This window comes from Streptomyces sp. NPDC053069, from assembly GCF_044546895.1.
GTDB lineage: Bacteria > Actinomycetota > Actinomycetes > Streptomycetales > Streptomycetaceae > Streptomyces.
In genome coordinates this window covers 1-56,645 of record NZ_JBITZN010000002.1, presented here as the reverse complement: position 1 = coordinate 56,645, position 56,645 = coordinate 1, and the positions used below count along the sequence as shown (strand labels likewise).

Annotated in this window: 50 protein-coding genes, 1 tRNA gene and 1 pseudogene (1 of these 52 running past the window's edge); 13 read left to right on the top strand and 39 right to left on the bottom strand. The window is 72.1% G+C overall.

Translation table 11 applies throughout. The features are described from left to right. From ACIGXP_RS03890 to ACIGXP_RS03880, 3 genes are all read right to left on the bottom strand, one after another. Positions 1-678, bottom strand: the 5' portion of a protein-coding gene (locus ACIGXP_RS03890; RefSeq protein ID WP_399763691.1) for a succinic semialdehyde dehydrogenase. Its footprint begins 936 nt before the window's first position; 678 of the gene's 1,614 nt are visible here — the first part of the coding sequence; it begins with the start codon at positions 676-678; the stop codon falls past the left edge of the window. 136 nt (positions 679-814) lie between these two features. Further along, on the bottom strand, positions 815-1,762 hold the full coding sequence (locus ACIGXP_RS03885; RefSeq protein ID WP_399763688.1) for a serine/threonine-protein kinase: 948 nt from the start codon (positions 1,760-1,762) through the stop codon (positions 815-817). 46 nt (positions 1,763-1,808) lie between these two features. Then, positions 1,809-2,711 (bottom strand): MBL fold metallo-hydrolase, encoded by a 903-nt coding sequence (locus ACIGXP_RS03880; protein ID WP_399763686.1) that lies wholly within the window; start codon positions 2,709-2,711, stop codon positions 1,809-1,811. 72 nt (positions 2,712-2,783) lie between these two features. On the opposite strand from ACIGXP_RS03880, the gene ACIGXP_RS03875 reads away from it, so the two are divergent. Further along, positions 2,784-3,704, top strand: coding sequence for an AraC family transcriptional regulator (locus ACIGXP_RS03875; RefSeq protein ID WP_399763683.1), 921 nt, complete (start codon positions 2,784-2,786; stop codon positions 3,702-3,704). On the opposite strand, the gene ACIGXP_RS03870 is transcribed toward ACIGXP_RS03875, so the two are convergent. The 6 genes from ACIGXP_RS03870 to ACIGXP_RS03845 form a co-directional block, all read right to left on the bottom strand. Next, complete coding sequence (locus ACIGXP_RS03870) at positions 3,691-5,346, bottom strand: serine/threonine-protein kinase (RefSeq protein ID WP_399763681.1); 1,656 nt, start codon at positions 5,344-5,346, stop codon at positions 3,691-3,693. The two genes, ACIGXP_RS03875 and ACIGXP_RS03870, sit on opposite strands and share 14 nt — an antisense overlap. Before the next feature lie 79 nt (positions 5,347-5,425). Next, positions 5,426-7,234 carry a protein kinase gene (locus ACIGXP_RS03865; RefSeq protein ID WP_399763678.1) on the bottom strand — a complete coding sequence of 603 codons (1,809 nt, stop codon included), beginning with the start codon at positions 7,232-7,234 and terminating at the stop codon, positions 5,426-5,428. Positions 7,235-7,428: 194 nt separating this feature from the next. After that, on the bottom strand, positions 7,429-9,204 hold the full coding sequence (locus ACIGXP_RS03860) for a protein kinase (protein WP_399763675.1): 1,776 nt from the start codon (positions 9,202-9,204) through the stop codon (positions 7,429-7,431). A 149-nt stretch (positions 9,205-9,353) separates the two neighbouring features. After that, positions 9,354-12,224 carry a protein kinase gene (locus ACIGXP_RS03855; protein WP_399763673.1) on the bottom strand — a complete coding sequence of 957 codons (2,871 nt, stop codon included), beginning with the start codon at positions 12,222-12,224 and terminating at the stop codon, positions 9,354-9,356. Positions 12,225-12,396: 172 nt separating this feature from the next. Further along, a complete protein-coding gene (locus ACIGXP_RS03850; RefSeq protein ID WP_399763671.1) occupies positions 12,397-14,451 on the bottom strand; it encodes a serine/threonine-protein kinase in 2,055 nt (684 codons plus the stop codon). 266 nt (positions 14,452-14,717) lie between these two features. Further along, the gene (locus ACIGXP_RS03845; protein WP_399763668.1) at positions 14,718-16,427 is read right to left on the bottom strand and encodes an FAD-dependent oxidoreductase; all 1,710 of its coding nucleotides are present in this window, start codon (positions 16,425-16,427) and stop codon (positions 14,718-14,720) included. Between the two features lie 279 nt (positions 16,428-16,706). Between ACIGXP_RS03845 and ACIGXP_RS03840 the strand changes: the two genes are divergently transcribed. Further along, the gene (locus tag ACIGXP_RS03840) at positions 16,707-17,915 is read left to right on the top strand and encodes a nucleotide sugar dehydrogenase (protein WP_363214318.1); all 1,209 of its coding nucleotides are present in this window, start codon (positions 16,707-16,709) and stop codon (positions 17,913-17,915) included. 138 nt (positions 17,916-18,053) lie between these two features. Beyond that, complete coding sequence (locus tag ACIGXP_RS03835; RefSeq protein WP_363214320.1) at positions 18,054-18,605, top strand: hypothetical protein; 552 nt, start codon at positions 18,054-18,056, stop codon at positions 18,603-18,605. Positions 18,606-18,673: 68 nt separating this feature from the next. On the opposite strand, the gene ACIGXP_RS03830 is transcribed toward ACIGXP_RS03835, so the two are convergent. The 4 genes from ACIGXP_RS03830 to ACIGXP_RS03815 all read right to left on the bottom strand — a co-directional run bounded on the left by ACIGXP_RS03830 (position 18,674) and on the right by ACIGXP_RS03815 (position 23,815). Continuing rightward, positions 18,674-19,798, bottom strand: coding sequence for a GuaB3 family IMP dehydrogenase-related protein (locus ACIGXP_RS03830; protein ID WP_351238991.1), 1,125 nt, complete (start codon positions 19,796-19,798; stop codon positions 18,674-18,676). Between the two features lie 130 nt (positions 19,799-19,928). Beyond that, positions 19,929-21,437: an IMP dehydrogenase gene (gene guaB / locus ACIGXP_RS03825; RefSeq protein ID WP_363214321.1), complete on the bottom strand. Its 1,509-nt coding sequence runs from the start codon at positions 21,435-21,437 to the stop codon at positions 19,929-19,931. Between the two features lie 163 nt (positions 21,438-21,600). Then, a complete protein-coding gene (locus tag ACIGXP_RS03820) occupies positions 21,601-22,188 on the bottom strand; it encodes a sigma-70 family RNA polymerase sigma factor (protein WP_030641278.1) in 588 nt (195 codons plus the stop codon). Positions 22,189-23,203: 1,015 nt separating this feature from the next. Further along, a complete protein-coding gene (locus tag ACIGXP_RS03815) occupies positions 23,204-23,815 on the bottom strand; it encodes a response regulator transcription factor (RefSeq protein WP_003948568.1) in 612 nt (203 codons plus the stop codon). Between the two features lie 380 nt (positions 23,816-24,195). Between ACIGXP_RS03815 and ACIGXP_RS03810 the strand changes: the two genes are divergently transcribed. After that, entirely contained in the window at positions 24,196-24,525 is a 330-nt protein-coding gene (locus ACIGXP_RS03810; protein ID WP_363214322.1) for a WhiB family transcriptional regulator, read from the top strand. A gap of 115 nt (positions 24,526-24,640) precedes the next feature. Here the strand turns inward: ACIGXP_RS03810 and ACIGXP_RS03805 are convergent, their stop codons facing one another. Further along, on the bottom strand, positions 24,641-25,540 hold the full coding sequence (locus ACIGXP_RS03805; RefSeq protein ID WP_363214323.1) for a LysR family transcriptional regulator: 900 nt from the start codon (positions 25,538-25,540) through the stop codon (positions 24,641-24,643). A gap of 80 nt (positions 25,541-25,620) precedes the next feature. On the opposite strand from ACIGXP_RS03805, the gene ACIGXP_RS03800 reads away from it, so the two are divergent. The 3 genes from ACIGXP_RS03800 (at position 25,621) to ACIGXP_RS03790 (ending at position 27,920) form a co-directional block, all read left to right on the top strand. Next, positions 25,621-26,289, top strand: coding sequence for an MOSC domain-containing protein (locus tag ACIGXP_RS03800; RefSeq protein WP_399763661.1), 669 nt, complete (start codon positions 25,621-25,623; stop codon positions 26,287-26,289). Between the two features lie 73 nt (positions 26,290-26,362). Further along, positions 26,363-27,136, top strand: a complete 774-nt coding sequence (locus ACIGXP_RS03795) for an SDR family oxidoreductase (RefSeq protein WP_363214325.1) — start codon at positions 26,363-26,365, stop codon at positions 27,134-27,136. A gap of 76 nt (positions 27,137-27,212) precedes the next feature. After that, positions 27,213-27,920 (top strand): ester cyclase, encoded by a 708-nt coding sequence (locus tag ACIGXP_RS03790; RefSeq protein WP_399763656.1) that lies wholly within the window; start codon positions 27,213-27,215, stop codon positions 27,918-27,920. Between the two features lie 79 nt (positions 27,921-27,999). Here the strand turns inward: ACIGXP_RS03790 and groL are convergent, their stop codons facing one another. From groL to ACIGXP_RS03770, 4 genes are all read right to left on the bottom strand, one after another. Next, the gene (groL, locus tag ACIGXP_RS03785) at positions 28,000-29,625 is read right to left on the bottom strand and encodes a chaperonin GroEL (RefSeq protein ID WP_363214327.1); all 1,626 of its coding nucleotides are present in this window, start codon (positions 29,623-29,625) and stop codon (positions 28,000-28,002) included. Positions 29,626-29,740: 115 nt separating this feature from the next. Further along, entirely contained in the window at positions 29,741-30,049 is a 309-nt protein-coding gene (groES, locus tag ACIGXP_RS03780; protein WP_039652762.1) for a co-chaperone GroES, read from the bottom strand. A 272-nt stretch (positions 30,050-30,321) separates the two neighbouring features. After that, a complete protein-coding gene (locus ACIGXP_RS03775; protein ID WP_399764811.1) occupies positions 30,322-31,164 on the bottom strand; it encodes a polysaccharide deacetylase family protein in 843 nt (280 codons plus the stop codon). Between the two features lie 143 nt (positions 31,165-31,307). Then, positions 31,308-32,219 (bottom strand): polysaccharide deacetylase family protein, encoded by a 912-nt coding sequence (locus ACIGXP_RS03770; RefSeq protein WP_399763653.1) that lies wholly within the window; start codon positions 32,217-32,219, stop codon positions 31,308-31,310. A gap of 90 nt (positions 32,220-32,309) precedes the next feature. Between ACIGXP_RS03770 and ACIGXP_RS03765 the strand changes: the two genes are divergently transcribed. Continuing rightward, complete coding sequence (locus tag ACIGXP_RS03765; protein WP_363214329.1) at positions 32,310-33,473, top strand: class I SAM-dependent methyltransferase; 1,164 nt, start codon at positions 32,310-32,312, stop codon at positions 33,471-33,473. Here ACIGXP_RS03765 and ACIGXP_RS03760 read toward each other — a convergent pair. The 3 genes from ACIGXP_RS03760 to ACIGXP_RS03750 form a co-directional block, all read right to left on the bottom strand. Next, complete coding sequence (locus tag ACIGXP_RS03760; protein WP_399763648.1) at positions 33,424-34,794, bottom strand: RNA polymerase sigma factor; 1,371 nt, start codon at positions 34,792-34,794, stop codon at positions 33,424-33,426. The genes ACIGXP_RS03765 and ACIGXP_RS03760 overlap by 50 nt on opposite strands. A 43-nt stretch (positions 34,795-34,837) precedes the next feature. Then, a complete protein-coding gene (locus ACIGXP_RS03755; RefSeq protein WP_363214330.1) occupies positions 34,838-35,194 on the bottom strand; it encodes a YciI family protein in 357 nt (118 codons plus the stop codon). A 111-nt stretch (positions 35,195-35,305) separates the two neighbouring features. After that, positions 35,306-36,364 (bottom strand): LCP family protein, encoded by a 1,059-nt coding sequence (locus ACIGXP_RS03750; RefSeq protein ID WP_399763646.1) that lies wholly within the window; start codon positions 36,362-36,364, stop codon positions 35,306-35,308. A gap of 269 nt (positions 36,365-36,633) precedes the next feature. Here ACIGXP_RS03750 and ACIGXP_RS03745 point away from each other — a divergent pair, with 269 nt between their 5' ends. Next, positions 36,634-37,509 (top strand): hypothetical protein, encoded by an 876-nt coding sequence (locus ACIGXP_RS03745; protein ID WP_399763644.1) that lies wholly within the window; start codon positions 36,634-36,636, stop codon positions 37,507-37,509. A 41-nt stretch (positions 37,510-37,550) separates the two neighbouring features. Here ACIGXP_RS03745 and ACIGXP_RS03740 read toward each other — a convergent pair. From ACIGXP_RS03740 to tsaB, 5 genes are all read right to left on the bottom strand, one after another. Beyond that, positions 37,551-37,623, bottom strand: a tRNA-Arg gene (locus ACIGXP_RS03740). A 73-nt stretch (positions 37,624-37,696) separates the two neighbouring features. Further along, positions 37,697-37,954 (bottom strand): hypothetical protein, encoded by a 258-nt coding sequence (locus tag ACIGXP_RS03735; protein WP_363214335.1) that lies wholly within the window; start codon positions 37,952-37,954, stop codon positions 37,697-37,699. Continuing rightward, positions 37,951-39,039 carry a tRNA (adenosine(37)-N6)-threonylcarbamoyltransferase complex transferase subunit TsaD gene (tsaD, locus tag ACIGXP_RS03730; protein ID WP_363214336.1) on the bottom strand — a complete coding sequence of 363 codons (1,089 nt, stop codon included), beginning with the start codon at positions 39,037-39,039 and terminating at the stop codon, positions 37,951-37,953. Before tsaD ends, ACIGXP_RS03735 begins: the two co-directional genes overlap by 4 nt. Further along, on the bottom strand, positions 39,032-39,505 hold the full coding sequence (gene rimI / locus ACIGXP_RS03725; RefSeq protein ID WP_363214409.1) for a ribosomal protein S18-alanine N-acetyltransferase: 474 nt from the start codon (positions 39,503-39,505) through the stop codon (positions 39,032-39,034). The genes tsaD and rimI overlap by 8 nt, the downstream gene beginning before the upstream one ends. A 17-nt stretch (positions 39,506-39,522) precedes the next feature. After that, the gene (gene tsaB, locus ACIGXP_RS03720; protein ID WP_363214337.1) at positions 39,523-40,179 is read right to left on the bottom strand and encodes a tRNA (adenosine(37)-N6)-threonylcarbamoyltransferase complex dimerization subunit type 1 TsaB; all 657 of its coding nucleotides are present in this window, start codon (positions 40,177-40,179) and stop codon (positions 39,523-39,525) included. A 117-nt stretch (positions 40,180-40,296) separates the two neighbouring features. On the opposite strand from tsaB, the gene ACIGXP_RS03715 reads away from it, so the two are divergent. Then, complete coding sequence (locus ACIGXP_RS03715) at positions 40,297-40,851, top strand: hypothetical protein (RefSeq protein WP_363214338.1); 555 nt, start codon at positions 40,297-40,299, stop codon at positions 40,849-40,851. A 371-nt stretch (positions 40,852-41,222) separates the two neighbouring features. Here the strand turns inward: ACIGXP_RS03715 and tsaE are convergent, their stop codons facing one another. The 5 genes from tsaE to ACIGXP_RS03690 form a co-directional block, all read right to left on the bottom strand. Continuing rightward, entirely contained in the window at positions 41,223-41,735 is a 513-nt protein-coding gene (gene tsaE, locus ACIGXP_RS03710) for a tRNA (adenosine(37)-N6)-threonylcarbamoyltransferase complex ATPase subunit type 1 TsaE (protein WP_399763637.1), read from the bottom strand. Then, entirely contained in the window at positions 41,701-42,960 is a 1,260-nt protein-coding gene (locus tag ACIGXP_RS03705) for an alpha/beta fold hydrolase (protein ID WP_399763633.1), read from the bottom strand. Before ACIGXP_RS03705 ends, tsaE begins: the two co-directional genes overlap by 35 nt. 120 nt (positions 42,961-43,080) lie before the next feature. Beyond that, positions 43,081-44,247 (bottom strand): alanine racemase, encoded by a 1,167-nt coding sequence (gene alr / locus ACIGXP_RS03700; RefSeq protein WP_399763630.1) that lies wholly within the window; start codon positions 44,245-44,247, stop codon positions 43,081-43,083. A gap of 345 nt (positions 44,248-44,592) precedes the next feature. Then, positions 44,593-46,023 (bottom strand): NAD(P)H-hydrate dehydratase, encoded by a 1,431-nt coding sequence (locus tag ACIGXP_RS03695; protein ID WP_399763629.1) that lies wholly within the window; start codon positions 46,021-46,023, stop codon positions 44,593-44,595. A 148-nt stretch (positions 46,024-46,171) separates the two neighbouring features. Next, on the bottom strand, positions 46,172-46,543 hold the full coding sequence (locus ACIGXP_RS03690) for a holo-ACP synthase (RefSeq protein ID WP_351239047.1): 372 nt from the start codon (positions 46,541-46,543) through the stop codon (positions 46,172-46,174). Between the two features lie 93 nt (positions 46,544-46,636). On the opposite strand from ACIGXP_RS03690, the gene ACIGXP_RS03685 reads away from it, so the two are divergent. Beyond that, positions 46,637-47,416: an SDR family NAD(P)-dependent oxidoreductase gene (locus ACIGXP_RS03685; protein WP_399763625.1), complete on the top strand. Its 780-nt coding sequence runs from the start codon at positions 46,637-46,639 to the stop codon at positions 47,414-47,416. 26 nt (positions 47,417-47,442) lie between these two features. On the opposite strand, the gene glmS is transcribed toward ACIGXP_RS03685, so the two are convergent. Next, on the bottom strand, positions 47,443-49,290 hold the full coding sequence (gene glmS, locus ACIGXP_RS03680; protein ID WP_399763623.1) for a glutamine--fructose-6-phosphate transaminase (isomerizing): 1,848 nt from the start codon (positions 49,288-49,290) through the stop codon (positions 47,443-47,445). A gap of 169 nt (positions 49,291-49,459) precedes the next feature. On the opposite strand from glmS, the gene coaA reads away from it, so the two are divergent. Then, complete coding sequence (gene coaA / locus ACIGXP_RS03675) at positions 49,460-50,428, top strand: type I pantothenate kinase (protein WP_399764808.1); 969 nt, start codon at positions 49,460-49,462, stop codon at positions 50,426-50,428. Between the two features lie 164 nt (positions 50,429-50,592). On the opposite strand, the gene ACIGXP_RS03670 is transcribed toward coaA, so the two are convergent. From ACIGXP_RS03670 to rplM, 4 genes are all read right to left on the bottom strand, one after another. Continuing rightward, positions 50,593-51,129, bottom strand: a complete 537-nt coding sequence (locus ACIGXP_RS03670) for a hypothetical protein (RefSeq protein WP_399763620.1) — start codon at positions 51,127-51,129, stop codon at positions 50,593-50,595. Between the two features lie 110 nt (positions 51,130-51,239). Then, complete coding sequence (gene glmM / locus ACIGXP_RS03665; protein ID WP_399763617.1) at positions 51,240-52,598, bottom strand: phosphoglucosamine mutase; 1,359 nt, start codon at positions 52,596-52,598, stop codon at positions 51,240-51,242. Positions 52,599-52,777: 179 nt separating this feature from the next. After that, positions 52,778-53,290: a 30S ribosomal protein S9 gene (gene rpsI / locus ACIGXP_RS03660; protein WP_399763614.1), complete on the bottom strand. Its 513-nt coding sequence runs from the start codon at positions 53,288-53,290 to the stop codon at positions 52,778-52,780. 42 nt (positions 53,291-53,332) lie between these two features. Continuing rightward, on the bottom strand, positions 53,333-53,776 hold the full coding sequence (rplM, locus tag ACIGXP_RS03655) for a 50S ribosomal protein L13 (protein WP_014674395.1): 444 nt from the start codon (positions 53,774-53,776) through the stop codon (positions 53,333-53,335). Positions 53,777-54,074: 298 nt separating this feature from the next. On the opposite strand from rplM, the gene ACIGXP_RS03650 reads away from it, so the two are divergent. Next, positions 54,075-54,950, top strand: coding sequence for a hypothetical protein (locus ACIGXP_RS03650; RefSeq protein ID WP_399763611.1), 876 nt, complete (start codon positions 54,075-54,077; stop codon positions 54,948-54,950). 1 nt (position 54,951) lies between these two features. Here the strand turns inward: ACIGXP_RS03650 and truA are convergent, their stop codons facing one another. The 3 genes and pseudogenes from truA to ACIGXP_RS03635 all read right to left on the bottom strand — a co-directional run. Next, on the bottom strand, positions 54,952-55,806 hold the full coding sequence (gene truA / locus ACIGXP_RS03645) for a tRNA pseudouridine(38-40) synthase TruA (RefSeq protein WP_363214350.1): 855 nt from the start codon (positions 55,804-55,806) through the stop codon (positions 54,952-54,954). 91 nt (positions 55,807-55,897) lie between these two features. Beyond that, a complete protein-coding gene (rplQ, locus tag ACIGXP_RS03640) occupies positions 55,898-56,392 on the bottom strand; it encodes a 50S ribosomal protein L17 (protein WP_363214351.1) in 495 nt (164 codons plus the stop codon). Positions 56,393-56,477: 85 nt separating this feature from the next. After that, positions 56,478-56,645 (bottom strand): annotated as a pseudogene (locus ACIGXP_RS03635) (DNA-directed RNA polymerase subunit alpha); the annotation flags it as partial.

Sequence of the window (56,645 nt, the reverse complement as noted above, 5' to 3'; positions counted from 1 at the left end):
GACGCCCTCGGGCAGACCCGCCTCGATGAGCAGGTCGCGGGCCCACAGGGCGGTGAGGCAGGTCTCGGTGTCCGGCTTCATCACGACCGCGTTGCCCGCGACGAAGGCCGGCAGCGCGTCGCCGACCGACAGTTCCAGCGGGTAGTTCCACGGGGCGATCTGGCCCACGACACCGCGCGGATGGCGGAGTTCGGTGACCTTCGTGAGCGTGGGCACGGCGCCGGTGTGCCGCTTGGGCCGCAGGTAGGCGGGGGCCTTGCGGCCGTAGTGGCGGGCCGCGACCGCGACGGCCTGCACCTCCTCGTGCGCGTGCAGGCGGGCCTTGCCGGTCTCCAGCTGGATGAGGTCGAGCACCTCGGCCTGCCGCTGCAGCACCAGGTCGTGGAAGCGGAGCAGGACGGCGGCCCGTTGCCGTACCGGGGTCTTCTCCCACACGGCCTGTGCGGTACGCGCCGCCTCGAAGGCCTTCTGTACGTCCTCGGGGGTGGACTCGGGCAGGTCGGCCAGCTTCTCACCGGTGAACGGGGTGTGGTTGGCGGTACGGCCGGAACCGACGACGCCCTTGGTGAGCTGGGCCACCAGCTCCGGCGTGACCACGTCGGCGGCGGTGCGGACGCCTTCGGGTGCGGGCGCGAGGGGGTTGGTGCCGGTGCTGTCCGGGGCCTGCGTGTCCGTCATGACGCGCAGGGTATGCCGGAGCGGGGTCTTTGTGTACCCGTCGGTAACGGGGATTCACCGAGTGCTCACATGCTGCCAGTGATCACTGGCAGGGAATGTGCTGATCAGGGCGTTGAGGGGGCGACGAGCAGAACGATCACTGGAGTCCGGCTTTTTTCGCCAGGAGCAGTCCCAGCGCGGTGCGCGGGGTGCGGCGGCGGGGGTCGGGGGGCGGCGGGGGCGCCGGCTCGGGCGCCGATGAGGCTTCCGGTGAGGGTGCCGACGACGGTGCCGGCGAGGGGTCCGGCGAGGGCGACGGTTCCGGTGCGGTGTCGGGTTCCCGTGGAGTGTCGGGTTCCGGTGTGGGTCCGAGGTAGTCGCGCAGTGCCGTCATGACCTCCTCGGAACCCGGGCGCGCCGCGGGCTCGTCGGCGTGCAGCCGGTCCAGCAGCGGGCCCAGCGGGCCGGGGTCCGCGTCCCCCAGGGCGGCGCGGAGCAGGGCGCCCAGCGACCACAGGTCGGAGGCCGGGCCGGCGCCGGGGCCCGCGGCGCGCTCGGGGGCCACGAAACCGGCGGGCGCGTCCGCCGGGTGGCCGTCGCCGGTGCCGAAGTCGGTGACGACGACCCGCCCGGTGCCGGACTCCAGCAGGACGTTGGCCGGTTTGACGTCCCGGTGCACGATGCCGACGGCGTGCGCGGCGCGCAGTGCACCGAGGACGGCGAGCCCGATCCGGGCGGTCTCGGCGGGCGGGAGGGACCCTCGGCGCAGGGCCTCCTGCAGGGACTCGCCCTCCACCAACTCCATGACGATCCAGGGGACATGGCCCTCGATGACGACGTCGTACACGGTGACGGCGGAGGGATGGCGCACCCGGGCGGCGGCGCGGGCCTCCCGGTAGAGCCGGCGGGCGATACGGCTGCTTTCCTCGTCATCGGCCGGATCGCCGGGCAGCAGCGGCTCCTTGACGGCGACCCGGCGCCCCTGCCCCTGTTCGTCCCGGGCCCGCCAGACGGTTCCGGTGGGCCCGGATCCGAGGCGTCCGGCCAGCCGGTAGCGGCCACCGATCAGACGTGCGTCGGGCGGGTGTTCGCCGTCTCCACTCATGTCACATGAGTACCGTGAGCACCACCCCCTTGTCGAAGCGGTGCGCTCAGACGGCCCACCGGTGCAGGGTGAAACCGGCCCCCGCCTTCCTCACCTCCACCGCGCTGGCACCGCCGAAGTGGGCGGGGACGACCAACTCCCGTTCGGCCGCCGCGCGTTCCAGGACCCGCAGCCGGGTCTCGGCCGCCCTTCGCGGGTCGAGGCAGAAGCAGCTGCTGCACTCGGGGTGCAGGATCTGCACCGGGCTGTGCAGCAGATCCCCGACGAACACGGCCCGCTCACCCCGGGACTCGACGCGCAGGACGGAGGAGCCCGGGGTGTGACCGGGAGCGGCCTCAAGGACGAGCTGTGCGTCGATCCGGTACTCGTCCTCCCACAGCACGGCCTGCCCGGCCCGGTGCACGGGCGCCACGCTGTCCTCGTAGACGAGCCGGTCGAGCGGGCGCGCCCCGCCCGCGTACCCGCCCGCCGGGCCGAAGTGGGCGTCGTCGGCGGCCGGGAGGAGGTAACGGGCGTGCGGGAAGGTGGGAATCCACTCGCCGTCGGCGTCGCGGGTGTTCCAGCCGACGTGGTCGCTGTGCAGGTGGGTGTTGACGACGACATCGACGTCCTGCGGGCGGACGCCGGCCTCCTCCAGGCGGTCCAGGAACCGTCCCTGCCGCCGGTGGAAGAGCGGATTGCCGGGCCGTTCCCGGCCGTTGCCGACGCCGGTGTCGACCACCACGGTGCGGCCGCCGCCGCGCACCACCCAGGTCTGGACCGCCACCACGGCCCGGTCACCGCCGGCCTCCCGGTGATCGGGGACCAGGTCCTCCTCGTGCGCGCTCCACACCTCGGGAGGGCAGTCCGGTACGAGGGTGCCGCCGGGCAGGTGCGGCCCCCGCCACTCGATGATGCGGAGCACCTCGACATCGCCGATCAGGAAACTCTGAACTTGGTCATCAGCCATGGTGATCACCCTAGGAGCCACGGTGTGAGCATTCCAATGCTTGTTCGGCGCGCTCGGATACGCTGTCGTCTCATGGATGTGGTGAGTGATGCGATCTCCACGGTCCGGGTGGGCGAGCCCTCGTCGAACCGGCTGCGGGTGAGCGGCTCCTGGTGCGTGCGTCTGTCCCCGTACGAGGGGGCCGGCTTCCATGTCGTGCTGAGCGGCGCGTGCCGGCTGTTTCCGGACGGGGGCGGCGATCCGGTGGACCTGGGCCCGGGGGACGTGGTGCTGCTGCCGCACGGCGCCGGCCATGTACTGGCGGACCGTACGGCGACGGAGGCCGAAGCGCGGCGGGCAGTGCCGTTCGAGACGGTGCGGGACACGGACGTACGACGCCCCGGGCCGGGGCCCGACGTCGAGCTGCTGTGCGGCAAGTACCGGCTCGACCGCAGCCGTACGCATCCGCTGCTGGCGGAGCTGCCGCAGGTGGTGCATCTGCCCCACCGGGTCGGCGACCACCCCGAACTGCGCACGGCCGTCGACCTGCTCGCCCGTGAGCTGGACGAACGCCGGCCGGGCGGCTGCCTCGCCCTGCCGAGCCTGCTGGACCTCCTGCTGATCTACATGATCCGCGCCTGGATGGCCCGGGCGGAGACGGGCGCGTGGCCGGCGGTGCTGGGCGACCCGGTGACGACGGCCGCGCTGCGCGCCCTGCACTCCGATCCGGCGGCCCCCTGGACGACCGACCGCCTCGCCGCCGAGGCCGGTGTCTCCCGCGCCACCCTCGCCCGCCGCTTCACCACCCTGGTCGGCCGCCCGCCGATGGCCTATCTGACCTGGTGGCGGCTGACCCTCGCGGCGACCCGGCTGCGCGCCACCGACGCGCCGCTCGCGACGGTGGCACGGGAGACCGGGTACGGCAGCCCGTACGCCCTCTCGCACGCCTTCAGCCGGGCGTTCGGGATCACACCGGGCCGGTACCGCGAGGCCTCGGGGATCAGGACTTCGTGATGTCCAGGTTGGCGATCGCCGCCCTGGCCACCTCCCGGCCGCGCGCCGTGAAGTCGCCCTGGCCGGGGTAGCCGACGGTGAGCGTGTACATGTCTCCGGCGCCCGTGCGGTAGTAGAAGATCTGGATCTCGCGCGGGCGCGGACCGTCGCTGTCGTCGGTCTTGTAGCCGACGGTGTTCTTCGCGGCCTGTCCGCCGTGATAGGTGGCCGTGTCGTCCGGCTGGGTGCGCGCGCCCTTGGGCATGTTCAGGGTGTAGTCGCCCTCGGTCCGGAACTTCTCGTCGTCGGCGTACATCTGGGACCGCGCGCTGTTCTTGATCTCGTGCAGGGAGTCGTCCGCCCTCCGCGCCAGATGCAGCTCGACCCACACACTGCCGCTCGCGTCCTCGTACGTCACCCAGTTCCTGTCGGTGGCGTCCTTGGCGGGCCGGATCGGCTGGTACCCGGCGGGCACCGCGACGGTGGCGCCGAGCTTCGCCTCCGGCTTCTTCGCCCAGCCGTCGGGCAGCGGGCCCGCGAAGGGGTCGGCGAGGACCAGGTACGCCGCCACCGCCGCCGCGACCAGCACCGCGCCCGCGGCCAGCCACGCCGTACGGCGAAGGCGCCGGGAACGGCCGGCGGGCGGCACGGCCCGGCCGGGCTGCGTCGGCGCCAGAGGTGCGGGGGGCGCCTGCGGGGCAGGCGGGGCCGGGGGCCGTACCGCCTGCTCCAGCAGCGTCCGGACCCGGTCGGCCGGCGGCCGGTGCGCGGGGTCCTTGCGCAGCAGCCCGTCGATGACCTCGGCCAGCGGGCCGGAGGCGGACGCGGGCGCGGCCGGGGTGGAGTTGAGGACCGACTGCAGGGTGGCCGGGGTGTTGCTGCGGCGGAACGGCGAGACGCCCTCGGTGGCCGTGTAGAGCAGCACGCCCAGGGACCACAGGTCGCTCGCCGGGCCGGGCCGCTGTCCCAGCACCCGCTCCGGCGCGATGTACTCGGGCGAGCCGACGAATCCGCCGGTGTCGGTGAGCCGTGAGTCGCCCTCGATCTGCGCGATGCCGAAGTCCGTGAGCACCACCCGGTCGTGCCGGCCGAGCAGGACGTTGTCGGGCTTGACGTCCCGGTGCAGGACGCCCGCCGCGTGCGCCGCCTCCAGCGCGCCGAGCACCTGAAGACCGATCCGGGCCGCCTCGCGCGCGCCCAGCGTCCCCTCCTGCAGCACGTCGCCGAGGCTGCGGCCGCGCACCAGCTCCATCACGATCCAGGGCCGGCCGTCGACGACCGCGACGTCGTGGACGTTCACCACCGCCGGGTGGTCGAGGCGGGCCGCAGCGCGGGCCTCGCGGCGCATGCGCTCGAAGGCGTTGGCGCGTTCCCGTTCGGGAAGGTCGCCCGGGAGGCGGGGCTCCTTGACGGCGACCTCCCGGTCCACCGTCTCGTCCTCGGCCCGCCACACCGTCCCCATCCCGCCGTGGCCCAGCTTGCCGAGCAGCCGGTACCGACCGGCGATCAGCCGCCCGGCCCCGGCTTCCTGCCGCGGGGGCGGGACGGGGTGCGGCGGCGTGTGCGGCTGCATGTGTGACTGCGGTTGCGGCGGCTGCGGCGGTTGCAGAACAAAACTCGTCGTGTCGTCGGTGCCGTGACCGACTCCCCCGTCACTGCTCATGAATCATCCATATCGCGCCACCGGCGCCCGCAGCCACAGGGAACGCGAACCGGTCACACACCCGTGACCGAGCGGCCGGTCAGGAGCCCGCCCGGAAGGTGTCGACCGCCACGTCGAAGTACTCCCGCGCCTCCCGCACCTTGCCGACCGGCGCCGACACCCACACGTCGTACATCCGCCCGGCCTCCTCCCAGCACAGGTCGTAGGTGTGGCGCGGACCCTCCGCCGCGCTGAAGCCGTCCCAGGTGAACTCCCACAGCGCGGCGGGGTGTCCGTTGTGCGTGGTGGGGGTGATCCGGCCGTCGCGGTAACCGGGGTTGGTGGCGGGGCCCTTGGCGGCCGACCGTTCCATCGCGCCCCGGGGGCCGCCCGGTTGCGGACCGGTCGTCCTGACACCGAGGCGGAAGGTCTGGCCGGGCGAGAGGTAGAAGACGCGCTCGCCCTGCGGACTGCGGGTGAAGTCCTGCGGTACGGCGAGGGAGAAGCCGGCCGGGTCCCGGGCGGTGCGGTATCCGGAGGGCGCGGTGCGCGAGTCGGTCGAGGCGGGGCCGGTCGGCGTCGGGCGTGTCGCGGTGGGGGCCGGCACGGCGGTGCCGGGTGCCGGGGACGAGGCCGGCGGCGACGTCGGGCGCGTACCGGACCCGGTCGCCGGGGACGTCACCGTACCGCCGGGGTTGCCGCCGCCCCTGTCGCCGTCCCGGTGCAGCAGCAGCGCCGCCGCCGACACGCCGGCCCCGGCCAGCGCGGCGACGAGCAGGGCCGCGACCAGCACCCCGCGCGTGGACGTGCGGGGCGGGGGTTCGGCCGCCGGCCCGGACGCGGTGGGCGGCTGCGGTCCCTGCTGGGCAACGGCAGGCTCGGTGGGCGGGTGGAGGCCGGCGGCCTGCGGCGTACGGCCGCCGCCCGTGGCTCCTGAGCTCGGCGCGCCGCTCCCCGTGGCGTCGGCCCTCGGCGTACGGCTTCCCGTCGCGCCGGGCCGCGGGGGCCGGCTCCCGCCGATCCGGTGGCCGCGCCCGGCGGCCGGGGTGCCGGGCGGTCCCGGGGCCTCCGGTGTCCGGCCGGTCTCCAGGAACGTCCGCAGCATCTGCTCGGCCGCGGCGGCGCCGAGCCGCCGGTCGGGGTCGCGTTCCAGCAGTCCCCGTACGACCGGCAGCAGCGGCTCGGCCTCGGCGGGGGGCCGGATCTCGGCGGCGACCACGGCGTGCAGGATGCCGCCGAGCGAGTCGCGCCGGAACGGCGACTCGCCGCTGAGCACCGTGCACAGCAGCGCGCCCACCGACCACAGGTCGGACTCCGGCCCGGTGCGCAGCCCCGACATCCGCTCCGGCGCGGTGTATTCGGGCGAGCCGACGAAGGAGCCGGTCTCGGTGAGCGTGGTGGCGCCCTCCACCTGCGCGATCCCGAAGTCCGTCAGCACGACCCGTCCGGTGCCGGACTCGATCAGGACGTTCGCGGGCTTGATGTCCCGGTGCAGCACCCCCGCCTCGTGCGCGGTGTGCACCGCGCTGAGCAGGGCGATACCGATCCGTGCGGCCTCGGCGGCGTCGACCGGGCCCTGCCGCGAGATCCGGTCGGCGAGCGAACCGCCGTCGACCAACTCCATGACCAGGTAGGGACGTTCGTCCTGCTCCACCACGTCGTGCACGACGATGATGTGCGGATGCCGCAACTGGGCGACCGCCCGCGCCTCGCGGAAGGTACGGTCCCGGCGGCGCCGCGCGTCGTCCTCGGCCAGGGAGTCGTCCGGGAGGAGTTCCTTGACCGCGACACGCCGTCCCAGCACCTGGTCGACGGCCCGCCATACGACGCCCATGCCGCCACGCCCGATGCGTGCCTCCAGGCGGTAACGGTCCGCGATCACACGGAAGACGTCCCCCTCGGTCCCCATGCGCCCCATCATGCCGCATCGGACGGACGCCTTCCGGGACGGCGATCGGCCAAGTATGCCGTCCGGCCAGGGGCGTGGCTTGAATCATGCAGCAGCGGAGGCAGGACTTCCTCGCGGCCCGGCCGCTCCCCCGCACTCGCTCCGGGGCGATGAGAGCGGCCACAGCGACAGCGGAACCCTCTGTTCCGCTCGGGTCAGCCCTCCTGGAAGCCCCGCAGGATCCAGTCGAACTGCTTTCTGGTGGTGGCCCAGTCGTCGGCCGGCGAGGCCGCGTAGATGGCGTACTCGGTGCCGTTGCTCTCCATGTACGCGACGTCGATCGCGTGGTAGGGCCCCGGGAAGTAGTGCGGCGGGTCCTTGGCCAGCGCGTCCCACGTGTACTCCCAGCGGACGCCCGGCTGGTCGCGGAAGAGCTCCTCCTTGAGGCTCAGCTGCTTGTAGCGCTGTAGCCGTCGGGAGACCCGCTGGTTCAGGTTGGTCATGTGCTCGTACGCGGTGCGGAAGTCCGGCGCGGTGTCGACGGCGACCCGCACGAGGTGCTTGCCCTTGTCGGGCGAGTAGTCGACCTGCCGGAGGCCGTCCTGGTCGATGGAGACGGTCCGCTTCCACCCCTTGGGCAGGGAGATGCTGAAGCCCACCGGATCGTTGCGCCGCTCCCAGTTGGTGGGAGCCGCGCCGTCGGAGCCAGGCGTGGCGTCGGCACTCGCAGAGGGTGCCGTCGTGGCCGGGTCCGCACCGCCGCTGATCCTGGTGTCGCTCTCCATGGCGCCCCACTCCTGGAACGCGACCGCCGCGCCGCCGCCGAGCACGGCCGCGACGGCGACCACGAGGGCGAGGGTGCGCAGCCGGCGCCTGGGCCGTACCGGTGCCGGGCCCTGCGGCGTGGGCGCCACGGCCGTCGGACCGGTCATGGAGCGGCCCGGGGCCCCGGGCGTTCCGGGGCCGTAGGCGGAGGCGGTCCCCGCGGACTCGTATCCGGGCACCGGGGCGGTGGGGCCGTAACCGGAGGTGGGCCCCGTGGGACCATAACCGGAGGTGGGGCCGTAACCGGAGGTGGGGCCGGTGGGGCCGTAACCCGATGCGGCCCGGCTGCCCGTCCCCCCGGTGTGCACACCCGAGCCCTGCGTCGGGACGAACGCCTGGGCCGCGTGCGGGCGGCGGCCCTCGGCCGCCTCGGCGAGCATCTGCTCCGTCTCCTCCGCGCTCGGCCGCCGGTCCGGCTCCTTGCGCAGCAGGGCGGCTATGACGGGGCCGAGCGCACCGGCGTGGCGCGTCTCGTCGGCGTCCTCCTCGACGACCGCCTGCATGGTGCTCAGCGGTGAGGTTCGGCGGAACGGGGACCGGCCCTCGACCGCCGTGTACAGCGTGGCGCCGAGCGCCCACAGGTCCGAGGCCGGGCCCGGGTCGTGGCCGCGCACCCGTTCGGGCGCGAGGTAGTCGACGGAGCCGACGACCTCTCCGGTGCGGGTGATGGTGGAGTCGCCCTCGATCTGGGCGATGCCGAAGTCGGTGAGCAGGACCCTGCCCTCGCGGCCGAGGAGGACGTTGCCGGGCTTGACGTCCCGGTGCAGTACCCCGGCGGAGTGCGCGGCGCGCAGCGCCCGCAGCACCCACAGGCCGATCCGCGCGGCCTCCCGCGGCTCGACGCGCCCCTGTTCCTTGACCGCGTCGGCCAGCGAGTTGCCCTCGACCAGCTCCATGACGATCCATGGGCGGCCGTCGTGTTCGAGGACGTCGTGCACGGTGACGACCGCGGAGTGGTTGATGCGCGCGGCGGCGCGGGCCTCGGCCCGGGTGCGGGCGAGCAGAACGGCCCGGTCGCTGTCGGAGACGTAGAGCGCGGCGGTCAACTCCTTGACGGCAACCGTCCGGTTCAGTACCTCGTCGTGGGCACGCCACACCCGGCCCATGCCGCCGCTGCCGATGGAATCGGCGAGCCGGTAGCGGCCCGCTATGAGCAGGCCCTGCATCTGATTCACGTTGCCCCGCAATGCTCTTGACAGGGTCAGGTTAAGGACCGGCCTGCCGACTGGGAACCAGCGGGGTGCCAAGGTGACAGCACTGTGACGGTTGTCGCGGGGGCGAACGGCCCGGATCGGTCAACCGGTATACGGCGTGCTCAACGCGTGTAGCGGTACGTCGCCACAGCCTGCTCGTACAGCCGTGTCACCTCGTCCCGCTCGGCCTCCGGACCACGGACCTGGACGAGGTGATAGCGGCCGTTCAGCAGGATCGCCATGTTGCGCACGAACAGGTCGCGCCCCTGCCCGTCGGTCCAGGTGAACTGCCCCTCGGCCATGGTCCGTCCGCCGACCTCGATGGTGCGCAGCCCGGTCGCCGTGGCCCAGCTGGAGTCGCGGTACGGCTGGAGCTCGCTCTCCTTGTCCCGCTGGTAGCGCATCGGGTCACTGCCGTACGTGGCGGCGCTGTCCCGTCCGGGGACGACGATCAGCTCGAAGTTCCCGTGTGCGTACACCACCTGGCCGCTGCCGTTCTTCGGGGTGCGGTCCCAGCCCTTGGCGACGGCCACCTGGAAGCCGTCGGGGTCCTTGCGCAGGGTGAAGCCGTCGGCGACGGACGTGTCGCCGCCGGTCTGGGTCTCGGTGGCGGGCGCGGTGTTCTTCGGCGTGCTCTGCCCGGAGGGGGGCTGCTGCCCGGTGTGCGACGGCACGGGACTCGCCTCCCCCGCGGTCCCGGTGCGGTCGCTGCCCGCGGCCCCGTTCTTCCCCTGTCCGGGCATGAACAGCACGGCGTAGGCGATCGCGCCGGCCAGCAGGAGCAGGATGAGCAGGAGCAGCGTCCGGCCGAGGCTGCGCGGGGAACGCTCCTGCCCCCGGGCGCCGGCTCGCTTGTGCCGGCCGTGCGGATGGCCCTCGGGCAGTCCGGCGCGGCGTCGTCGCATGCGCACCAGCTCGCCGCGGCGCCGCACGATCGGCAGCCGGCTCGGATCGGCGGACGGCACGGGTACGACATGGGTGCCGGCGTCCGGCTCGGGTGCGGAGCGCACCAGGGAGCGCAGCCAGCCGTTCAGCTCCTCGAAGTCCAGCCGCTCGGTGGGGTCCTGGCGCAGCAGCGACTCCACGACCGGCCGCAGCGGACCGCACTCCTCGGCGAAGGCGGGCGGCTCGGCGCACACCAGCTGCACCAGCTCGGCCGTCGACTCCTCCGGGTACGGCGCGTGTCCCTGCACGGCCCGGAACAACAGCGCGCCCAGCGCCCACAGATCGGTCGCCGGCCCGATCGGCGCCGCCAGCTGCCAGTTCTCGTGCACGGGACCGGCCTGCTCCGGCGCCCACCGCTCGGTCACCGGCCCCACGACGGTCATCCGCACCTGCCGCGCCCGCTCGGCCGCCAACGCGGTACCGGCTCCGCGCCGGGCACCGGTCACGGCCGTCCCGGTGTCGTCCCAACGGGGGCGGGGCTGGGCCTGCTGGGGAAGCAGCTGGTGCCCCGGGCCGGTACCCGGGGACGGCGGGTCCCCGACCTGACGGCCGGGGGTGGCGCCGGTCCAGTACTCCGGATCGGATACCTGTCCGGGTACGGCCGGATACCCGGACCGCTGCCCCGCCGAGGCGGCCCCGGCCGACTGCGAGCCGCCGCCCGGGCCCGGGGGGCCACCGGCGCTACCGGGCCGCTGCGAACCACCGCCCGGATCCCGGGAGCTGTCGGCTGCACCGGGGCGGGGTGCGGCGCCGGGCCAGGGTTCGCCCTGTGCTCCGTAGGGGTCGGCGATGCGGCCGGGGTACGGCGACAGCTCCGTGCCGTCGGTCCGGGTGGCACCGGTGCCGCCCTCGGCGGGCGGCCGGGCCCCGGGCAGGGCGGCGTGCCCGCTCTGCCGGGCCTCCTGCACCCGGGCCGCGGCACGCGCGCCCGCGCGGTATGCGGCGATGGCACCGGCGCGGGCGGCACGGATGTCCGCGCCGCTTTCCAGCGACCGCTGCCCCGCAGGGCCGGGCACCCCGGGGTCCCCGGTGCCGCTCGGCGTCCCAGTACCGCCGGCCATCTCAAGTCCGCCAGAGCCCCCCGTACCACCAGGGACCGCGGCACCGCCGCGCATCCCAGGAACGCCTGGCGCCCCGGTGCCCCCGGGGCCCCTGGTACCGCCAGGCACCCCCGTACCGCCGCGCACCCCGTTCGCCCCCGGCCCCGGCAGCCCTCCGGCCGCGCGTGCCTGGATGGCGGCCCGGCGTGCGGCCTCGGGATCGACGTCCGCGGAAGGAATCGGTCCCGCTCCGGCAGCCCCGCCACCGGGTGCGCCGCCAAAACCGGAGCCGGCGCCCTGCTGCCCGGCGAGCGGAGGCACCTCAAACCCCGCACCGGAGCCGGCTCCCGCCGCGCCCGGGGCTCCCTCCGGCGTGCCGTCCTGGGCCGGCACCGGGTCGTACCCGCACAACGCCTCCTCCGCGGCACCGACGGCGAGGCCGGTCAGCATCACGCGGCCGTCGTCGCAGACCAGCACCGTGCGAGCGGTGATGTTGCGGTGCACCCAGCCATGTCCGTGCAGCACCCGCAGCGCCATGAGCACGTCGGAGGCGACCTCGGCCGCCCGGTACGGCGACAGCGGCTGCTCGGCGAGCAGCGCGGCCAGCGGGCGCGCGGCCACCAACTCGCTGACGATCCACAGCGAGCCGCCCTCGGCGAACACGTCGAAGACCTGGTCGAGGCGCGGATGGTCGGGGATGCGGGCCGCCGCCTGCACGGCCTCGACGGCGCGCCGTACGGCCGGGTCGGCGGGCCGCCGGGTGGCGGTACGGGCGTCCGCCGTCCGCCGGGCCCCGGCCCCCCGCTCCCTCGCGGTGAAGCCTTCGGGCAGTCCCTCCGCGTCGAGCACCTCGGCCTCGACGACCTCCGGCAACGGCACCTGCCGGACGAGCACTTCCTGGCCGCTGTAGGTGTCGAAGGCGCGGGTCTCGGTGAGTTCGTACGCGTCGGAGGGCGGCAAAGGCAGGCGGTAGCGGTCGGCGAGCACCCGACCCGCGTAGTCCTCCACTGCGCCTCCCCCGGCCGCCCGGCTGGTCATATCCGTTCGCCTCACGACCCGTTTGGCACACACCCGGGTGCGTACGGTCCGCAACCATTCACGATACGTGCCGGAGGCAACCCGCACGGAGTGGATGACGGATTCTCACGCCGCAAACCCGCGCCCGATGTCCACGGCCTGGCTACGACTTGGGTTCGAAGGACGCCGTCAGCGTCTTCCAGGTGTCCTTGCGCAGCGCGCTGTCCCAGTTCGCGGCCTTCGCCGTGTACATCAGCCCGTAGCCGAGACGGCCGTTGACCACGAACCCTCGGTCGATGCTGCGGTACTCGGTGCCGTCCTCGACATAGGTGAACTCCCAGTCGGCCGTGTTCCAGTCGTGGTAGTCCGCCTTTTCGATGCGGATCCTGTGGTACTGGGACCGCACCATGGCACCTTCCTGGTTCTTCCAGTCCGCCACCGGGTCGGACTTGGGCTCACTTGTCCACCCGATGAGCAGTTTCTGGCCGTCCGGACCGGTGTAGCGGTCACCCGCGCGGTCGGTGGACGTGTACGACCATCCCTTGGGCAGGCCGATCGAGTAGCCCTGGCCGCTCTTGCGGGTCGACACCGCCGGCGCGCTCCCGCCGCCCTTCGCACCGGACGCGCCGGACGCGCCGGAGGCGTCGGCGGACGCGCTCGCGTCGACCGCGCGGCCGGACGCACCGGTGCCGGCCGACGACGGGCCCGCCCCGCCCGTCCCTGCCCCGCGGTCCGTGTTCCTGCCGCTCTTGTCCTGCTTGGTGGAGGCAGCGGCGCTCGCCGCCGCCCCGGCGCCGCTGCTCTTGCCGCCCTTGTCGTCGTCGTTCAGGGCGAAGGCCAGGACGGTGCCGAGCACCGCGAGGACGACCACTACGGCGATGATCACCAGCGTGCGCTTGGGCACGACGTCGGTCAGCGGTGCCCTCGGCACCGGCCGCGGCGGCAGGTCCAGATCCGGCGGCGGCATCACGGGCCAGCCCGAACTCGGCTTGTTCGCGCTGGAGTTCGGTACACCGGCGGCAGCCGAGGACGGGCCGCCCTGCCGGCCACTGGATCCGGCACCGGGCCCGGGCCACGCTCCGCCGGCGGACGCCGGACGCGCCCCGCCGGCCGTGGCACCGCCCGGGCCCGCCGTTGCACCGGCGCCCGCAGCGGCCGAGTCGCCGTTCTTCGTCCGCGCCGACGCCGCGGCACCGGCCGCCGCCCCGGCCGCCTTGCGGACCGACCGCAGCGCGCCGCGCAGCTTCTCCGCGGCCTCCTCGCCCCGCTTGCCCCCGCCCCGCTCGTCCTCGGACGGGCCGGGCTGGGCCGGCAGCGGAACCACCCGGGTGGCGTCCAGGGGTTCCGGCTCGGGCGCGTGGATCACCTTGTTGAGCATCGCCCGGGCGCCGGCGTCGTCGAGCCGCTTGGCCGGGTCCTTGGCGAGCAGGCCGTAGAGGACGTCCCTGAGCGGGCCCGCGTTCTTGGGCTCCTCCAGGGGCTCGGTCATCACCGCGGTCAGCGTGGCGATCGCCGAACCCTTGTCGTACGGGGGAACGCCCTCGACCGCCGCGTACAGCAGCCCGCCGAGCGACCAGAGGTCGGCCGCCGGGCCCGGCTTGTGACCGCGGGCGCGCTCCGGGGAGATGTAGGAGGGGGCACCGACGAGCATGCCGGTGGAGGTGATGGACGGGTCGCCCTCGACCTGCGCGATGCCGAAGTCGGTGAGGACGACCCGGCCGTCCTCGGCGATGAGTACGTTGGACGGCTTGACGTCCCGGTGCAGGATGCCCTCGCGGTGCGCGGAACGCAGCACGTCGAGGATGGCGAGGCCCACCTCGGCGGCGCGCTTGGGCTCCAGCAGGCCGTCCTCGCGGATGACCTCGGCGAGGGACTTGCCCTCCACCAACTCCATGACGATCCACGGCCGGTCGTCCTCGTCGACCACGTCGTAGACCGTCACCGCGCTGTTGTTGCGGATCCGGGCGATCGCCTTGGCCTCGCGCAGGGTGCGCGTGATCAGGCGCCGCTTCTCCTCCTCGTCGATGTTCGACGGGAACCGCAGTTCCTTGACGGCGACCGTCCGGCCCAGGGTCTCGTCCTCGGCGCGCCAGACCGTGCCCATACCGCCCCGGCCCAGCACGTCTCCCAGCCGGTACCGCCCGGCGAGGAGACGACGCTCGCTCTTGTCCTGACGAGTCTCCTGACGAGATGCACCCGCCCGCTCCGCCTCCGACATGCGTCCCCTCATACAACCCGCCCTGACAGAGCCTCCATTGTCTCTCACTCGACAAGTGCTCCACGCCCAGGGGCCCCTTCGCCCAGGCGGGCCAACACGCCGGAAGCCGGGCGAAGTGCGCGTTCCGCTCGCGGGGGTGACGGCCGTTCGGCTGCCGTCGGCCACAGCGGCCCGGCGTTCGCGGAATCTCCGGCTCCGCCGTTCGCCTCCGTCAGGGCGGAGCACCGTGCCGCCCGCACGGGAACGGAAGGGCCGGGCGCGCCTCCTCAGCCGAGCGGCACGATGTCCGGGGCTCCCAGCCTCGCCGCGTCCGCCGTCTGGTCGTCGGGCTGGAGCTGGGACTCCCGCTCGGCCTCCACCCGCTTCTCGTAGTGCTCGACCTCGCGCTCGATCTGGCCCTTGTCCCAGCCGAGGACCGGTGCCATCAGCTCGGCCGCCTCACGGGCGCTGCGGGTGCCCCGGTCGAAGGTCTCGATGGAGATGCGGGTGCGGCGGGTGAGGACGTCGTCCAGGTGCCGGGCGCCCTCGTGCGAGGCGGCGTACACCACCTCGGCGCGCAGATAGTCGTCGGCGGCGGCCAGGGGCTCGCCCAGGGTTGAGTCGGCGGCGATCAGGTCCAGGACCTCCTCGGCCAGTGAGCCGTACCGGTTCAGCAGGTGCTCCACGCGGGCCACGTGCAGTCCGGTGCGGGCCGCTGTGCGTGCGCGGGCGTTCCACAGCGCCTGGTACCCCTCCGCACCCAGCAGCGGGGTCTCCTCGGTCACGCACTCGGCGACCCGCATGTCCAGGCCGTGCACGGCCTCGTCGACCGCGTCCTTCGCCATCACCCGGTAGGTGGTGTACTTGCCGCCCGCCACGACCACGAGCCCCGGCACCGGATGGGCGACCGTGTGCTCGCGGGACAGCTTGCTGGTGGCGTCGGACTCCCCGGCGAGCAGCGGGCGCAGACCGGCGTACACGCCCTGTACGTCGTCGCGGCCGAGCGGCACCGCGAGCACCGAGTTGACGTGTTCCAGCAGGTAGTCGATGTCGGCGCTGGACGCGGCCGGGTGGGCCTTGTCGAGGTCCCAGTCGGTGTCGGTGGTGCCGATGATCCAGTGCCGGCCCCAGGGGATGACGAAGAGGACGGACTTCTCGGTGCGCAGGATCAGGCCGGTGGTGGAGTGGATGCGGTCCTTGGGCACGACCAGGTGGATGCCCTTGGAGGCGCGGACGTGGAACTGGCCGCGCTCGCCCACCATGGCCTGGGTGTCGTCGGTCCACACGCCGGTCGCGTTGACGATCTGCTTGGCGCGGATCTCGTACTCCCCGCCGCCCTCCACGTCCTGCACCCGGGCGCCGACGACCCGCTCGCCCTCGCGGAGGAACCCGGTCACGCGCGCGCGGTTGGCCGCCTTCGCGCCGTAGGACGCCGCCGTGCGCACCAAAGTGGCCACGAAGCGGGCGTCGTCCATCTGGGCGTCGTAGTACTGCAGGGCGCCGACCAGGGCGTCCTTCTTCAGGCAGGGCGCGACGCGCAGCGCGTGACGGTGTGACAGATGGCGGTGCAGGGGCAGGCCCCGGCCGTGGCCGCGGGCCATGGACATCGCGTCGTACAAGGCCACGCCCGAGCCCGCGTACAGCCGCTCCCAGCCCTTGTGCTGCAGCGGATACAGGAACGGCACCGGCTTGACCAGGTGCGGGGCGAGCCGCTCCAGGAGCAGCCCGCGCTCCTTCAGGGCCTCGCGGACGAGCGCGAAGTCGAGCATCTCCAGATAGCGCAGTCCGCCGTGGATCAGTTTGCTGGACCGGCTGGAGGTCCCGGACGCCCAGTCGCGGGCCTCGACCAGTCCGGTGGACAGGCCGCGCGTGACGGCGTCCAGCGCGGTCCCCGCGCCCACGACTCCGCTGCCTATCACCAGGATGTCCAGCTCGCGCTCCGCCATCGCCGCCAGTGCCTCGGCGCGCTGCGCCGGCCCCAGAGTCGCTGTCCTCACCGCTGCCTCCCGCTGTCGCACACTCGCTCGCGTCGGCCGCACCCGGTGGGCGAAGCCCGGTTCATCCCCTCCTCATGCCCAAATTCTGACCGGGTTGCCCCACTTCAGCCACCACGGACTCCCAACCTGTGGACAACTTGCGCACAACCCTGGAAGACACACGGACACAATCAGACATAACGGTCATATATGTACCTAGTCTGACAGAGCACTCGCTCATCCTGTCGGCAGCGGTTGCGTACCTGTTCCGCTTCGGCTACTGGGAAGGACGGCCCACGCATGCCCTCAGACCTCGCCGTCATCGGACTCGGCCCCTACGGTTTGCCGCTCGCCCAGGCCGCCGTCGCCGCAGGCATCGCCACCATCGGCTACGCGACCGGCCCCGAGGCGGGCTCGCTCAGCCCCGCCGAGCTGCGCCGGATGCACGCGGCGGGGTTCCGGCCCGGCACCGACCCGGCCCAGCTCGGCCGGGTGCGCACCGCGGTGATCTGCGCGTCGACCCCGCGCGGCGCCGACGGGGGGCTCGACCTCGGCCAGGTGGAGGCGGCCGCCCGCACACTCGCCGAACGGCTCCGCCCGCACACCACGGTCATCCTGGAGTCGCCCGTGCTCCCCGGAACGACGGAGCAGTTCCTGCGGCCCCTGCTGGAGAAGGGCTCCGGGCTCCGCGCCGGGCGCGACTTCCACCTCGCCTACTCCCCCAGCCGGGTCGACCCCGGCAACCGCGAGCACACCCCCGCCAACACCCCCAAGGTCATCGGCGGCCTCACCCCCGCGTGCACCGAGTCGGCCGCCGCCTTCTACGGCCGGCTCACCGACAAGGTGGTACGCGCGCGTGGGCTGCGCGAGGCCGAGACGGTGCAGCTGCTGGAGACCAATTTCCGGCACGTCAACATCGCACTGGTCAACGAGATGGCCGTGCTCTGCCACGAGCTGGGTGTCGACCTGTGGGACGTGATCCGCTGCGCGGAGACCAAGCCGTTCGGCTTCCACACCTTCCGGCCCGGCCCCGGCGTCGGCGGCCACGGAGTCGCACAGGACCTCACCGGCCACGCCACCCGCACGCTGCGCATGGTGGAGCTGGCCCAGCAGGTCAACAGCCGGATGCCGCGGTACGTCGTCCAGCGCGCCGCCACCCTCCTCAACGAGCACGGCAAGTCCGCCCGTGCCGCGCGCGTGCTGCTGCTCGGCGTCACCTACAAGCCCGACCTCGCCGACCAGCAGGGCACCCCGGCCCAGGAGATCGCGGTCCGGCTGATGGAGCTGGGCGCCTCCGTGAGCTACCACGACCCCTACGTGGCCTCCTGGAACGTCCTGGACCGCCCGGTCCCGCGCGCGGATGCGCTCTACGAGGCCGCCGCCGAGGCCGACCTGACCATCCTGCTGCAGCACCACCGGACGTACGACCTGCAGGGGCTGTCGGTGAAGGCCCAGCTGCTGCTGGACACGCGCGGGGCCACACCCACGGGGGCGGCGCACCGGCTCTGAGCCCGGTCACGAACGGAAAACAGCCGGGGGCGTTGTCGTCCCCGGCTGTTAGTCTCCCCCGGACTCGCCGCACACAGATGCGCGAGCGTCCTCTGTTCCCGTTCTTCAGCCGTGCTCCATCTCGGGGGGATTCCTGTCATGAGCCAGTCAGCACCACCGCCTCAGCCGCCGCAGTCCGGTCCGGTGACCGGCAACCCGTACGCCGAGCAGGCCCCGGCCCCCGCCCCGGGAGCGCCGTACCCGCCGCAGCCGGGTGCCTTCGCGCCGCCGGCACCGCCCGCGCCGGGCCGGAACAACCTCGTGCTGGGTCTCGCCGCAGCGGTCGTCGCCGCGGTGGCCGCCGCCGCGCTCTACGGCGTCGTCATCGGCGCCACCAAGCACGAGATCGGCTACGCGGCCGTCGGCGTCGGGTTCGTCATCGGCCTCGCGGCCGGCAAGGCGGGCGGCCGTAACCCGGTCCTGCCCATCGTCGCCGTCGTCCTGGCCCTGGCCTCCGTGTACTTCGGCCAGCTGGTGGGCGAGGCCATGATCGGTGCCAAGCAGACCGGCCTGAGCTTCTCCCAGATCTTCTTCGACCACTTCGACGTGGTGCAGAAGGCCTGGAAGGAGGAGGCCGATCCGCTGACCTTCCTCTTCTTCGCCATCGCCGGCTTCGCCGCGTTCTCGGGCACCAAGAAGGCCGCCGCGTAACGCTCGCACGCAACGCGAAGGGCCCGTCCACCGGTGCGGTGGACGGGCCCTTCGCGTACGACGACGGGTCAGCGGCGGTGCTGGCTGTCCGCGACCGTCACCTCGACCCGCTGGAACTCCTTCAGCTCGCTGTAGCCGGTGGTGGCCATCGCACGGCGCAGGGCGCCGAAGAAGTTCATCGAGCCGTCGGGGGTGTGGGACGGGCCGGTGAGGATCTCCTCGATCGTGCCGACCGTGCCCAGGTCGACCTTCTTGCCGCGGGGCAGCTCCTCGTTGACCGCCTCCATGCCCCAGTGGTGGCCCTTGCCGGGCGCATCCGTGCCGCGGGCCAGCGGGGAGCCCATCATCACCGCGTCGGCGCCGCAGGCGATCGCCTTGGGCAGGTCGCCGGACCAGCCGACACCGCCGTCCGCGATCACGTGCACGTACCGGCCGCCGGACTCGTCCATGTAGTCGCGGCGGGCCGCGGCCACGTCGGCGACGGCGGTGGCCATCGGGACCTGGATGCCCAGTACGTTGCGCGTGGTGTGGGCGGCTCCGCCGCCGAAGCCGACCAGGACGCCGGCCGCGCCGGTGCGCATCAGGTGCAGGGCGGCGGTGTAGGTGGCGCAGCCACCGACGATCACCGGGACGTCCAGCTCGTAGATGAACTGCTTCAGGTTCAGCGGCTCGCTCGAGTGGGAGACGTGCTCCGCCGAGACCGTCGTACCGCGGATGACGAAGATGTCCACGCCCGCGTCCACGACCGCCTTGGAGAACTGGGCGGTGCGCTGCGGGGAGAGCGCGGCCGCGGTGACCACGCCCGAGTCGCGCACCTCCTTGATGCGCGCGCCGATCAGCTCCTCCTTGATGGGCGCCGCGTAGATCTCCTGAAGGCGGCGGGTCGCCTGCTCGGCGGGCAGCCCGGCGATCTCGTCAAGCAGCGGCTGCGGGTCCTCGTGCCGCGTCCACAGGCCCTCCAGGTTGAGCACACCGAGGCCGCCCAGCTCGCCGATGCGGATCGCGGTGGCCGGGGAGACGACGGAGTCCATGGGAGCGGCCAGGAAGGGCAGCTCGAAGCGGTAGGCGTCGATCTGCCAGGCGATCGAGACCTCCTTCGGGTCCCGCGTACGGCGGCTGGGGACGACGGCGATGTCGTCGAAGGCGTACGCCCGGCGGCCGCGCTTGCCGCGCCCGATCTCGATCTCAGTCACGTCTGTGGCCTTTCCCTGATGCGTTTCAGCGCCTTCCAGTATCGCCGACGGGTGCGGCAACGGCGGCCCCGGATGCTCCGGGGCCGCCGCCGGTGAGCTTCACGCGCGCGTGGGCGTCACTTTCCGCTCGTCACTTCTTGCTGCTGTAGTTCGGCGCCTCGACCGTCATCTGGATGTCGTGCGGGTGGCTCTCCTTCAGGCCCGCCGAGGTGATCCGCACGAACCGGCCGTTCGCCTGCAGGTCGGGCACGGTCCTGCCGCCGACGTAGAACATCGACTGGCGCAGGCCCCCGACCAGCTGGTGGACGACGGAGGACAGCGGGCCGCGGTAGGGCACCTGGCCCTCGATGCCCTCGGGGATCAGCTGCTCGTCGGAGGCGACGCCCTCCTGGAAGTAGCGGTCCTTGGAGAACGACCTGCGGTCGCCGCGGGTCTGCATGGCGCCGAGCGAACCCATGCCGCGGTACGACTTGAACTGCTTGCCGTTGATGAACAGCAGCTCGCCCGGGGACTCCTCGCAGCCCGCGAGCAGCGATCCGAGCATCACCGTGTCGGCGCCCGCGACCAGGGCCTTGGCGATGTCGCCGGAGTACTGCAGACCGCCGTCGCCGATGACCGGGACACCGGCGTCCTTGGCGGCGAGCGCGGCCTCGTAGATCGCGGTGACCTGCGGGACGCCGACGCCGGCGACCACGCGCGTGGTGCAGATGGAGCCCGGTCCGACACCGACCTTGATGCCGTCGGCGCCCGCGTCGACCAGGGCCTGGGCGCCGTCGCGCGTGGCGACGTTGCCGCCGATGACGTCGACGCCGGAGGAGTTCGACTTGATCTTGGCGATCATGTCGCCGACCAGCCGGGAGTGGCCGTGCGCGGTGTCCACGACGATGAAGTCGACACCGGCCTCGATCAGGGCCTGGGCACGCTCGAAGGCGTCACCGGCCACACCGACCGCCGCGCCGACCAGCAGACGGCCCTCGGCGTCCTTGGCCGCGTTCGGGTACTGCTCCGCCTTGACGAAGTCCTTGACGGTGATCAGGCCCTTGAGGACGCCCCCGTCGTCGACCAGCGGCAGCTTCTCGATCTTGTGCTTGCGCAGCAGCTCCATGGCCTCCGGGCCGGAGATGCCGACCTTGCCGGTGACCAGCGGCATCGGGGTCATGACCTCGTGCACGCGGCGGCTGCGGTCGCTCTCGAAGGCCATGTCACGGTTGGTGACGATGCCGAGGAGCTTCTTGTCGCCGTCGGTCACCGGGACACCACTGATGCGGAACCGGGCGCACAGCGCGTCGGCCTCGGCGAGAGTGGCGTCCGGGTGGATGGTGATGGGGTCGGTGACCATCCCGGACTCGGAGCGCTTCACCAGGTCGACCTGGTTGGCCTGGTCCTCGATGGAGAGGTTGCGGTGCAGCACGCCGACGCCGCCCTGGCGGGCCATCGCGATCGCCATGCGGGACTCGGTCACCTTGTCCATGGCGGCGGACAGCAGCGGGATGTTGACCCGCACGTTCTTGGAGACGTACGAGGCGGTGTCGATCTCGTCGGGTGCCATGTCCGACGGGCCCGGCAGCAGCAGCACGTCGTCGTAGGTCAGCCCGAGTGTCGCGAATTTTCCGGGCACTCCGTCGACGTTGGCAGTCATGACACCTTCCCCAAATGGCCTTGATCGGTGCGGATGTCCATGCTAACGGGAAGCATCGCTAGCAAATTCCACGGTACGGGGTCGCTTCAGGCTTCGTATGTTCGTACGGAAACGGCGGCGCACCTGTTCAGCGAGGGAGCGCGGGGTGCTGCGCGCCAGGGGATTACTGCTCGGCGAGCGCGCGGAGGCGGCTCAGCGCCCTGTGCTGGGCGACCCGGACGGCGCCGGGTGACATTCCCAACATCTGCCCCGTCTCCTCCGCGGTCAAGCCCACGGCGATGCGCAGCAGGAGCAGCTCGCGCTGGTTCTCGGGGAGGTTGGCCAGCAGCTTCTTCGCCCACTCGGCGTCACTGCTGAGCAGGGCGCGCTCCTCGGGGCCGAGGGAGTCGTCGGGGCGTTCCGGCATCTCGTCCGAGGGGACGGCCGTGGAGCCCGGGTGGCGCATCGCGGCGCGCTGGAGGTCGGCGACCTTGTGCGAGGCGATGGCGAAGACGAACGCCTCGAAGGGGCGGCCGGTGTCGCGATAGCGGGGCAGCGCGAGCAGGACCGCGACACAGACCTCCTGGGCCAGGTCCTCGACGAAGTGGCGCGCGTCGCCGGGCAGCCGGGACAGCCGGGTGCGGCAGTAGCGCAGCGCCAACGGGTGCACGTGCGCGAGCAGATCGTGCGTGGCCTGCTCGTCCCCGTCGACGGCGCGATGCACGAGTGCACCGATCGCCCCGTGGGCCGTGCCCGCCTCGTCGTCGCGCATCGGTCCATGGTGCCTTGCGGCCGTCCGGTCCGTCGCATCGTGCTCGTGGTTGTGCACCGAAGCGTTATGAGCAGGCGCGCCGGCAGTCATTCCCTGCGCCCTCCCCTTCCGCTCGACCGACTCGTCCCCGAGAGACTCCACATCTCAAGGATGCGGCATCCGCGCCGAAACGAGCATCGCGCGTCCGGCGGGCCTCCTTGCGCAGCGCCCGCCGAGGCGTCCGACGGAGTCGTGACGCCCAGGGCGCGCACAACCCGACCGCGTGTGCCGCGATCCTCGTCCAGCGGTTCCGACCACGGGTGTTCACGGAGTGGATCTCCGTTCCCGCGTACGACCCCCACCCGGCCGGCGGCCTGCCGTACGCCTCCTCGGGTGTGACCGGGTCCACCCGTCGGCGGCGCGTCACGGCCGCTTCCACGGGCAACCCGAACACCCGCCAAGGCGTTTCACCGCGCCACGTCCGAGTACCGCCCCGACGGGCGGACCAGGAGGCGACGGTACGACGCCGAAGCCCGGGGTGCCGCCGCAGGGCACCCGGGTCCGGGTCCGCAGGCGGCCGGGGCGCGGCAGTACGCCCTGCGGCCGAGAGTCCCGCGGAAGCACGCACGCGCGCGTCCCCGTGCATACCCGGGGCAGGCCGAGACGCCCCCCGGAAGCCCTCGTCCGGCCTCACGGTCGGCCGAGGCACGGCCTTCCGGACCCGGGGCCCGGCGTGGCTCCGCGAGTGCGTCCAGGACGAGTGCGTCGTCGTGGCGGGGTTCGGTTCGGCGCACGGCCGGGACGCGCCGATGGCGGCATACGGCCCGGGGCCCCGGAAGTCGCCGCACGGCCCGGACACCCGGAAGCCGGCAGTCCGCCCGGACATCCCGGGCAGCGTGCCGTGTCCCCTTCCCCGGGCGATTCCGACGCCGGCAGGGCGCCCGGCTGCGGCCAGGGGAGGTGGATATGCGTACGGTTCCGGAAGTGGTGCACCGGTGGCGGCCGGCCCCGCCTGCCCCGCAGGGCTGGGCACTGCCTACCGGACCAGTCCCCAGCGGAAGCCGAGCGCCACGGCGTGGGCCCGGTCGGAGGCGCCGAGCTTCTTGAACAGGCGCCGCGCATGGGTCTTGACGGTGTCCTCGGAGAGGAACAGCTCGCGCCCGATCTCCGCGTTGGAGCGGCCGTGGCTCATGCCTTCCAGAACCTGGATCTCACGCGCGGTGAGCGTGGGCGCGGCACCCATCTCGGCCGAGCGGAGCCGGCGCGGGGCCAGCCGCCAGGTCGGATCCGCCAGGGCCTGGGTCACCGTGGCCCGCAGCTCCGCGCGCGAGGCGTCCTTGTGCAGGTAGCCCCGGGCGCCGGCGGCGACCGCGAGGGCCACGCCGTCGAGGTCCTCGGCGACGGTGAGCATGATGATGCGTGCGCCGGGGTCGGCCGACAGCAGACGGCGCACGGTCTCCACGCCGCCCAGGCCGGGCATGCGCACGTCCATCAGGATGAGGTCGGAGCGGTCGGCGCCCCAGCGGCGGAGGACTTCCTCGCCGTTGGCCGCCGTCGTCACGCGCTCGACGCCGGGCACGGTCGCCACCGCGCGGCGGAGCGCTTCTCGGGCAAGCGGGGAGTCGTCGCAGACGAGGACGGATGTCATGGCCGCCCTCCGCAGCTGATGCGCGTCACCTTGAGCCTCCAGGCTGGTACGGAATCGTCACCTGTGCGGTCGACCGCCTCGGACGCCTGCCCGAGCGCTTGTGTTTTCAACCGCCTCCGCACTCTCAACGACGGTCACTCGAAAGAGTTACGGGGCATCGTGCCGTCTTCGGCACTCTACGTGAGGGCCTCGATACAGAGCAGACATGGACGACAGACCCTCAACTTTTCATCACAACTATGCCCCATTTGGCCTCTTTTCTTCCCGTTTCGTGGTGTCTGAGGCTAGATTCGCAATGAGTCATATTTTCATCTCCTTAGACCGGAGATGTACGGTCGTTGGCACCGTATCCGCTCAGAACGGCTACAAGGGGTCACGTAATGGCAGATTTCTCCCGCCTTCCCGGACCGAACGCGGACCTGTGGGACTGGCAGCTGCTGGCTGCCTGCCGCGGCGTGGACAGCTCGCTCTTCTTCCACCCTGAGGGCGAGCGCGGGGCGGCTCGGAGCGCTCGCGAGAACTCGGCCAAGGAGGTCTGCATGAGGTGCCCCGTGCGCGCGGAATGCGCGGCGCATGCGCTGGCGGTGCGCGAGCCGTACGGCGTGTGGGGCGGCCTGACCGAGGACGAGCGTGAGGAGCTGATGGGGCGCGCGCGCAACCGCCTGGTGACGGCCTCGGCCGCCGGCGCGGACACGGCCCGCAACCACTGAAGTAACGTTTCTGCACCCAGGGCCCCCGGGGTGCGCTGTTCCCCCTCCACCAGGGCACGCCGCGCGCGTGCCCTTGATTCTGCCGCGGGCTCCTGGGGGTGGTGCCGGACAGGCTCTAGGAGCGCCCGGCCGCCCGGGCCAGCTGTTCCAGCGTCGCCGCCACCGCCGGTACCTGCGCCAGGTCGGGCAGGGTGAGGGCGACGATCTCGCGCCGCACCGCCGGCTCCAGCCGTACGGCCCGCACGCCCCTGGGCCGTACCGACTCCACCGCCAGTTGCGGCAGTACGGCGACCCCCAGGCCGGCGCCGACCAGGCCGGCCACCGCCGGGTAGTCGTCCGTGGCGAAGTCGATGCGCGGCGTGAAACCGGCCCCCTCGCAGACCTCGACCAACTGGCCGCGGCAGCGCGGGCAGCCCGCGATCCACGGATCCTGGGCCAGCTCGCCGATGGCGACGGACTGTGCGCGTGCCAGGCGGTGCCGCTCCGGGACGAGCGCGACCAGACGGTCCGTCAGCAGGGGCCGTACGACCAAATCGTCCCACTCCTCGGCGACCGCCGCGCCCTCGTAGCGGAAGGCCAGCGCCAGATCGCAGTCGCCCTCGCGCAGCAGCTCGGCGGACTTCGGGGGCTCGGCCTCCTCCAGGGACACGCGGGTGCCGGGGTGGGCGGCGCGCAGGGCGGCGAGGGCGGTGGGGACCAGGGTGGACGTGCCGCTCGGGAAGGAGACCAGCCGGACCCGCCCGGCGCGCAGGCCGGCGATGGCGGCGACCTCCTCCTCGGCCGCGGTGAGCCCGGCGAGGATGCCGGAGGCGTGCCTGACCAGGGCTTCCCCGGCCTGGGTCAGCCGCATCTCGCGGCCGCTGCGGACCAGCAGCGGGGTGCCGACCGAGGTCTCCAGGGCCTTCATCTGCTGGCTGACGGCGGGCTGGGTGCAGCCCAGTTCGCGCCCCGCCGCCGAGAAGGAACCGGTGGTGGCGACGGCGCGCAGGACGCGGAGATGTCGAGCCTCGATCACCCTTCGAGCATAAGGGATGCTTGGGGACGGCGCGCGATATTCGCTCGATGCTTTGAGGCGGCGTCCCGTACCGTGCGGGCATGAGGGTTCTCACGGTCAATCTGGGCCGCCCGCAGCCGGTGCCGTACACGGACCAGCGGGAGGGCGTGACGGGCATCGACAAGAAGCCGGCCGACGGGCCGGTGCGGGTGACGGCGCCCGGCCCCAAGGGGCTCGGCGGCAGCGGGCTGGCCGGGGACGCGGTGTGCGAACTGCGCCACCACGGCGGGGACGACCAGGCGGTGTACGCCTACGCGCGCGAGGACCTCGACGGCTGGGAGCGCGAACTGGGCCGGTCGCTGGCCAACGGCTGCTTCGGGGAGAACCTGACGACGGACGGACTGGACGTCTCCGGGGCGCTGATCGGCGAGCGCTGGCGGATCGGGGCCGGACCGGTCCTGGAGGTGACCTCGGGCCGGATCCCGTGCCGTACGTTCCAGGGCCATCTGGGCGAGCGCGGCTGGGTCAAGAGGTTCACGCAGAAGGGCTCAACGGGTGCCTACCTCCGGGTGATCGAGCCGGGCGAGATACGGGCGGGCGATCCGATCGAGATCGTGCACCGTCCGGACCACGGCGTGACGGCGGCGATGCAGTTCCGCGCGGTCACCACCGAGCGGGAACTGCTGCCGCGGCTGCTCGCGGCGGGCGAGGCGCTGCACGCGGAGACACTGGCCGCGGCGCGCAAGTACGTGGCGGCGCAGCAGGGCTGAGCGGCCGTCGGCCGGGCCGCCGTCCGGGCCCCGGCCAGCGGACGCGCGCGCTCGCGGTCACTACCCTTGGGCCATGACAACGGCTCTGATTACGGGATCGACCGCGGGGATCGGCGCCGCGTTCGCGCGGCGGCTGGCGGCTGACGGGCACGACCTCGTCCTGGTGGCACGGGACACCAAACGGCTGCGCGAACAGGCGACCGAACTGCACGACCGGCACGGCATCGAGGTGGAGGTGCTGACCGCCGACCTGTCCGAGGACAAGGGCATCGAGTCGGTGGCCGACCGCCTCGGCGACCGGAAGAACCCGGTCGACCTGCTGGTCAACAACGCAGGCTTCGGCAACAAGGGCCGCTATCTGGAGGTGCCCATGGCCGATGAGCTGCGGATGCTCAAGGTGCACTGCGAGGCCGTGCTCCGGCTGACGTCGGCGGCGGCCGAGGCGATGCGCGAGCGCGGCCGGGGCGGGATCGTCAATGTCGCCTCCGTGGCCGCCTTCGTGCCGCGGGGCACCTACGGCGCTTCCAAGGCATGGGTCGTGCAGTTCACGCAGGGCGCGGCCAAGGACCTGGCCGGCAGCGGCGTACGCCTGATGGCCCTGTGCCCCGGCTTCGTGCGCACCGAGTTCCACCAGCGGGCCGGGATGGGCACGGACAACATCCCGGGGTGGATGTGGCTGGACGCCGACAAGCTGGTCGCTACGGCTCTGGCCGACCTGGCGCGCGGGAAGTCGTTGTCGATCCCCGACCCGCGCTACAAGGCGCTGATGGGCCTGGTGAAGGTCACCCCGCGCGGACTGATGGGCGGGATCTCCTCCCGGACCGGACGCAAGTACGGGCCCCGGTAGCGGACGGGTGGCGCTGCCGTCCCGGTGCGAAAATGAGCGTGACACAACCGGGTCAGGGGGGCCGGGAGGCGGCGTCATGACCTTCGTACAGCTCATCGAGTGCAGGACGAGCCGGCTGGACGAGATGAACCGGCTCATGGACGACTGGGTCGAGCAGACCAAGGGGAAGCGGACGGCGACGCACGCGCTGGTCGGCAAGGACCGCTCGGACGCGGCACACATCGTCGAAGTGGTGGAGTTCCCGTCGTACGAGGAGGCGATGCGGAACTCGAACCTCCCGGAGACCGACAGGATCTTCCAGGAGATGGTCGCGCTGTGCGACGAGATGCCGACGTTCACCGATCTGGACGTGGTGCGGGACGAGCGGCTGGCCGAGGACACCGTGCGGCGGTTCTTCGAAGAGCTTCAGACCGCGGGCGAGCTGGCGCCGCTCAACAACCTGCTGAACGAGGACATCCACAGCCACGACCCGGTGAACCCGCAGGACACCATCGGCCTGGACAACGCCCGCGCCGAGTACCGGATGTGGCGCGCCGCCTTCGACTTCACGTTCACGGTCGAGGACGTGCTCGCCCAGGGCGACCGGGCTTGCGCGCGGTGGACCTGGAACGCCACGCACAAGGGCGACTTCCTCGGGATCGGGTCCACCGGCCGTCAGGTCACCATGACCGGGATGACGCTGTTCCGCTTCGGCGACGACGGAAAGATCGCCGAGATGTGGTGGCAGCACGACCAGCTCGGGCTGATGCAACAACTCGGTGCACTGGACGAGTTGGAGCAGTGAAGGACTTCCTGCCGCGGTCCGGACAGGGCGAAGGCCCGGCACCGTGGCGGGTGCCGGGCCTTCGTCAGGAGCGCTTGGCTCAGTGGGCGTGGCCGTGGCCGTGGCCCGCGGCGGCCGGCTCTTCCTCTTCCTTCTTCTCGACGACCAGGGTCTCGGTCGTGAGCAGCAGGGAGGCGATGGAGGCGGCGTTCTCCAGGGCGGAGCGGGTGACCTTCACCGGGTCGATGACACCGGCCTTGACCAGGTCGCCGTACTCGCCGGTGGCGGCGTTGTAGCCCTGCCCCTTCTCCAGGTCCTTGACCTTGGAGACGATGACGTAGCCCTCCTGGCCGGCGTTCTCGCCGATCCAGCGCAGCGGCTCGACCACGGCGTTGCGGACGACCGCGACACCGGTGGCCTCGTCGCCGGTCTTGTCGAGGTTGCCCTCCAGGACCTTGGAGGAGTGGACCAGCGCGGAGCCACCACCGGAGACGATGCCCTCCTCGACCGCGGCGCGGGTCGCGGAGATGGCGTCCTCCAGACGGTGCTTCTTCTCCTTCAGCTCCACCTCGGTGGCGGCGCCGACCTTGATCACGCACACGCCGCCGGCCAGCTTCGCGAGGCGCTCCTGGAGCTTCTCGCGGTCCCAGTCGGAGTCGGTGTTCTCGATCTCGGCCTTGATCTGGGCGACGCGGCCCGTCAGGTCCTCCTGCTTGCCGGCACCCTCGACGATGGTGGTGTCGTCCTTGGTGACGGTGACGCGGCGGGCGGAGCCGAGCACGTCCAGGCCGACCTGGTCGAGCTTGAGGCCGACCTCCTCGGAGATGACGGTGGCGCCGGTGAGGATCGCCATGTCCTGCAGCATCGCCTTGCGGCGGTCGCCGAAGCCGGGAGCCTTCACCGCGACGGCGTTGAAGGTGCCGCGGATCTTGTTGACGACCAGGGTCGACAGGGCCTCGCCCTCGACGTCCTCGGCGATGATCAGCAGCGGCTTGGAGGCGCCGGCCTGGATGACCTTCTCCAGCAGCGGCAGCAGGTCCTGGATGGAGCTGATCTTGCCCTGGTTGATGAGGATGTACGGGTCGTCGAGGACGGCCTCCATGCGCTCCTGGTCCGTCACGAAGTACGGCGACAGGTAGCCCTTGTCGAAGGCCATGCCCTCGGTGAAGTCCAGCTCCAGACCGAAGGTGTTGGACTCCTCGACGGTGATGACACCGTCCTTGCCGACCTTGTCCATCGCCTCGGCGATCAGCTCGCCGACCTGCTGGTCCTGGGCGGACAGCGCGGCGACGGCGGCGATGTCGGACTTCTCGTCGATCGGGCGGGCGGAAGCCAGCAGGTCGTCGGAGACGGCCTTGACGGCGGCGTCGATGCCCTTCTTCAGGGCGGCCGGGGAGGCGCCGGCGGCGACGTTCTTCAGGCCCTCACGGACCAGCGCCTGGGCGAGGACGGTGGCGGTGGTGGTGCCGTCACCCGCGATGTCGTTGGTCTTGGTCGCCACCTCCTTCACCAGCTGCGCGCCGAGGTTCTCGTACGGGTCCTCGATCTCGACCTCGCGGGCGATCGTGACACCGTCGTTGGTGATGGTGGGGGCGCCGAACTTCTTGTCGATGACGACGTTGCGGCCACGGGGGCCGATCGTCACCTTCACCGTGTCGGCCAGCTTGTTGACGCCGCGCTCGAGGGCGCGACGGGCGTCCTCGTCGAACTTCAGGATCTTCGCCATGACAGCGGGAGCCCTCTCGGAAATCTATGGGTGACAAGACAACTGCGCCCCGGGCGCCCGGCTTCTTATCGGTCGCGGGGGGCCAGGGGCGCAGCTCAGAAACTTCGAGGTGGAGTTACTTCTCGATGATCGCGAGAACGTCGCGAGCCGAGAGGACGAGGTACTCCTCGCCGTTGTACTTCACCTCGGTGCCGCCGTACTTGCTGTACAGGACGACGTCGCCGACCTTGACGTCGAGCGGAAGGCGCTCGCCGTTCTCGAACCGGCCCGGGCCCACGGCGAGGACGGCGCCCTCCTGGGGCTTCTCCTTCGCGGTGTCCGGGATGACCAGGCCAGAGGCCGTGGTCTGCTCGGCGTCCAGCGGCTGGACCACGATGCGGTCCTCGAGCGGCTTGATGGCAACCTTGGAGCTGGCGGTCGTCACGATCCGACCTCCCCCTTCGGAGATCTCACGGGGTTAACTGTCTGAGGTGGCGACCAGGTCGATCCGTCGTCGCGGGTGCCGGACCTGCCCGTCGCTTTTTTGGCACTCTCCAGTGGGGAGTGCCAGAGCCGAGACTATGACTGCGGTTAGCACTCGGTCAAGCGGAGTGCCAATGCCGTGCGGCGCGTCGGCCGTTTCTTCGTCGGCGCCGGCGTTCTTCGGTGGCCCGGGGCTGCCCCGCCCTCCCGGGGTCTCCCCGCCGGACGGGCTGTTCATTGCAGGTAGTTTTCGAGGCTCCCCACCGTCAGGCCCCTCTGCTGCACCCTGCGGAGCACCCTCGTCGTGCGCTCCCGCAGGCTCGGGCCCGTTGTCTCGTCCGGGCCGATCAGGATGATGTCGCCGGGGCGGAGATGGTGCGGGCCGTGGGTGTAGACGAGGTCGGTCGGGGTCACGGCGGTGCGCCAGAGGACGAGTGCGGAGATGCCGCAGTCGGAGGCCGCGCGCAAGGTGGTGGTGTCGTACGAGCCGTACGGCGGGCGGAAGAGGTGGGGACGCAGGCCGAGGCGGGAGCCGAGCCGGTCCTGCTGGCCGCAGATCTCGGCACGCTGGCCGGCGTAGGGCAGCCCGGACAGCGCGCGGTGGTCGAGGGTGTGGTTCTCGATGCCGGCGCCCAGCCGGTGCAGGCGGGCGAAGTGGCCGTAGCCGGGGCCGGCGGCACTGTCGGTGAGGAACATGCTGACGGGCAGCCGGAGTTCGCGGACCATGTCGACGAAGCGGGGGTCCTTGTCGGCGCCGTCGTCGTAGGTCAGGAACACGACCCGGTCACGGGTGGGGACGTGGTCCATGACGCGGGGCAGGACGCGGCCGGCGGTGTGCGGGGCGAGGGCCAGCGTGCGGGCGGCGCGGCGCGGCGGGCGGGCGAGGGGCTCGGTCAGCCCCCAGCGGAGGTAGGGCCGGTCGGGGGCGGGGCCGGTCGGGTGTACGCCCTCGGCCGCCTTCTTGCCGAGGCGCTCGATCGGGTCGACGGACTGGGCACAGCCGGTCAGGAGGAGGGCCGACGCGAGCAGCACGGCCAGACCCCGGCCGAGACGCCCCCCTCCGCCCCTGGCCGGCACCCCCTCGCCGGCGGCCGGAACACGTCCCGCGTCCCGGACGTACCGCGCCCGCAGGCCGCCGCGCCCCGCGCTCCCCCGCACCCGCACCGGGCCGCCGGAGCCCGCCCTCCCCTCCGCCTGCCCCTCGCCGCTCCCCCCGTGGCTCACAGGTAGTCCTCCAGGCGGGCCACGGCGTAGCCCTCGCGGGTGACCTTGTTCAGGAAGCGGCGCATGTCGTCGATCATCGTGCCGTTCCAGTCGGAGCGGCCTCGGAAGTGGGTGAGGACGATGTCGCCGCGGCGCATCTTCTGGTCGTCCTCGCGGTACTCCCAGTGGTCGACGAAGACCTCCTCGTTCCAGATCGGCGCGTAGCGGATGCCGCAGGCCTTGGCGGCGCGCAGGGTGTCCTGGTTGTAGTCGCCGTACGGCGGGCGGAAGACCGTCGGACGCTTGCCGAACTGTCTCTCCATGATGTCCTGCATGCCGCAGATCTCGTCCCGCTGCTCCTCGTAGGACAGGCCCGGCAGGTAGGGATGGTGCAGGGTGTGGTTGTTGAGGGTGTGGCCGTAGGACTGCATCCTGCGGAAGTACCCGTAGTCGTCGTCGACCAGGTAGTTGCTGAGGAAGGCGGTGTACGGGATCTTCAGGTCCCGCATCATCCGCAGGAAGTCCGGATCCTTCTCCGAACCGTCGTCGATCGTGAGGAAGACGATCTTCTGCTTGGTCGGGATCGTGGTGAAGACAGGGGGCAGCTCCCAGTCCTCCTGGTGGTCCACCTCGAAGCCGTCCCGGGCGGTGATGTGCGGCTTCTTCGCGGGCGGGGGCGGCGGCGTCAGCGGGACCTCGTCCAGTCCCCAGCGCCGGGCGGCGGCGACCAGCCGGGCGTGTTCGGCCGCCTGGCGGGCCCGGGGGCTCAGGGCCTGCGCGGGGGCGCCCGGGCCGCGCGCGGGGCTGCTCGCGTCGGGACCCGCGCAGCCGGCGAGGAGTGCGGCGCAGACCAGCACGGCGGATCCCCGGACGAGGAACGAACGTCCGGCATGAATCTGATTTTTATCGTTTTGTACGATTAGTCGCATGGCGTCGGATACTCCCAGGCCGGAGCCCGGATCCCGGGCCGACACCGCCGCCGGAGGCGCACGATCCACCGACTGGCCCACAATGACCCGGTGAACGACCTCGCTCTGCTCCTCACCCCCGAAGGCCGTGCCCTCCTCGACGAGGTCCGCGACACCGCTCCGGCGGACGAACTCGCCGTCGCCACCCGGTTGCGCCGCGACCATCCCGCCGAGCTGGTGTCGGCCGCGCTCGGCCAGGCCCGGCTGCGACAGCGCGCGGCGGCGAAGTTCGGGGCGGCGGACGCGGGGCGGATGTTCTTCACGCCGAACGGGGTCGAGCAGTCGACCCGGACCAGCGTGGCGACGTACCGCGCGGAGCGGCTCAAGGGGCTCGGCGTGACCTCCGTGGCCGACCTGTGCTGCGGGATCGGCGGCGACGCGATCGCGTTCGCCCGGGCGGGGATCCGGGTGCTCGCCGTGGACCGGGATCCGGTGACGGCCGCGGTGGCCCGGGCGAACGCCGGGGCGCTGGGGCTGGACGAGCTGATCGAGGTGCGCGAGGCGGACGTCACGGAGGTGGACACCGCCGGGTACGACGCGGTCTTCGTGGATCCGGCGCGCCGCGGGGGCCGCGGCAGGATCTTCGACCCGGAGGCCTACTCGCCGCCACTGTCCTGGGCGGTGGCAGCCGCCTCGGCCGCCGGGACGGCCGCGCTGAAGATCGCCCCGGGCATCCCCCACGAGGCGGTCCCCGCCGAGGCCGAGGCGGAGTGGATCTCCGACGGCGGCGATGTGAAGGAGGCGGTGCTGTGGTTCGGGACGGGGGCACCGGGGGCGGTCCGCGCCACGCTGCTGCCCGGCCCGCGCACGCTGCTCGGCCGCGGCCTGCCCGATCCCGGGATGCGCCCGGTGGGGCGGTACCTGTACGAGCCGGACGGTGCCGTGATCCGCGCCCATCTGGTCGCCGAGGTGGCCGAACACCTGGACGGCGGGCTGATCGACCCGACGATCGCCTACGTCACCGCCGACGAGCTGCGGCCCACGCCGTACGCCTCCGCCTACGAGATCAGCGACCAACTGCCGTTCAACGTCAAGAAGCTGAAGGCCCTGCTGCGCGAGCGCGAGGTCGGGACGCTGACCGTGAAGAAGCGCGGGTCGGCGGTCGAGCCGGAGGAACTGCGCCGGAAGGTCAAGCCGCAGGGACCGAACGCGGCAACGGTGTTCCTCACCCGGGTCGCCGGGGCACCCACGATGCTCGTGGGCCGGCCCGCCTAGACAAGGCCTGGGACGGCGTCTCGCCTGCCCGGCGCAGCAGCAGTTCCCGTTCCTTGTCGTTGCGTGCCAGGCCGGCCGCCCGCTCGAACTCCGCGCGGGCCTCCGCCCGCCGCCCGAGCCGGGCCAGCAGGTCACCGCGGACGCTGGGCAGCAGGTGGTAGTCGCGCAGGGCGGGTTCGGCGGCCAGGGCGTCCACCAGCCTCAGGCCCTCGGCGGGGCCGTCGGCCATCGACACGGCGACCGCGCGGTTCAGCTCGACCACCGGGGACGGGGCACGGGTGGCCAGCAGGCCGTACAGGGTGGCGATGGTCCGCCAGTCGGTCTCCTCGTAGGTGTACGCATGGGCGTGGCACGCGGCGATGGCCGCCTGGAGGGCGTAGCGGCCCGGGGCGCCGGTCGCCGTGGCGCCGGCCCGGTCGAGGGCCTGGACGCCGCGGGCGATGAGCATGCGGTTCCACCGGCGGCGGTTCTGGTCCTTGAGCAGGACGGGCTCTCCGTCCGGACCCGTGCGGGCGGCGGTGCGGGACGCCTGGAACTCCAGCAGCGCGGCCAGGGCGTGCACCTCCGGTTCCTTGGGCATCAGCGCGGACAGCACACGGGCCAGCCGCAGCGCGTCCTCGCACAGGCCGGGGCGCAGCAGGTCGTCGCCCGCGGTCGCCGCGTACCCCTCGTTGAAGATCAGGTAGATGACGTCCAGGACGGAGCCGAGGCGGGCCTCGCGTTCGGGGCCGCAGGGCACCTCGAAGGCGATGTTCTTCTTCGCCAGGGTGCGTTTGGCACGGACGACGCGCTGGGCGATCGTCGGCTCCGGGACGAGGTACGCGCGGGCGATCTCGGCCGTGCTCAGGCCGCCGAGCAGGCGCAGGGTGAGCGCGGTGCGGGCGTCCGGGGACAGCACCGGGTGGCAGGCGGTGAAGACCAGCCGGAGCAGGTCGTCGTCGATCTCGTCCGGGTCGGCGGGCTCGTCGTACGGCGGCGGGGACGACAGCGTGCGGTCCCGGCCGATCTCCTGCAGCTTGCGGGCGTAGGTCTCGCGGCGCCGGACGAGATCGACGGCCCGGCGCCGGGCGGCGGTCATGAGCCAGGCGCCGGGGTTGTCGGGCACACCGTCGCGTGGCCACTGCTCCAGGGCGGCGACCAGGGCGTCCTGCGCCAGTTCCTCGGCGATGCCGACGTCCCGGACGATCCGGGCCACCCCGGCGATGACGCGGGGCGACTCCAGGCGGAAGACGGTCTCGATGGCCTGGGCGGCGGGTCCGGCGGGCTGTCGCTCGGCGGGCCGTGACGCGGCGGGCTGTCGCTCGGTGGGCTGTGATTCCACAGCCCACCATGCAACACCCCCGGTGCGGCGCGGCGCCAGCGGCTCAGCCCTCGGCGATCTCCCGCACCTCACAGGTCACGGTCCAGAAGTCCTCGTGGACCTGCAGGAACCGCTTCGCCCACTCCAGCGCCTCGGCCTTGTCCTTGCACTGCATGAGCGCGTAGCCGCCGATGACCTCCTTGGACTCGGTGAACGGGCCGTCGGTGACGGAGATCCGGCCGCCCTCCCAGCGCACCCGGGTGCCCTGGGCGGACGGGGTGAGCCCGGCGGTGTCGAGCATGACGCCGGCTTTGGTGACCTCCTCGATCAGCTCGCCCATCCGCCGCATCAGCTCCTCGCTGGGACCCTCGGCGGGGGCGGAGGACTCGTCGATGCGCACGAGCGACAGGTAGCGGGGCATGGTGACTCCTCGGGATCAGGGCGGCGGGGCCGCTCCCCGCCGCTCACCCCTGCGTCGAACGGGCGACCCCGGGATCGACACTCCCGCGAGAAAACTTCGGGGAATTTTCCGTCAGCGCAGGGACGCCCACAGCTCGCTCGCCGTCGGTTCGTTCGCCACCACCCGGTTGTGGTCGGAGGGTGCCGGGACGACCGGCATCATCACCGTCCTCACATGGTCGGCGGTCAGGCCCTCAAGGCTCTGGCCGAGCCGCATCAGCTCGCTCAGGGAGTCAAGGCCGGTGTCGGTGGTGAGGCCGGCGGTGACCGCGTCGGCGGCCCGGTACAGCCCGGCCGGGTCGGTGAGCAGGTTCGTGGCGGCCATCTGCGCCAACAGGGCCTTCACCAGCTGCTGTTGCAGCCCTATGCGGCCGAGGTCGCTGCCGTCGCCCACGCCGTACCGGGTGCGGGCGAACGCGAGGGCCTGTCTGCCGTCGAGGTGATGGGGGCCGGCCGCCAGGTGCAGATGACTCTCGTCGTCGTCGATGTCCTGCGCGGTGGTGACGTCGACCCCGCCGACCGCGTCCACCAGCTTCGCGAAGCCGGAGAAGTCGATCTCGACGTAGTGGTCCATGCGGACGTTCGTCATCGACTCGACCGTCTTGACGGCGCAGACCGGGCCGCCCACCTCGTACGCGGTGTTGAACATCGCGCCGTGGGCCACCGCCGTCGAGCCGCCGGATGCGAGCGGGCAGGACGGGCGGGTGACGAGGGTGTCGCGCGGGATGCTGACGACGGTCGCCCGGGTACGGCCCGCGTCGATGTGCACGACCATCGCCGTGTCGGAGCGCGCGCCGGAGCTGTCACCGCCGCCGAGTTCCTGGTTGGCCTTGCCGCTGCGCGAGTCCGAGCCGAGGACCAGGATGTTCAGGGAGCCGGTCGGCAGCGGGGAGGCGGCGGCCGGGGAGGGGGTGATCACCGCCCGGGCGGGCCGGTCGTCGCCGAGCGCGCTGTTGATGTCGACGCTTTTGATGTTGTGGTTCAGGTGCCGGTACGCCCAGCCCACGACGCCCGCGCCCAGCACCAGGGTGCCCGTCAGGGTGAGGCCGGCGATCTTCAGCGCCCTCGACCGCCGGCCCGCCCGTCCGCCCGCGTCGCCCTGCTCCTCGCGTTGCTCCTTGTGTCGCGTCACGGCAGGAACGTAAGTCCGAATTATTAGGGGCTTGTTAGCGGAAGCCGTGAGAATCGGATTTCTTCGACCGTGCGCCCCGGGCGCGTCCCGCCGGCCGGCCGCGTCGCGAACTGATTGAACCTCGGGGGCCGGGGGGAACGTATTGAGCCACGGCGGAAGCACAGTGACCGCGCTTCCGCAAGACCCCTGACACGGGCGTTCAGGATGGTTTCAGGTTGCCCCTGACAGGGTCGTTGATCACCTGAACCCCCCTCACAGGAGCAACAGCCTTGACGACGCCCTCGACGACGACATCCGTCATGAAGAAACTGCCCGAGGTCACCCTCGCGTTCTGGATCATGAAGATCGCGGCGACGACCCTGGGCGAGACCGCGGGAGACCTGTTCGCCCAGACCCTCGAGCTCGGCTACTTCCTCACCACCATCGCCCTGTTCCTGGTCTTCGTGGTGACACTGGTGGTCCAGCTGCGCTCGGCGCGCTACAACCCGTTCTTCTACTGGACCGTGATCCTGTCGACCTCCATGGCCGGCACCACGATGTCCGACTTCATGAACCGGGACGCCAGCGCCCGCTATCTCTCGAACGGCGCGACGCGGCTGGGCTGGGGCCCGCAGGGGCTGGGCCTCGGCTATCCGGAGGGCGCCGCGATCCTGGTCTCGATCCTGCTGCTGATCTTCCTCGGCTGGAAGCTGAGCGGGATGACCTTCCAGATCACCGAGATCGTCACCTTCAGGGGCGAGGCCCTGTTCTGGTCGGCGATCCTGGTCTCCAACACCCTCGGCACCTCCATGGGCGACTTCCTGTCCGACAGCTCAGGGCTCGGCTACCTGGGCGGTGCGGCGCTGGTGACCGGTGTGCTGCTGGTGCTGGTGGCGCTGATGAAGGTCCCGGCGGTGCCGAACGTCCTGCTGTTCTGGATCGCGTTCGTGCTGACCCGCCCGCTGGGTGCGACGGCCGGCGACTTCCTCACCAAGCCGGTCGCCAAGGGCGGTCTGGACCTGGGGACGCTCGGTTCGTCGGTCGTGCTCCTGGCGGTGCTGTTCGGGCTGATGGCATACGCACAGCTCAAGGAGCGGCGGGCGGCGGTGCGGTTCACGAACTCCGCGGCGGAGCCGGTACAGCCGCAGCGGTCCGGCCGGCCGTAACGGCGAAACCCGCCCCCGGAGCACCGGGAGCGGGTTTCGTATGGAGCGCCGGGCAGGCCTTGCACCTGCATCTCCCCGCAGGAAGCGGGACGTCTTTCCTTGGACCACCAACGCACTGCGTCCGATCCGGTGTTCCGGCCGTTCGCTGTGTGATGATCATAGCGCAGTCCGGCCGGGGCCGCCAAACTCAGCCGTCCGCCACCGACTCGAACCGCCAGCGGTGCACGGCCCGGGTCACCAACTCCGGGTCGGGTTCGGGCAGTTCGGGCAGCTCTGCGTCGTACGACGTGTCCCACCACGTGATGACCAGCACCCGGTCCTGCGGCGCCCGGAAGGTCTCGCGCCTGAGCGGCTCTTCCGCCAGGCGCTGTTCCCGTGCCCAGGCGAGGAGTTCCGCCCCCCGCCCGTCGGCCGCCCGGGCCTCCCACATCAGGGCGACGGTCATGAGTACAGGTTCTCCTTGCTGACCTCGTGCACATGGTCGTGGTTGCCCGGGACGTGCGGGTCCGTGACCGGCAGGGAGGAGTCGGCCGACAGGTCCCAGCTGGAGGCGGACCGGTTCCGGGCGACCATCTCGGCGCCGAGCGCGGCGACCATCGCGCCGTTGTCCGTGCACAGCTTGGGGCGCGGCACGCGCAGCCGGATGCCGGCCGCCTCGCAGCGCTCCTGTGCGAGCGCCCGCAGCCGGGAGTTGGCCGCGACACCGCCGCCGATCATCAGATGGTCGACGCCCTCGTCCTTGCAGGCGCGGACGGCCTTGCGGGTCAGCACGTCGACGACGGCCTCCTGGAAGGACGCGGCCACGTCACGGACCGGGACCTCCTCGCCGGCCGCGCGCTTGGCCTCGATCCAGCGGGCCACGGCGGTCTTCAGGCCCGAGAAGGAGAAGTCGTACGCGGGGTCGCGCGGGCCGGTCAGGCCGCGCGGGAAGGCGATCGCCTCCGGGTCGCCCTCGCGCGCGTACCGGTCGATGACCGGGCCGCCGGGGAAGCCCAGGTTCAGCACGCGGGCGATCTTGTCGAACGCCTCGCCGGCCGCGTCGTCGATGGTCGCGCCCATGGGGCGGACGTCCGAGGTGATGTCCTCGGACAGCAGCAGGGACGAGTGCCCGCCGCTGACCAGCAGGGCCATCGTCGGCTCGGGCAGCGGGCCGTGCTCCAGCTGGTCGACGCAGATGTGCGAGGCGAGGTGGTTGACGCCGTACAGGGGCTTGCCGAGGGCGTAGGCGTACGCCTTGGCCGCCGAGACGCCGACGAGCAGGGCACCCGCGAGACCGGGACCGGCGGTCACCGCGATGCCGTCCAGGTCCCGGGCGCTGACCCCCGCCTCCTTCAGGGCGCGGTCGATGGTCGGCACCATCGCCTCCAGGTGCGCGCGGGACGCCACCTCGGGTACGACACCGCCGAAGCGGGCGTGCTCGTCCACGCTGGATGCGACGGCGTCCGCCAGCAGGGTGGTGCCGCGGACGATGCCGACGCCGGTCTCGTCGCAGGAGGTCTCGATGCCGAGGACGAGGGGTTCGTCAGCCATTGATCTCGGTTCCTTGTACTGATGAGGAAGGGTCGGTCAGGCGCATGACCAGGGCGTCCACGTTGCCCGGCTGGTAGTAGCCGCGCCGGAAGCCGATCGGCTCGAAGCCGAAGCGCTCGTAGAGCTTCTGGGCGCGGACGTTGTCGACCCGGCATTCGAGCATCACCTCGTGGCACTCGAACGCGGTCGCCGCGCGCAGCAGTTCGGCCAGCAGGCGGGCGCCGAGACCGGTGCCCTGCACGTCGCGGGCCACGGCGATCGTCTGGACGTCGCCCTGCTCACCGGCGGCGACCAGACCGGCGTAGCCGACGATACGGCCGCCGGTCTCGGCGACGAGGTAACGCCGGGTCGCCTCCGGCCCCCGCGCGTGGGCCAGCTCGGACCAGAACATGCCCCGGGACCAGGCGTCCTCGGGGAACAGGTCCTTCTCCAGCTCCAGGACCGGGTCGATGTCCCACCAGCGCATCTCGCGCAGTCGTACGGTCACTTCGGGGTGACCACCTTGTAGTTCTTGGGGACCTGGGCGTCCGGGCGGCGCAGGTACAGCGGGCGGGGGTCCGGCAGCTCCTCACCGGCGGCCAGCCTCTCGGCCGCGAGCGAGGCGAGTGCGGCGGCGGAGACGTGCTCGGGCTCGTGGGCGCTCGGGAACGTGTCCGGGTAGAGCAGCGCGCCGGCGCCGACCGCCGGGAGACCCGCGACCTGCTCGGCGATGTCGGCCGGCCGGTCCACGGCCGGGTCGGTCAGCCGGGTCCGGGAGTCGGCGTACGTCGCCCAGTAGACCTCCTTGCGCCGGGCGTCGGTCGCCACGACGAAGGGGCCCTTTTCGATGTCGGCGGCGTAGGCGAGGCCGTCCAGCGTGCACACGCCGTGCACCGGGACGCCGAGGGCCAGGCCGAAGGTGTCGGCGGTCATCAGACCGACGCGCAGACCGGTGTAGGGGCCGGGCCCGGTGCCGACGACGACGCCGGTGACGGCGTCCAGCTTGAGCCCGGCCTCGGCGAGCACACGGTCGACGGCCGGCAGCAGCAACTCACCGTGCCGGCGCGCGTCCACCTGACTCGACGAGGCGATGACGTCCGTGCCGTCGTGCAGCGCGACGGTGACGGCGGGGGTGGCGGTATCCAGAGCGAGCAAGAGCACGCAAACAGCCTACGGCGCCCACGGCTCACGCATGGCCGTCCGGGTCGGACCGTCACCGGCTGCTACGGTCTGTCTGTACGAAGTACGACATATGACCCGATGCGGAGGTGGGCGCACGTGGCAGGGACCAGCGCGGGGATCGTGGCCGCCCTCACCGCGGCGGCCCTCGGAGCCGTCGGTTTCCTCGCCTACCAGGCCCACGCGACCGCACCGGCGCACCTGGGCGTCAGGCCCGCGGCGGGCGCACCGCCGCTGGCGGCCGCCGGCAAGGCACCCCGCGACCGACGCGACCCGACCGCCCTGCCGCGCGGTTCGGGCAAGGGTGAACGGGTCGTGTACTCGGTGGACGACGACCGGGTCTGGCTGGTCGGCGCGACGAACCGGGTGCAGCGCACGTTCAGGGTGAACCCGGGCAGCATCGACCCGCCGGTCGGCACCTACTGGGTCACCTCCCGTTCGAGCGCGGTCACCGGCTCCGACGGCGTTCCCGTCGAGCACGTCGTGCGGTTCACCAGCGTGGAGGGACTGGCGATCGGGTTCAGTGCGGCGACCGCTCCGCGGGCGGTGGCCGACCCGAGCGCACGGACGGGGGGTATCCGGGAGAGCCGGGCGGACGGCCGGGCGATGTGGGACTTCGCGACCATCGGGGTGCGGGTCGTGGTGATCCGTTAGGCGCCGGGCGCTCCGCGGAGTGCCGCGTCGTGCCGTCTCGCGACTGCGGCGCCGTCGTGGCCGGTCGCGCCAGGCGCGGCGGCAGCCGCCTGGTCGACAGGGCCCCGCGCCCCGTTCGCCCCTCCGGGGCGCTCAGGGGCGCGCGGGGGCCGGGAAACCTCCTTCGCCGCCGCGCAGGAGGCCAGTAGGTCGCGCATGGACACCCCTGCGGCTGCTGCGGGACGGGGCTCGGGCATGGCGCCTCCTGACGTGCGGGGGGCGGGCATAGTTAGGCAGACCTAACCACGGGCTGGATACCATGTGACCACGCCCGGACGTCCTGCGCAATATGTTGCCGACGGCTTGTCGGAAAGTCGGAGGGCCAGGGCCGGTCAGGCCGTGAGCGTCTCCAGACCCGCGTCCGCCCAGCGCTCCCCCAGGCCGGTCAGCGTCACGTGCCGCACCTCGTCCGTGGTGTCTCCGACGGCGCGGTGGATGACGACCTGGAGGCGATCCTCGGTCAGTTCCTCGACCTTGCCCTCGCCCCACTCCACGACGACCACCGAGTCGGGCAGCGAGACGTCGAGGTCCAGGTCCTCCATCTCGTCCAGACCACCGCCGAGCCGGTAGGCGTCGACGTGCACGAGGGGCGGGCCGTCGCCGAGGGAGGGGTGCACCCGGGCGATCACGAAAGTCGGTGAGGTGACCGCGCCGCGCACGCCGAGGCCCTCGCCCAGGCCCCGGGTCAGCGTGGTCTTGCCCGCGCCCAGCTCGCCGCTGAGCATCACCAGGTCACCCGCGCGCAGCAGCTTGGCCAGTCGGCGGCCCAGCTCCCGCATCTGTTCGGGCGCGGTGATCGTCAGCCGGGTCTCAGCGGGGTTGTGCGGTGCTGCTGGTGCTTCCATAGCCAGTAACGGTAGCCCCTGCGGGCACCGCACCCGCACGGGTGAGCAGGTCGGCGAGGCGGTCGGTGACCACTTCCGGGTGCTCCAGCATCACCAGGTGCCCGGCGTCCGGGACGAGGACCAGCTCGGCGTCGGGCAGCAGGTCGGCGATGGCCTCGCTGTGCTCGCTGGGCGTGACCAGGTCCCGGACGCCGGCCAGCACGAGCACCGGCATCTCCCGGAAGCAGGCGAGCGCCTCGGTCTTGTCGTGGTCGGTGAAGGCCGGGTAGAACTCGGCGACCACGTCGATCGGCGTGGACTCGATCATCCGCTCCGCGAACCGCTCGACGGCCGGGTCGACGTCCCGCCCGGCGAACGAGTACCGCTTGATGATCCCGGCGAACAGGTCGGCGGTGGCCCGGCGCCCCTTCTCCACCAGCTCCGCCTGCTGTCCGAGCGCCTTCAGCACCCCGGGCAGGATCCGGCGCACCGCGTTGACGCCGGCGAGGGGCAGCCCGAAGTTGACCTCGCCGAGCCGCCCGGACGACGTACCGACGAAGGCGGTGGCGACGACCCGTTCCCGGATCAGCTCCGGGTACTGGGCGGCGAGGGCCATCATGGTCATGCCGCCCATCGAGTGGCCGACCAGCACGATCGGCCCCTCCGGTACGGCGGCGTCGAGGACGGCCTTCAGATCGCGGCCGAGCTGGTCGATGGTGACCGGCACCCGGTCCCGGGTCTGGGCCACGCCCCGCCCGGACCGGCCGTGACTGCGCTGGTCCCAGTGCACGGTCCGCACCACCCCGCGCAGGGCCGCCCGCTGGAAGTGCCAGGAGTCCTGGCTGAGGCAGTAGCCGTGGCAGAAGACGACGGTCACGGGCGCGGGGGCCTTCCGGCCGAAGAGGCGGCGCCGGCGCGGGGAGACGTTCGGCCCGAGGTCGGGCTCGGCCTCGTCGACCTCGTAGTACAGCTCGGTGCCGTCGTCGGCGTGCGCCTTGCCGGGGGTGCCGCGCAGGGTGCCGTAGGGGCCCGCGGAGTCCAGTGCCAGCCGGGCCTTTCTGCGCATGCCGCGGCCCACCGTCATCCGCTCGACGGCGACGCCGGCCGCCGCGCCCGCGGCGAGCACGCCTATCGCGGCACCGGCGATGCCGGTCGCCCTGCGCCAGCTACCGGCCGCCCCCGCGGCGGAGGCGGCGGCCGCCGAGGCGACGACGTCCGCCACGGCCTCCGCACTGCTCTCGCTCACGTACCGCTCCTCTTCGCCGTACTGCAGTTCGCTGGGTGGGTGAAACGAATGAAACCTGTGATGCAGGTGTGATGCCGGACTGCCGTTGTTGCCGCTGTTGCCGTGCCGCTCGGGAACGGGTTACCCGAGTTCTTCCCCGTTCACATAGACGCGGGGAACCCGGGTTCCGATGCGTGTGACGATTTCGTACGCGATCGTGCCGCAGGCCTGCGCCCAGTCCTCGGCGGTGGGCTCACCGCGGTCGCCGGGTCCGAAGAGGATCGCCTCCGCGCCCGCCTCCGGCTCGTCCCCGCCGAGGTCCACCACGAACTGGTCCATGGCGACCCGCCCGGCGACCGTGCGCCACTTGCCGTCGACCAGCACCGGACCGGTGCCGGAGGCGTGCCGCGGGATGCCGTCCGCGTAGCCCACCGGCACCAGGCCGAGGGTGGTCTCGCCGGGGGTGACGTAGTGGTGGCCGTAGCTGATGCCGTGCCCGCCCGGCGCGCGCTTGACCAGGGCCAGCGAGGCGCTGAGCGTCATGACGGGGCGCAGCCCGAAGTCGGCGGGGGTGCCCAGCTCGGGGCTGGGCGAGATGCCGTACATGGCGATGCCCGTGCGGACCAGGTCGAAGTGGGTCTCGGGCAGGGTGAGCGTGGCGGGCGAGTTGGCGATGTGCCGCACCTCGGGCCGCACGCCCTGTTCCTCGGCGTACGCCAGCATCTCCCGGAACCGGTCCAGTTGGGCGGCGATGGACGGATGCCCGGGCTCGTCGGCGCAGGCGAAGTGCGACCACAGCCCGGTGATGCGGACCAGCCCCTCGGCCTCGGCGCGCAGCGCCTCGGCGACCAGTTCGGGCCAGTCGGCCGGCTGGCAGCCGTTGCGGCCGAGCCCGGTGTCGGCCTTGAGCTGCACGCGCGCGGTGCGTCCGGCCTCGCGGGCCGCCGCCACGACCTCCCGCAGGGCCCACATGCCGCTCAGGGACACGTCGATGTCCGCTTCGACCGCCTGCCGCCAGGGTCCGCCCGGCACCCACAGCCAGCACAGGATGGGCCCCGGCAGCCCGGCCGCGCGCAGCGCGAGGGCCTCCTCGGGCGTGGCCGTGCCGAGCCAGCTCGCGCCCGCCGCGAGGGCCGCGCGGGCACACGGCAGCGCCCCGTGGCCGTAGCCGTCGGACTTGACGACGGCCATCAGGGCCGCGCCCTTCGCCCGGGCACACAGGGCATGCACATTGGCCCGCAGGGCGCCCAGATCGATCTCGGCGCGGGCGCGCAGGGGGGCGGTCGGCACAGTCGCAGTCTCACTCATCGCGCCCCCAGTCTCTCAGAGGGCCGTACGGGCCCCGGGTGCAGTGTCAGGTACCCGGCCGCCGCCCCCACACCTGGACGCAGCCCCAGGAGCCGACGGCGGGGTGGATGCTGCCGTGGACGGCGTGGAAGGTCTCACCGCCGTCGGGGAACTGGGCGTACGGCATGGGCTCGTTGTGCAGGGGCGACACATGGTTCTCGTGCCGCCGGCAGAGAAGCCGATGGCGTCCTTGATCATGCGATCAGCCAAACGTGGGGCTTCTCCGGTTCGGCGGTCCTGGTTGCTCGCGCCCAGGCGGGCGGAGCCGCATCCCCCGCCCGCTGCGGCACAGGGCAACGCACGGGCTCAGGCGCGGACGTCCCGCCAGGCCTCCGGGATCCGTGCCGCCACGTCATGCGCCCCGACCGGTGCCCCGTCGGCGGCGAAGCGGCCGGCCAGCCCGTGCAGATACGCCGCCGCACTGCCCGCGTCCATCGCCGGCAGCCCCGCCGCCAGCAGCGACCCGGCAAGCCCTGACAGCACGTCACCACTGCCCGCGGTGGCCAGCCATGAGGTCCCCGTGGCGTTCACCCGCACCGCCCCGCCCGCCGAGTCGGCCACCAGCGTCGTCGAGCCCTTGAGCAGCACGGTCGCCCGGTACATCGCCGCCAGCTCGCGCACCGCGGCCAGCCGAGCCCCCTCGACCTCCTCCCGCCGCGCCCCCAGCAGCGCGGCGGCCTCTCCCGCGTGCGGGGTCATCAGGGTCGGCGCCGTACGCCCGCGCACCGCGTCCCGCTCGGCCAGCCGCAGCCCGTCCGCGTCGATCAGCACCGGCACGTCCGCGCGCAGCACTTCCGCCACGGTCACCGCGTCGTCGCCCGCTCCCGGCCCGACCACCCAGGCCTGCACCCGCCCGGCCCCGGCCGGACCGGTGTCGGACACGAGGGTCTCCGGGAAGCGTGCGATGACCGCATCACCCGCGGGTCCGACGTACCGTACGGCGCCCGCACCGCCCCGCAGTGCCCCGGACACGGCGAGCACGGCGGCCCCCGGATACCGCGCGGACCCGGCGGCGATGCCCACGACCCCCCGCCGGTACTTGTCACTCTCCGCCGTGGGCACCGGCAGCAGCCGCGCGACCTCGGCATGCTGCAGTGCCTCCAGCTCGGCCTCGCCCGGCAGCTCCAGCCCGATGTCGACGAGCCGTACGACGCCGGCGTACTCCCGCGCCGGATCGATCAGCAGTCCGGGTTTGCAGGTGCCGAAGGTGACGGTGAGGTCGGCCCGGACCGCGGCCCCCCGCACCTCTCCGGTGTCGGCCTCGACCCCGCTGGGCAGGTCCACGGCCACCACGGCGGCCCGGGACCGCTCCACCCGTCGCGCGAGCTTCTCGGCGTCGGGCCGCAGCCCGCCCTTGCCGCCGATCCCCACGATCCCGTCGACGACCAGATCCGCACCCTCGATCAGCTCGTCGACGGCATCGGACGCGGCGACGGTTCCCCCGGCCCTGCGCAGAGCGGTGAGCCCCCCGCCGTGCGCCCGTTCGGGCGTGAGCAGTACGGCCGTGACCCCGGCTCCCCGCCGGGCGAGCCGGGCCCCCGCGTACAGCGCGTCCCCGCCGTTGTCGCCGCTGCCGACGAGCAGCACCACCCGGCTGCCGTACACCCGCCCGAGCAACTCGGCGCAGGCGGCGGCCAGCCCCGCGGCGGCCCGCTGCATCAGCGCACCCTCCGGCAGCCGCGCCATCAGTGCGCGTTCGGCCGCCCTTACCGTCTCCACGCTGTACGCAGTACGCATGGCACCGAGTCTGCCCCGGAACCGCGGCCGTCCACACCCGGGGCACCGGGCCTGTCCGGCGGATCGGGCCGGTTCCCGGAGGCGGTGTCGGGTCCGTGCAGGTGAGGGCCCTGGGGGGTGTCGTTCGGATCAGGCCGGTCGGCACCCTCTAGCCCTCGGCGATCACCACGGCCGAGGCGACCCCCGCGTCATGGCTGAGCGACACATGCCAGGACCGCACGCCCAGTTCCGCGGCCCGCGCCGCCACGGTCCCCGTCACCCGCAGCCGGGGCTGCCCGCTGTCCTCGACGTACACCTCGGCATCGGTCCAGTGCAGTCCGGGCGGCGCGCCGAGCGCCTTCGCCAGTGCCTCCTTGGCGGCGAACCGGACCGCGAGCGAAGCGATCCCGCGCCGCTCCCCGCTGGGCAGCAGCAACTCCCGTTCCACGAACAGCCGGTCGGCCAGCCCCGGGGTCCGCTCCAGCGACGCACGGAACCGGTCGATCTCGGCGACGTCGATCCCCACTCCGATGATGCTCATGCCGGGCAGCCTACGATCGCGCGCCCCGCCGCACCCGCCCACCTGCCGGAATCCCGGTGCCGAGCCGCGCATCACCCGTCTACGCTGCGCTCCATGACGTCGCAGTCCTATCTTTCCGGCCTGTTCTCGCTGGACGGCCGTGTCGCCGTGGTGACCGGAGGCAGTTCCGGCATCGGCCGTGCCATCGCCGGGGCACTGGCGCGGGCCGGTGCGAGTGTGGTCGCCGTGGCCCGCGGCAAGGAGCAACTCGCCGAGACTGTGGGCCGGTTGACGGCCGAGGGCTGCCGGGCCGGCTGGGTCGCGGCCGATCTGAGCACCCGGGACGGCGTACGCGCCGCGGCCGAGGAGGCGGCCGGTGTCTTCGGGGAGCCCGACATCCTCGTCAACTCGGCCGGGATCAACCTGCGCCCGCCGATGAGCGAGCTGGGCGAGGACGTGTGGGACGCCACCATGGCCGTGAACCTTCAGGCGCCCTTCCTGCTGGGGCAGCGGTTCGGGCCCGGCATGGCGGAGCGGGGCTTCGGCCGGATCATCCACATCACCTCCCAGCAGGCCCACCGCGCCTTCGTGCAGAGCGGTGCGTACGGCGTCTCGAAGGGCGCGCTGGAGTCGCTGGCCCGCTCGCAGGCCGAGGCCTGGTCGCCGTACGGCGTCACCGTCAACACCCTGGTGCCGGGGTTCGTGATGACGCCGCTCAACCAGCGGTTGTCGTCCGACCCGGAGAAGGTGGCGGAGCTGGCCGCGCGCACGATGACCGGCCGCAACGGTCTCGCCGAGGACTTCGAAGGCGCGGCCGTCTTCCTCGCGAGCCGCGCCTCCGCCTATGTCACGGGCCAGTCGGTCTTCGTGGACGGCGGCCTGTCGGTGCACTGAGGCCGCAGACCGGTGGCCGCCACGGCCTACTCCACCGTCACCGACTTCGCCAGGTTGCGTGGCTGGTCCACCTCGTTGCCGCGGGCGGCGGCCAGCTCGCAGGCGAAGACCTGCAGGGGGACCGTGGCGACCAGCGGCTGCAGCAGGGTCGGGGTGGCCGGGATGCGGATCAGGTGGTCGGCGTAGGGGACCACCGCCTCGTCGCCCTCCTCCGCGATCACGATCGTGCGCGCCCCGCGGGCCCGGATCTCCTGGATGTTGGAGACGATCTTGTCGTGCAGGACCGAGCGGCCACGCGGGGAGGGGACGACCACGACCACCGGCACGTCCTCCTCGATCAGGGCGATCGGGCCGTGCTTCAGCTCGCCCGCCGCGAAGCCCTCGGCGTGCATGTAGGCGAGTTCCTTGAGCTTGAGGGCGCCTTCGAGGGCCACCGGGTAGCCCACGTGCCGGCCGAGGAACAGGACCGTGCTCTTCTGTGCCAGTGTCCGTGCGAGCGCCCGCACCGGCTCCATGGTCTCCAGAACCCGCCCGACGTCCTCCGAGATCCCGGAGAGGTCCTTGATCACCGCCAGGATCTCGTCGCCCCACTTGGTGCCGCGCACCTGGCCCAGATACAGGGCGACCAGGTAGCAGGCCACCAGCTGGGTCAGGAACGCCTTCGTGGAGGCGACCGCGACCTCGGGGCCCGCGTGCGTGTACAGCACCGCGTCCGACTCGCGCGGGATCGTCGAACCGTTGGTGTTGCAGATCGCCAGCACCTTGGAGCCCTGCTCACGGGCGTGCCGCAGGGCCATCAGGGTGTCCATGGTCTCGCCGGACTGCGAGATGGCGATGACCAGGGAGCGGCTGTCCAGGATCGGGTCCCGGTAGCGGAACTCGCTGGCCAGCTCCACCTCGCACGGGATCCGCGTCCAGTGCTCGATGGCGTACTTGGCGATCAGGCCGGCGTGGAAAGCCGTACCGCAGGCGACGATGACCACCTTGTCGATCTCGCGCAGCTCGGAGGGCGAGATACGGACCTCGTCCAGCGTCAGCGAACCCGACGGGTCGATCCGGCCGAGCAGCGTATCGGCGACCGCCTTGGGCTGCTCGGCGATCTCCTTGAGCATGAAGTAGTCATAACCCCCCTTTTCGGCGGCGGAGGCGTCCCAGTCCACGTGGTAGGAGCGGACGTCGGCCGGGCGGCCGTCGAAGCCCGTGACCGTGACGCCGTCGCGGCGCAGCTCCACCACCTGGTCCTGGCCCAGTTCGACCGCCGAGCGCGTGTGGGCGATGAACGCGGCGACGTCGGAGGCCAGGAACGCCTCACCCTCTCCAACGCCCACCACCAGCGGGGAGTTCCGCCGCGCGCCCACGACCACGTCCGGCTCGTCGGCGTGCACCGCGACCAGCGTGAACGCACCCTCCAGCCGTCGGCACACCAGCCGCATGGCCTCCGCCAGGTCGGCGGTCGCCGAGAACTCCTCGGCGAGGAGGTGCGCGACGACCTCGGTGTCCGTCTCGGAGGCCAGTTCGTGGCCCCGCTCGGCCAGTTCGGCCCGCAGCACCGCGAAGTTCTCGATGATCCCGTTGTGGACGACGGCGACCCGGCCCGCGTTGTCCAGATGGGGATGGGCGTTGGCGTCGGTCGGTCCGCCGTGCGTGGCCCAGCGGGTGTGCCCGATACCCGTCGAGCCCGTCGGCAGCGGTCGTTCGACCAGTTCCTTCTCCAGGTTGACCAGCTTCCCGGCCTTCTTCGCCGCGGCCAGCCCGCCGTCCGCCAGCACGGCGACACCGGCCGAGTCGTATCCCCGGTACTCCAGCCGCTTCAGTCCGGCCATCACGACGTCGAGCGCTGACTGTGACCCTACGTATCCCACGATTCCGCACATGAGCCGCAGCCTACGGCCCGTCCGGCACCGGAAAACGCTTCCGTGTGCCCGAATTCGGAAATTCCCACCGCCATACGAACCGCTCGTTGGGCCGCGGGCGTGACGGACCCCACCCGCCGTCCCGTTCAAACTCCGTTAACAATGGACTGTGATCTCACCGGTCTCCTCGATGCCCCGGAGCGCCCACCGGCACAGGCCGGAGGCGACTCCCTACGTCGACCTCACCCGCGCCGAGTGGAGCGCTCTGCGCGACAAGACGCCGCTGCCGCTCACCGCCGAGGAGGTGGAGAAGCTGCGCGGTCTGGGAGATGTGATCGACCTGGACGAGGTGCGGGACATCTACCTCCCGCTGTCCCGGCTCCTCAATCTGTACGTGGGTGCCACCGACGGACTCAGAGGCGCCCTGAACACCTTCCTCGGAGAGCAGGGCTCCCAGTCCGGCACCCCGTTCGTGATAGGTGTCGCCGGCTCCGTGGCCTGCGGCAAGTCCACCGTCTCCCGGCTCCTGCAGGCCCTGCTGTCCCGCTGGCCCGAGCACCCGCGCGTCGAACTGGTCACCACCGACGGCTTCCTCCTGCCCACCAAGGAGCTTCAGGCCCGCGGTCTGATGTCGCGGAAAGGATTCCCCGAGTCCTACGACCGCCGGGCCCTCACCCGGTTCGTCGCCGACATCAAGGCGGGCAAGGACGAGGTCACGGCGCCCGTCTACTCCCACCTCATCTACGACATCGTCCCGGACCAGCGGCTCACGGTCCGCCGGCCCGACATCCTGATCGTCGAGGGACTGAACGTCCTGCAGCCCGCCCTCCCCGGCAAGGACGGCCGCACCCGGGTCGGTCTCGTCGACTACTTCGACTTCAGCGTGTACGTCGACGCCGGCGCCGAGGACATCGAGCGCTGGTACCTCAACCGCTTCAAGAAGCTGCGCCAGACCGCCTTCCAGAACCCGAACTCGTACTTCCGCAAGTACACCCAGGTCTCCGAGGAGGAGGCCCTGGACTACGCGCGCACCCTGTGGCGGACGATCAACAAACCCAACCTGATCGAGAACATCGCCCCCACCCGGGGCCGCGCCACCCTCGTCATCCGCAAGGGCCCGGACCACAAGGTGCAGCGACTGCGGCTGCGCAAGCTGTAACCCTGCCCGTTGGACGGGCTCGGATGGGCACCATGCTGCACCTGCGCCTGATCACCCCGGCCGAGCGGACCGACGACGTGGTCCGACTGCCGGAACCCTGACACTGCTGGCCCAGAAGTGCTGTGGGCCAGACAGCGCGAGCGTACGGCGAGGGCCGGCGGCTTCTAGAACCGCCTTTCGCAGTTCGTGTTGACGGTGTCGCCGGGGTCGGCGAACACCGTGTCGGTGTCGCCGCCGTCGCCGCAGTTCACCGTGTCGCCACCGGCGTTGTCCTGGACGCCGATCGTGTCGTTGCCGCCGTCGGTGGTCACGGTGTCGGTGCCCGTACCGGCGTCGACGGTGGTGTTGACATGAACCGTGGAACCGTCGAAGGAGTCGTTCCCGTCGCCCAGCGCGATGGCGAGCCGGGTCACCGTGCTGACCGGGCCGCAGTCGGCGCTGGTGGTGCTGTTGGGCACCCGGGTGCAGCCCGGGCCGATCGCAATGCCTTTGGTATCGGTGAGGATCAGATGGCTGTTGGCGTTGACGGTGGCCGTGACGACGTTCGCCACACCGGCGCGCGCCTGGAGTCCGACGAGGCCGCCGAAGATGCGGAACGCCGTGGAGCCCGGCGTCTGGGCTGCGGCCGGGGCGGCGGCCGAGGTGACGAGAAGACCCGCCACCAGGGCCGGACCGGCCGCTCGCTTCAGGGTGCTGCTCACGATCTTCATGCTGTGCTTCTCTTTCGTCGAGGGGGACGCCGCTCTCAGCGGCCTCGACGTCAGAGAAACAGTACGTGACGGATCGTGCACTTTTTGCTACGCCCTGGGGATCAACCCAGGGCCGACTTCACCGCGTCGGCCAGCCGCCCGGCCACCGACCGCGCCTGGTCGATGTCGGCCGCCTCGACCATCACCCGCACCAGCGGCTCGGTACCCGACGGACGCAGCAGCACCCGGCCGGTCTCACCGAGTTCCCGCTCGGCCTCGGCCACAGCGGCGGCCAGGTCCGCGGAGGTGCGCACCCGCGACTTGTCCACGTCCGGCACATTGATCAGCACCTGCGGCAACCGCTCCATCACGGCGGCCAGCTCGCGCAGGCTGCGCCCGGTGTCGGCGATCCGCGCGGCCAGCAGCAGCCCGGTCAGCGTGCCGTCACCGGTCGTCGCATGATCGAGGATGATCACATGCCCGGACTGCTCGCCCCCGAGGGCGTAGCCGTGCTCCTTCATCTCCTCGAGCACATAGCGGTCGCCCACGGCCGTCTGCACGAGCCGGATCCCGGCCTTCTCCATCGCGAGCTTGAAGCCCAGGTTGGACATCACCGTGGCGACCACTGTGTCGGACCGCAGCTCGGAGCGCTCCCGCATCGCCAGCGCCAGCACGGCGAGGATCTGGTCGCCGTCGACCTCCTCGCCGATGTGGTCCACGGCCAGGCAGCGGTCGGCGTCGCCGTCGTGCGCGATACCGAAGTCCGCGCGGTGCTCCAGGACCGCGGCCTTCAGCCTGTCGAGGTGGGTCGAGCCGCAGCCGTCGTTGATGTTGAGCCCGTCCGGCTCCGCACCGATCGTGACGATCTCGGCGCCCGCCCGGGAGAACGCCTCCGGCGAGACCCCCGAGGCCGCGCCGTGCGCTTCGTCCAGGACGATCCTCAGCCCGTCGAGCCGGTTGGGCAGTACCGACAGCAGATGGCCGACGTACTGCTCGAATCCCTCGTCGTACGAGCGGACCCGGCCGACCCCGGCCCCCGTCGGCCGCTCCCACGGCTCGCCGTGCCGGTGCGACTCGTAGACCGCCTCGATCCGGTCCTCCAGGTCGTCGGCGAGTTTGTGGCCGCCGCGGGCGAAGAACTTGATGCCGTTGTCCGGCATGGCGTTGTGGCTGGCGGAGAGCATCACACCGAGGTCGGCACCGAGCGCGCCGGTCAGATACGCCACCGCGGGCGTCGGCAGCACGCCGACGCGCAGGACGTCCACGCCGGCGCTGGCCAGGCCCGCGACCACGGCCGCCTCCAGGAACTCCCCGGACGCGCGCGGGTCCCGTCCGACCACCGCCTTCGGGCGGTGGCCCTCGAAGGTGCCCGCCTCGGCCAGCACGTGCGCCGCCGCTACGGACAGGCCGAGCGCCATCTCGGCGGTCAGGTCCGCGTTGGCGACACCGCGCACGCCGTCCGTGCCGAAGAGTCGTCCCACTTGTCCTCCTGAGGAAGCGTCCTTGCTGCCATGCATGGTGGCAGACGCCGGGTCATCCGATCACACCAGCCTTTGAACGTCTTGTGTCGTTATACGCCCTTGGCCGGGATAAACGAACGCCCCGACGGCACATGTGGCGTGCCGCCGGGGCGTTCGGAGTACGAGCAGGCAGCTGCTGGTTAGCGCTTGCTGTACTGCGGAGCCTTGCGGGCCTTCTTCAGACCGGCCTTCTTCCGCTCGACCGCGCGGTCGTCGCGGCGCAGGAAGCCGGCCTTCTTCAGCGGGCCGCGGTTGTTGTCGACGTCGGCCTCGTTCAGGGCGCGGGCGACACCGAGACGCAGTGCACCGGCCTGACCCGAGACACCGCCACCGGCGATGCGGGCGACGACGTCGTAACGGCCGTCCAGCTCGAGCACCTTGAAGGGCTCGTTGACTTCCTGCTGGTGCACCTTGTTCGGGAAGTAGTCCTCAAGGGTGCGGCCGTTGATCTTCCACTTGCCGGTGCCCGGAATGATCCGGACGCGGGCGATGGCGTTCTTGCGGCGACCCAGGCCGGCGGCCGGCTGGGGCTCACCGAAGCGGGAGGCCAGGGACTCCGAGGTGTACTCGCCCTCGACGGGGACCTCGGACTCGGTGGTGTAGCTGTCGATGTCAAGCTCTTCGAGCGGCTGCTCGGCAGTGGTCTCGGCCACGATTCTCCTCAGATTCTCTTCAGTCTTAGGGGGTGGCCGGACTTACTGCGCGACCTGGGTGATCTCGAACGGCACCGGCTGCTGGGCAGCGTGCGGGTGCTGGTCACCCTTGTAGACCTTCAGCTTCGAGAGCATCTGACGGCCCAGGGAGTTCTTGGGGAGCATGCCCTTGACGGCCTTCTCGATGGCCTTCTCCGGGTTCTTGTCCAGCAGCTCGTCGTAACGGACGGAGCGCAGACCACCCGGGTAGCCGGAGTGGCGGTACGCCATCTTCTGGGTCCGCTTGTTGCCGGAGAGGTGCACCTTGTCGGCGTTGATGATGATGACGAAGTCACCAGCGTCGACGTGCGGCGCGTAGATCGGCTTGTGCTTGCCCCGGAGAAGGGTCGCTGCGGTGGTGGCGAGACGGCCCAGGACAACGTCCTGAGCGTCGATGACGTGCCACTGGCGCGTCACATCGCCGGGCTTGGGGCTGTACGTACGCACGGTTCGTAGCCTTCGCTTCGAGTGAATGGTCCTGAACAGGTCACCGAAACGATCACGACAGCCTTGACCGCACCGCGGTGACGCAAACCGCGTGCTGATCGCTGGTCATCGGCCCGGTGGACCGGTGTAAGGGCCCGTCCCGTGAGAATGAGCAAGCCAATACACAACGAAGAAGCAGGTTACCTGCACGGCCCCGGACGGGTCAAAACGAGGCTCTTCCCCCTCATGTCGCCGGACAAACAAGGCATGCCGCCGCACCCGCCCCGGCATCTTGCGCACCCCGTCTAAGATGCGCCCCATGAGTTACGGGCAGGGGGGACCCCAGTCTCAGTGGGATCCCTGGAAACCGCAGTCGCAGCAGCCCTGGAACAGTGGGGGTGACGACGACACTCCCGACTGGGCCGCGCTCGCGGAGGCCTCGGAGACCCGCAACAAGCGCCGCAAGCTGCTGTTCATGGGCGGCGGCGCGCTCGCCACGGTCGCGATAGGCACCGCGGTCGCCATGGCCGTCGTCTCCGCGAACAGCGACGACGGACCGCAGGCCGGTCCCAGCAGCCTGCCCGCCAGCGCCGCCCTGCCCAGCGGCTCGGCCACGCCGTCCTTCGCGCCCACCAGCGCCCCGCCGCCGCTGGACCCGAAGGACTTCATCGCCAGCGCCAAGAAGGACACCGCCCCGCTCAGCGCCGACACGCTCTTCCCCGGCACCCAGCTGACCATGGGCGACACGGTGTACAAGAAGGGCGCCACGGCCGACACCACCCACTGCGCCTCCGCCGCCGGCGCCAACCTGCCGAAGATCCTGACGGCCAACGGCTGTACCCGCCTGATCCGCGTGACCTACAGCAAGGGCGGCATCGCGGGCACCGTCGGCGTCGCCGTCTTCGCCGACCAGACCCGGGCCGAGCAGGTCAAGAAGCAGGCCAAGAAGAACGCCATGGTGCGCTCCCTGCCCGGCAAGGGCGTCAAGAACTTCTGCAACGCCGCGGTCTGCCTGACGACCACGAACTCCGTCGGCCGCTACGCCTACTTCACGACCGTCGGCTTCCTCGACGGCAAGAACGTCGCCAAGACGGACACGAAGGTCTTCTCCGTCGGCAACGACCTGCAGCAGTTCATCTTCGACCAGATCTACCGCCGCGGTCAGGCCCAGGCGTCCGCGGCGGCGAACCGGTAGCTCAGCAGCACCCCGCCGACGGAAGCGAGCGCTTGTTCCGCGCCTCCTTGCTGCGCGCGGCCAGCAGCTCGTCGGCGGGGTAGCCCACCTCCTCCAGGGTCAGCCCGTGCGGTCGTACGACATGCACGGCGGAGTCCCGCACCCCCGCGGCCAGCACCTTCCCTGGCCACTCGGGGCCACGGTGCCCGTCCCCGACGAACAGCAGCGCGCCGATCAGCGAGCGCACCATGTTGTGGCAGAACGCGTCGGCCCGCACGGTCGCGGTGATGATCCCGTCGGCACCTTTTTCGAGGCTCAGCTCCTGAAGGGTGCGAATCGTGGTCGCCCCTTCCCTCTTCTTGCAGTACGCCGCGAAGTCGTGCTCGCCGAGCAGCGCCTGCGCGGCCTCGTTCATGGCGTCCACGTCGAGCGGCCAGTCGTGCCAGAGGACGTGGCCCCGCAGGAGGGGGTCCACTCCCCCGGGATTGTCGGTGACGCGGTAGGCGTACCGGCGCCAGACGGCGGAGAAACGGGCGTTGAAGCCGCTCGGCGCCGGCCGGAGCGCCCATACCCGCACGTCCTTCGGCAACCGCCCGGCGAGCCGCTTGAGCAGCTTCTGGTTGTGCTCCCGCCAGACCTCCTCCGGCAGGTCCACGTGCGCCACCTGCCCGCGCGCGTGCACCCCGGCGTCGGTCCGCCCGGCGACCGTCAGCTCGTATGTCTCCCTCGACCGCGTCACCGTGCGCAGGGCGTCCTCGATCTCGCCCTGCACCGTCCGCTTGCCGCCGGCCTGCTTGGCCCAGCCGTGGAAGTCGCTGCCGTCGTAGGAGATGTCGAGGCGGACACGGACGTGGCCGGGCTGTACTTCGTCACTCACGTGGGAATCCTCTCAGGGCACGGCCTTGTGAAAAAACGCGAAAGCGGGCCCGCCCCCGAAGGGCGGACCCGCTTTCACGTCAGGCAGAGCCTCAGGCGTCCTTCGACTCCTCGGCAGCGGCCTCCTCGGCCGGCGCCTCGGTGGTCTCCGCAGCCTTGGCCTCGTCGGCCTCCTTGACCGCACGCTTGGTGGCGGCCTCGGCCTCACCCACGGCCTTCTGCTGCACCGTCAGCGCCTCGACCAGCTCGATGACGGCCATGGGCGCGTTGTCGCCACGGCGGTTACCGATCTTGGTGATGCGGGTGTAGCCACCCGGACGGTTCTCGTACCGCGGGCCGATCTCGGTGAAGAGCGTGTGGACGACGCCCTTGTCCGTGATGACCTGGAGCACCTGACGGCGGTTGTGAAGGTCGCCCTTCTTCGCCTTGGTGATCAGACGCTCGGCGTACGGGCGCAGGCGGCGGGCCTTCGCCTCGGTGGTGGTGATACGGCCGTGCTCGAAGAGGCTCTTCGCCAGGTTGGCGAGGAGGAGCTTCTCGTGCGCGGCGCTGCCGCCCAGACGGGCACCCTTGGTGGGCTTCGGCATTGTTCTTCTCCTGTGTGTCTGCCCCGGCCGTGTCAGGTACCGGGGTCAGGAACCCGATGAGCGGATGCTCACCGGCTGCGACCGATCAGTACTGCTCGGTCTCCACGAAACCCGCGTCCGCGTCGTCGTCGGCGCCGAAGGCGTCGGCAGCGGCCGTGGGGTCGAATCCGGGCGGGCTGTCCTTCAGGGCCAGGCCCATGCCGGCCAGCTTCGCCTTGACCTCGTCGATGGACTTCGCACCGAAGTTGCGGAT

What these genes read in the sequence shown, in the direction of transcription:
- ACIGXP_RS03885 (WP_399763688.1), bottom strand. Translation starts at nt 1,762, where the DNA reads ATGAGTGGAGACGGCGAACACCCGCCCGACGCACGTCTGATCGGTGGC.
- ACIGXP_RS03880 (WP_399763686.1), bottom strand. Translation starts at nt 2,711, where the DNA reads ATGGCTGATGACCAAGTTCAGAGTTTCCTGATCGGCGATGTCGAGGTG.
- ACIGXP_RS03875 (WP_399763683.1), top strand. Translation starts at nt 2,784, where the DNA reads ATGGATGTGGTGAGTGATGCGATCTCCACGGTCCGGGTGGGCGAGCCC.
- ACIGXP_RS03870 (WP_399763681.1), bottom strand. Translation starts at nt 5,346, where the DNA reads ATGAGCAGTGACGGGGGAGTCGGTCACGGCACCGACGACACGACGAGT.
- ACIGXP_RS03865 (WP_399763678.1), bottom strand. Translation starts at nt 7,234, where the DNA reads ATGGGGACCGAGGGGGACGTCTTCCGTGTGATCGCGGACCGTTACCGC.
- ACIGXP_RS03860 (WP_399763675.1), bottom strand. Translation starts at nt 9,204, where the DNA reads ATGCAGGGCCTGCTCATAGCGGGCCGCTACCGGCTCGCCGATTCCATC.
- ACIGXP_RS03850 (WP_399763671.1), bottom strand. Translation starts at nt 14,451, where the DNA reads ATGTCGGAGGCGGAGCGGGCGGGTGCATCTCGTCAGGAGACTCGTCAG.
- ACIGXP_RS03840 (WP_363214318.1), top strand. Translation starts at nt 16,707, where the DNA reads ATGCCCTCAGACCTCGCCGTCATCGGACTCGGCCCCTACGGTTTGCCG.
- ACIGXP_RS03835 (WP_363214320.1), top strand. Translation starts at nt 18,054, where the DNA reads ATGAGCCAGTCAGCACCACCGCCTCAGCCGCCGCAGTCCGGTCCGGTG.
- guaB (WP_363214321.1), bottom strand. Translation starts at nt 21,437, where the DNA reads ATGACTGCCAACGTCGACGGAGTGCCCGGAAAATTCGCGACACTCGGG.
- ACIGXP_RS03820 (WP_030641278.1), bottom strand. Translation starts at nt 22,188, where the DNA reads ATGCGCGACGACGAGGCGGGCACGGCCCACGGGGCGATCGGTGCACTC.
- ACIGXP_RS03815 (WP_003948568.1), bottom strand. Translation starts at nt 23,815, where the DNA reads ATGACATCCGTCCTCGTCTGCGACGACTCCCCGCTTGCCCGAGAAGCG.
- ACIGXP_RS03810 (WP_363214322.1), top strand. Translation starts at nt 24,196, where the DNA reads ATGGCAGATTTCTCCCGCCTTCCCGGACCGAACGCGGACCTGTGGGAC.
- ACIGXP_RS03800 (WP_399763661.1), top strand. Translation starts at nt 25,621, where the DNA reads ATGAGGGTTCTCACGGTCAATCTGGGCCGCCCGCAGCCGGTGCCGTAC.
- ACIGXP_RS03795 (WP_363214325.1), top strand. Translation starts at nt 26,363, where the DNA reads ATGACAACGGCTCTGATTACGGGATCGACCGCGGGGATCGGCGCCGCG.
- ACIGXP_RS03790 (WP_399763656.1), top strand. Translation starts at nt 27,213, where the DNA reads ATGACCTTCGTACAGCTCATCGAGTGCAGGACGAGCCGGCTGGACGAG.
- groL (WP_363214327.1), bottom strand. Translation starts at nt 29,625, where the DNA reads ATGGCGAAGATCCTGAAGTTCGACGAGGACGCCCGTCGCGCCCTCGAG.
- ACIGXP_RS03770 (WP_399763653.1), bottom strand. Translation starts at nt 32,219, where the DNA reads ATGCGACTAATCGTACAAAACGATAAAAATCAGATTCATGCCGGACGT.
- ACIGXP_RS03755 (WP_363214330.1), bottom strand. Translation starts at nt 35,194, where the DNA reads ATGCCCCGCTACCTGTCGCTCGTGCGCATCGACGAGTCCTCCGCCCCC.
- ACIGXP_RS03735 (WP_363214335.1), bottom strand. Translation starts at nt 37,954, where the DNA reads ATGACCGTCGCCCTGATGTGGGAGGCCCGGGCGGCCGACGGGCGGGGG.
- tsaD (WP_363214336.1), bottom strand. Translation starts at nt 39,039, where the DNA reads ATGGCTGACGAACCCCTCGTCCTCGGCATCGAGACCTCCTGCGACGAG.
- rimI (WP_363214409.1), bottom strand. Translation starts at nt 39,505, where the DNA reads ATGCGCTGGTGGGACATCGACCCGGTCCTGGAGCTGGAGAAGGACCTG.
- tsaE (WP_399763637.1), bottom strand. Translation starts at nt 41,735, where the DNA reads ATGGAAGCACCAGCAGCACCGCACAACCCCGCTGAGACCCGGCTGACG.
- alr (WP_399763630.1), bottom strand. Translation starts at nt 44,247, where the DNA reads ATGAGTGAGACTGCGACTGTGCCGACCGCCCCCCTGCGCGCCCGCGCC.
- ACIGXP_RS03695 (WP_399763629.1), bottom strand. Translation starts at nt 46,023, where the DNA reads ATGCGTACTGCGTACAGCGTGGAGACGGTAAGGGCGGCCGAACGCGCA.
- ACIGXP_RS03690 (WP_351239047.1), bottom strand. Translation starts at nt 46,543, where the DNA reads ATGAGCATCATCGGAGTGGGGATCGACGTCGCCGAGATCGACCGGTTC.
- ACIGXP_RS03685 (WP_399763625.1), top strand. Translation starts at nt 46,637, where the DNA reads ATGACGTCGCAGTCCTATCTTTCCGGCCTGTTCTCGCTGGACGGCCGT.
- glmS (WP_399763623.1), bottom strand. Translation starts at nt 49,290, where the DNA reads ATGTGCGGAATCGTGGGATACGTAGGGTCACAGTCAGCGCTCGACGTC.
- coaA (WP_399764808.1), top strand. Translation starts at nt 49,460, where the DNA reads ATGCCCCGGAGCGCCCACCGGCACAGGCCGGAGGCGACTCCCTACGTC.
- ACIGXP_RS03650 (WP_399763611.1), top strand. Translation starts at nt 54,075, where the DNA reads ATGAGTTACGGGCAGGGGGGACCCCAGTCTCAGTGGGATCCCTGGAAA.
- rplQ (WP_363214351.1), bottom strand. Translation starts at nt 56,392, where the DNA reads ATGCCGAAGCCCACCAAGGGTGCCCGTCTGGGCGGCAGCGCCGCGCAC.